This is a genomic window from Saccharibacillus deserti, from assembly GCF_013618475.1.
In the GTDB taxonomy this organism is placed as follows: domain Bacteria; phylum Bacillota; class Bacilli; order Paenibacillales; family Paenibacillaceae; genus Saccharibacillus; species Saccharibacillus deserti.
This window is the reverse complement of the sequence record NZ_JABJVN010000009.1, coordinates 109,605-165,974: the sequence shown is the minus strand read 5'-3', so window position 1 is coordinate 165,974 and position 56,370 is coordinate 109,605. Positions and strand designations below refer to the sequence as shown.

Annotated in this window: 55 protein-coding genes and 1 riboswitch (1 of these 56 cut by a window edge); of the genes, 14 read left to right on the top strand and 41 right to left on the bottom strand. The window is 57.5% G+C overall.

Annotated features, from left to right (window positions below):
* From HOP44_RS19730 to HOP44_RS19720, 3 genes are all read right to left on the bottom strand, one after another.
* A protein-coding gene (locus tag HOP44_RS19730) for a phosphatase PAP2 family protein (protein ID WP_246369945.1) crosses the window boundary here: on the bottom strand, nt 1–17 show its 5' end (the start). The gene continues 673 nt to the left of window position 1, outside the view; only the first 17 of its 690 coding nucleotides appear in the window; its start codon is at nt 15–17; its stop codon lies off the left edge, out of view.
* Nucleotides 18–246: 229 nt separating this feature from the next.
* Complete coding sequence (locus tag HOP44_RS19725) at nt 247–1,506, bottom strand: Nramp family divalent metal transporter (RefSeq protein WP_425501903.1); 1,260 nt, start codon at nt 1,504–1,506, stop codon at nt 247–249.
* 316 nt (nt 1,507–1,822) lie between these two features.
* Nucleotides 1,823–2,347: a DUF402 domain-containing protein gene (locus HOP44_RS19720; RefSeq protein WP_172256569.1), complete on the bottom strand. Its 525-nt coding sequence runs from the start codon at nt 2,345–2,347 to the stop codon at nt 1,823–1,825.
* Nucleotides 2,348–2,450: 103 nt separating this feature from the next.
* Here HOP44_RS19720 and HOP44_RS19715 point away from each other — a divergent pair, with 103 nt between their 5' ends.
* Nucleotides 2,451–2,900, top strand: coding sequence for a GNAT family N-acetyltransferase (locus HOP44_RS19715; protein WP_172256567.1), 450 nt, complete (start codon nt 2,451–2,453; stop codon nt 2,898–2,900).
* Between the two features lie 394 nt (nt 2,901–3,294).
* On the opposite strand, the gene HOP44_RS19710 is transcribed toward HOP44_RS19715, so the two are convergent.
* The gene (locus HOP44_RS19710; RefSeq protein WP_172256565.1) at nt 3,295–3,621 is read right to left on the bottom strand and encodes a branched-chain amino acid transporter permease; all 327 of its coding nucleotides are present in this window, start codon (nt 3,619–3,621) and stop codon (nt 3,295–3,297) included.
* Nucleotides 3,618–4,346 carry an azaleucine resistance protein AzlC gene (azlC, locus tag HOP44_RS19705; protein WP_172256563.1) on the bottom strand — a complete coding sequence of 243 codons (729 nt, stop codon included), beginning with the start codon at nt 4,344–4,346 and terminating at the stop codon, nt 3,618–3,620. The genes HOP44_RS19710 and azlC overlap by 4 nt, the downstream gene beginning before the upstream one ends.
* 107 nt (nt 4,347–4,453) lie before the next feature.
* Here azlC and HOP44_RS23205 point away from each other — a divergent pair, with 107 nt between their 5' ends.
* Together HOP44_RS23205 and HOP44_RS23200 are read left to right on the top strand one after the other, a co-directional pair.
* Nucleotides 4,454–4,984, top strand: a complete 531-nt coding sequence (locus HOP44_RS23205) for a GntR family transcriptional regulator (RefSeq protein WP_343059971.1) — start codon at nt 4,454–4,456, stop codon at nt 4,982–4,984.
* Nucleotides 4,985–4,990: 6 nt separating this feature from the next.
* A complete protein-coding gene (locus HOP44_RS23200; protein WP_343059980.1) occupies nt 4,991–5,842 on the top strand; it encodes an aminotransferase class I/II-fold pyridoxal phosphate-dependent enzyme in 852 nt (283 codons plus the stop codon).
* A 50-nt stretch (nt 5,843–5,892) separates the two neighbouring features.
* On the opposite strand, the gene HOP44_RS19695 is transcribed toward HOP44_RS23200, so the two are convergent.
* From HOP44_RS19695 to HOP44_RS19630, 14 genes are all read right to left on the bottom strand, one after another.
* Nucleotides 5,893–6,558 carry a M15 family metallopeptidase gene (locus HOP44_RS19695; RefSeq protein ID WP_281367822.1) on the bottom strand — a complete coding sequence of 222 codons (666 nt, stop codon included), beginning with the start codon at nt 6,556–6,558 and terminating at the stop codon, nt 5,893–5,895.
* 23 nt (nt 6,559–6,581) lie between these two features.
* Nucleotides 6,582–7,802 carry a TraB/GumN family protein gene (locus HOP44_RS19690; protein ID WP_172256561.1) on the bottom strand — a complete coding sequence of 407 codons (1,221 nt, stop codon included), beginning with the start codon at nt 7,800–7,802 and terminating at the stop codon, nt 6,582–6,584.
* Nucleotides 7,803–8,099: 297 nt separating this feature from the next.
* Nucleotides 8,100–8,975: a YitT family protein gene (locus HOP44_RS19685; RefSeq protein WP_172256559.1), complete on the bottom strand. Its 876-nt coding sequence runs from the start codon at nt 8,973–8,975 to the stop codon at nt 8,100–8,102.
* A 119-nt stretch (nt 8,976–9,094) separates the two neighbouring features.
* On the bottom strand, nt 9,095–9,499 hold the full coding sequence (locus HOP44_RS19680; protein WP_172256557.1) for a GNAT family N-acetyltransferase: 405 nt from the start codon (nt 9,497–9,499) through the stop codon (nt 9,095–9,097).
* 157 nt (nt 9,500–9,656) lie between these two features.
* Nucleotides 9,657–10,274: an NAD(P)-dependent oxidoreductase gene (locus HOP44_RS19675; RefSeq protein WP_172256696.1), complete on the bottom strand. Its 618-nt coding sequence runs from the start codon at nt 10,272–10,274 to the stop codon at nt 9,657–9,659.
* 6 nt (nt 10,275–10,280) lie between these two features.
* Nucleotides 10,281–10,673 (bottom strand): MFS transporter, encoded by a 393-nt coding sequence (locus tag HOP44_RS19670; RefSeq protein WP_172256555.1) that lies wholly within the window; start codon nt 10,671–10,673, stop codon nt 10,281–10,283.
* 259 nt (nt 10,674–10,932) lie between these two features.
* Nucleotides 10,933–11,511 (bottom strand): TetR/AcrR family transcriptional regulator, encoded by a 579-nt coding sequence (locus HOP44_RS19665; RefSeq protein ID WP_172256553.1) that lies wholly within the window; start codon nt 11,509–11,511, stop codon nt 10,933–10,935.
* Nucleotides 11,512–11,591: 80 nt separating this feature from the next.
* On the bottom strand, nt 11,592–12,290 hold the full coding sequence (locus HOP44_RS19660; protein WP_172256551.1) for an SDR family oxidoreductase: 699 nt from the start codon (nt 12,288–12,290) through the stop codon (nt 11,592–11,594).
* A gap of 253 nt (nt 12,291–12,543) precedes the next feature.
* Nucleotides 12,544–13,842, bottom strand: a complete 1,299-nt coding sequence (locus tag HOP44_RS19655) for an ABC transporter permease (RefSeq protein ID WP_172256549.1) — start codon at nt 13,840–13,842, stop codon at nt 12,544–12,546.
* On the bottom strand, nt 13,835–14,740 hold the full coding sequence (locus HOP44_RS19650; RefSeq protein ID WP_172256547.1) for an ABC transporter ATP-binding protein: 906 nt from the start codon (nt 14,738–14,740) through the stop codon (nt 13,835–13,837). The genes HOP44_RS19655 and HOP44_RS19650 overlap by 8 nt, the downstream gene beginning before the upstream one ends.
* Before the next feature lie 33 nt (nt 14,741–14,773).
* Nucleotides 14,774–15,664 (bottom strand): ABC transporter ATP-binding protein, encoded by an 891-nt coding sequence (locus tag HOP44_RS19645; RefSeq protein WP_172256545.1) that lies wholly within the window; start codon nt 15,662–15,664, stop codon nt 14,774–14,776.
* A gap of 109 nt (nt 15,665–15,773) precedes the next feature.
* Complete coding sequence (locus tag HOP44_RS19640; RefSeq protein ID WP_172256543.1) at nt 15,774–16,163, bottom strand: GntR family transcriptional regulator; 390 nt, start codon at nt 16,161–16,163, stop codon at nt 15,774–15,776.
* 30 nt (nt 16,164–16,193) lie between these two features.
* A complete protein-coding gene (locus HOP44_RS19635) occupies nt 16,194–16,913 on the bottom strand; it encodes a hypothetical protein (protein ID WP_172256541.1) in 720 nt (239 codons plus the stop codon).
* Nucleotides 16,914–17,215: 302 nt separating this feature from the next.
* Nucleotides 17,216–17,404, bottom strand: a complete 189-nt coding sequence (locus HOP44_RS19630) for a hypothetical protein (RefSeq protein WP_018977850.1) — start codon at nt 17,402–17,404, stop codon at nt 17,216–17,218.
* Between the two features lie 500 nt (nt 17,405–17,904).
* Between HOP44_RS19630 and HOP44_RS19625 the strand changes: the two genes are divergently transcribed.
* On the top strand, nt 17,905–19,149 hold the full coding sequence (locus HOP44_RS19625; RefSeq protein WP_172256539.1) for an MGDG synthase family glycosyltransferase: 1,245 nt from the start codon (nt 17,905–17,907) through the stop codon (nt 19,147–19,149).
* 287 nt (nt 19,150–19,436) lie between these two features.
* On the opposite strand, the gene HOP44_RS19620 is transcribed toward HOP44_RS19625, so the two are convergent.
* The 3 genes from HOP44_RS19620 to HOP44_RS19610 form a co-directional block, all read right to left on the bottom strand.
* Nucleotides 19,437–21,125 carry a glycoside hydrolase family 13 protein gene (locus HOP44_RS19620; RefSeq protein WP_172256537.1) on the bottom strand — a complete coding sequence of 563 codons (1,689 nt, stop codon included), beginning with the start codon at nt 21,123–21,125 and terminating at the stop codon, nt 19,437–19,439.
* Between the two features lie 222 nt (nt 21,126–21,347).
* The gene (locus tag HOP44_RS19615; protein ID WP_172256535.1) at nt 21,348–22,757 is read right to left on the bottom strand and encodes a nucleobase:cation symporter-2 family protein; all 1,410 of its coding nucleotides are present in this window, start codon (nt 22,755–22,757) and stop codon (nt 21,348–21,350) included.
* Between the two features lie 75 nt (nt 22,758–22,832).
* Entirely contained in the window at nt 22,833–23,417 is a 585-nt protein-coding gene (locus HOP44_RS19610; RefSeq protein ID WP_172256533.1) for a xanthine phosphoribosyltransferase, read from the bottom strand.
* A gap of 320 nt (nt 23,418–23,737) precedes the next feature.
* A riboswitch (purine riboswitch) is annotated at nt 23,738–23,837 on the bottom strand.
* 173 nt (nt 23,838–24,010) lie between these two features.
* Here HOP44_RS19610 and mscL point away from each other — a divergent pair.
* The gene (gene mscL, locus HOP44_RS19605; RefSeq protein WP_216667665.1) at nt 24,011–24,496 is read left to right on the top strand and encodes a large conductance mechanosensitive channel protein MscL; all 486 of its coding nucleotides are present in this window, start codon (nt 24,011–24,013) and stop codon (nt 24,494–24,496) included.
* A gap of 104 nt (nt 24,497–24,600) precedes the next feature.
* Here mscL and HOP44_RS19600 read toward each other — a convergent pair whose 3' ends face one another.
* Together HOP44_RS19600 and HOP44_RS19595 are read right to left on the bottom strand one after the other, a co-directional pair.
* Complete coding sequence (locus HOP44_RS19600) at nt 24,601–24,906, bottom strand: hypothetical protein (RefSeq protein WP_172256531.1); 306 nt, start codon at nt 24,904–24,906, stop codon at nt 24,601–24,603.
* 179 nt (nt 24,907–25,085) lie between these two features.
* Entirely contained in the window at nt 25,086–26,270 is a 1,185-nt protein-coding gene (locus HOP44_RS19595; RefSeq protein WP_172256529.1) for a hypothetical protein, read from the bottom strand.
* Between the two features lie 335 nt (nt 26,271–26,605).
* On the opposite strand from HOP44_RS19595, the gene HOP44_RS19590 reads away from it, so the two are divergent.
* Nucleotides 26,606–27,457 (top strand): GTP pyrophosphokinase, encoded by an 852-nt coding sequence (locus HOP44_RS19590; RefSeq protein WP_246369944.1) that lies wholly within the window; start codon nt 26,606–26,608, stop codon nt 27,455–27,457.
* A 128-nt stretch (nt 27,458–27,585) separates the two neighbouring features.
* Here the strand turns inward: HOP44_RS19590 and HOP44_RS19585 are convergent, their stop codons facing one another.
* From HOP44_RS19585 to HOP44_RS19575, 3 genes are all read right to left on the bottom strand, one after another.
* Nucleotides 27,586–28,404, bottom strand: a complete 819-nt coding sequence (locus HOP44_RS19585; RefSeq protein WP_172256527.1) for a M15 family metallopeptidase — start codon at nt 28,402–28,404, stop codon at nt 27,586–27,588.
* A gap of 95 nt (nt 28,405–28,499) precedes the next feature.
* Nucleotides 28,500–29,336, bottom strand: a complete 837-nt coding sequence (locus HOP44_RS19580) for a hypothetical protein (RefSeq protein WP_172256525.1) — start codon at nt 29,334–29,336, stop codon at nt 28,500–28,502.
* Between the two features lie 73 nt (nt 29,337–29,409).
* The gene (locus tag HOP44_RS19575) at nt 29,410–32,487 is read right to left on the bottom strand and encodes a DEAD/DEAH box helicase (RefSeq protein WP_172256523.1); all 3,078 of its coding nucleotides are present in this window, start codon (nt 32,485–32,487) and stop codon (nt 29,410–29,412) included.
* Between the two features lie 522 nt (nt 32,488–33,009).
* Here HOP44_RS19575 and HOP44_RS19570 point away from each other — a divergent pair.
* Nucleotides 33,010–33,486, top strand: a complete 477-nt coding sequence (locus HOP44_RS19570) for an HTH domain-containing protein (RefSeq protein ID WP_172256521.1) — start codon at nt 33,010–33,012, stop codon at nt 33,484–33,486.
* Nucleotides 33,487–33,566: 80 nt separating this feature from the next.
* On the opposite strand, the gene HOP44_RS19565 is transcribed toward HOP44_RS19570, so the two are convergent.
* Together HOP44_RS19565 and HOP44_RS19560 are read right to left on the bottom strand one after the other, a co-directional pair.
* Nucleotides 33,567–34,076, bottom strand: coding sequence for an SMI1/KNR4 family protein (locus HOP44_RS19565; protein ID WP_172256519.1), 510 nt, complete (start codon nt 34,074–34,076; stop codon nt 33,567–33,569).
* A gap of 194 nt (nt 34,077–34,270) precedes the next feature.
* Nucleotides 34,271–36,712 (bottom strand): glycoside hydrolase family 31 protein, encoded by a 2,442-nt coding sequence (locus HOP44_RS19560; RefSeq protein ID WP_172256517.1) that lies wholly within the window; start codon nt 36,710–36,712, stop codon nt 34,271–34,273.
* A 408-nt stretch (nt 36,713–37,120) separates the two neighbouring features.
* On the opposite strand from HOP44_RS19560, the gene HOP44_RS19555 reads away from it, so the two are divergent.
* Entirely contained in the window at nt 37,121–37,885 is a 765-nt protein-coding gene (locus HOP44_RS19555; protein ID WP_172256515.1) for a tryptophan-rich sensory protein, read from the top strand.
* A 191-nt stretch (nt 37,886–38,076) separates the two neighbouring features.
* Here the strand turns inward: HOP44_RS19555 and HOP44_RS19550 are convergent, their stop codons facing one another.
* Both HOP44_RS19550 and HOP44_RS19545 read right to left on the bottom strand, forming a co-directional pair.
* Nucleotides 38,077–38,463, bottom strand: a complete 387-nt coding sequence (locus HOP44_RS19550; RefSeq protein ID WP_216667664.1) for a RidA family protein — start codon at nt 38,461–38,463, stop codon at nt 38,077–38,079.
* A 377-nt stretch (nt 38,464–38,840) separates the two neighbouring features.
* Nucleotides 38,841–40,235: an ATP-binding protein gene (locus HOP44_RS19545; protein ID WP_172256513.1), complete on the bottom strand. Its 1,395-nt coding sequence runs from the start codon at nt 40,233–40,235 to the stop codon at nt 38,841–38,843.
* A gap of 187 nt (nt 40,236–40,422) precedes the next feature.
* On the opposite strand from HOP44_RS19545, the gene HOP44_RS19540 reads away from it, so the two are divergent.
* The gene (locus HOP44_RS19540; protein WP_172256511.1) at nt 40,423–40,779 is read left to right on the top strand and encodes a hypothetical protein; all 357 of its coding nucleotides are present in this window, start codon (nt 40,423–40,425) and stop codon (nt 40,777–40,779) included.
* A gap of 62 nt (nt 40,780–40,841) precedes the next feature.
* Here HOP44_RS19540 and HOP44_RS19535 read toward each other — a convergent pair whose 3' ends face one another.
* Both HOP44_RS19535 and HOP44_RS19530 read right to left on the bottom strand, forming a co-directional pair.
* The gene (locus HOP44_RS19535; protein WP_172256509.1) at nt 40,842–41,114 is read right to left on the bottom strand and encodes a hypothetical protein; all 273 of its coding nucleotides are present in this window, start codon (nt 41,112–41,114) and stop codon (nt 40,842–40,844) included.
* Nucleotides 41,115–41,199: 85 nt separating this feature from the next.
* Entirely contained in the window at nt 41,200–41,427 is a 228-nt protein-coding gene (locus HOP44_RS19530; RefSeq protein WP_216667663.1) for a CsbD family protein, read from the bottom strand.
* 353 nt (nt 41,428–41,780) lie between these two features.
* Between HOP44_RS19530 and HOP44_RS19525 the strand changes: the two genes are divergently transcribed.
* The 5 genes from HOP44_RS19525 (at nt 41,781) to HOP44_RS19505 (ending at nt 46,977) form a co-directional block, all read left to right on the top strand.
* Nucleotides 41,781–42,698 carry an FMN-binding protein gene (locus HOP44_RS19525; RefSeq protein WP_172256507.1) on the top strand — a complete coding sequence of 306 codons (918 nt, stop codon included), beginning with the start codon at nt 41,781–41,783 and terminating at the stop codon, nt 42,696–42,698.
* A 139-nt stretch (nt 42,699–42,837) separates the two neighbouring features.
* Nucleotides 42,838–44,712 carry an FAD-dependent oxidoreductase gene (locus HOP44_RS19520; protein WP_172256505.1) on the top strand — a complete coding sequence of 625 codons (1,875 nt, stop codon included), beginning with the start codon at nt 42,838–42,840 and terminating at the stop codon, nt 44,710–44,712.
* A 178-nt stretch (nt 44,713–44,890) separates the two neighbouring features.
* On the top strand, nt 44,891–45,322 hold the full coding sequence (locus HOP44_RS19515; RefSeq protein WP_172256504.1) for a hypothetical protein: 432 nt from the start codon (nt 44,891–44,893) through the stop codon (nt 45,320–45,322).
* A gap of 1 nt (nt 45,323) precedes the next feature.
* Nucleotides 45,324–46,307, top strand: a complete 984-nt coding sequence (locus HOP44_RS19510) for a polyprenyl synthetase family protein (RefSeq protein WP_172256502.1) — start codon at nt 45,324–45,326, stop codon at nt 46,305–46,307.
* Between the two features lie 187 nt (nt 46,308–46,494).
* Nucleotides 46,495–46,977, top strand: a complete 483-nt coding sequence (locus tag HOP44_RS19505; protein WP_172256500.1) for a heme-degrading domain-containing protein — start codon at nt 46,495–46,497, stop codon at nt 46,975–46,977.
* A gap of 144 nt (nt 46,978–47,121) precedes the next feature.
* Here HOP44_RS19505 and HOP44_RS19500 read toward each other — a convergent pair whose 3' ends face one another.
* From HOP44_RS19500 to HOP44_RS19465, 8 genes are all read right to left on the bottom strand, one after another.
* The gene (locus tag HOP44_RS19500) at nt 47,122–47,994 is read right to left on the bottom strand and encodes a 4-hydroxybenzoate octaprenyltransferase (RefSeq protein WP_172256498.1); all 873 of its coding nucleotides are present in this window, start codon (nt 47,992–47,994) and stop codon (nt 47,122–47,124) included.
* The gene (locus HOP44_RS19495) at nt 47,991–49,331 is read right to left on the bottom strand and encodes an aspartate aminotransferase family protein (protein ID WP_172256691.1); all 1,341 of its coding nucleotides are present in this window, start codon (nt 49,329–49,331) and stop codon (nt 47,991–47,993) included. Before HOP44_RS19495 ends, HOP44_RS19500 begins: the two co-directional genes overlap by 4 nt.
* A gap of 71 nt (nt 49,332–49,402) precedes the next feature.
* Nucleotides 49,403–51,526, bottom strand: a complete 2,124-nt coding sequence (locus HOP44_RS19490) for a peptidase U32 family protein (RefSeq protein WP_172256496.1) — start codon at nt 51,524–51,526, stop codon at nt 49,403–49,405.
* A 67-nt stretch (nt 51,527–51,593) separates the two neighbouring features.
* Nucleotides 51,594–52,415 (bottom strand): energy-coupling factor transporter transmembrane component T family protein, encoded by an 822-nt coding sequence (locus HOP44_RS19485; protein ID WP_172256494.1) that lies wholly within the window; start codon nt 52,413–52,415, stop codon nt 51,594–51,596.
* Complete coding sequence (locus HOP44_RS19480; protein ID WP_172256492.1) at nt 52,400–53,464, bottom strand: ATP-binding cassette domain-containing protein; 1,065 nt, start codon at nt 53,462–53,464, stop codon at nt 52,400–52,402. Before HOP44_RS19480 ends, HOP44_RS19485 begins: the two co-directional genes overlap by 16 nt.
* Nucleotides 53,461–54,321 (bottom strand): ATP-binding cassette domain-containing protein, encoded by an 861-nt coding sequence (locus tag HOP44_RS19475; protein WP_172256490.1) that lies wholly within the window; start codon nt 54,319–54,321, stop codon nt 53,461–53,463. The genes HOP44_RS19480 and HOP44_RS19475 overlap by 4 nt, the downstream gene beginning before the upstream one ends.
* Before the next feature lie 34 nt (nt 54,322–54,355).
* Nucleotides 54,356–54,910, bottom strand: a complete 555-nt coding sequence (locus tag HOP44_RS19470; protein ID WP_172256488.1) for a Gx transporter family protein — start codon at nt 54,908–54,910, stop codon at nt 54,356–54,358.
* Nucleotides 54,894–55,301, bottom strand: a complete 408-nt coding sequence (locus HOP44_RS19465) for a NusG domain II-containing protein (protein WP_343059969.1) — start codon at nt 55,299–55,301, stop codon at nt 54,894–54,896. Before HOP44_RS19465 ends, HOP44_RS19470 begins: the two co-directional genes overlap by 17 nt.
* Nucleotides 55,302–56,370: the final 1,069 nt, after the last annotated feature.

Below are 56,370 nucleotides of genomic sequence, written 5' to 3'. Positions count from 1 at the left end.
GTCGTTCGTTGCGGCATTTCTTCTTCCTCCGGATTCCTAAAAATAAGCGATAGACCCCCAACGGACACGTTAAACGTTTACTTGACCCGTGTCTTCACTTTACATACCTTTTACACTTCGACCGCCTATCATAAACCGTTTTGCCGCTTACAAATAAGTTCAGCACCTTTGCTTCCCATCAAAAAAGCCTTTCTCGCCGCAGCGAAAAAGGCTTTTGGAGTCAAGTGGCGGATGCGCAGGGCTTCTTCAGAAGCTCTGAACCACCAAGAAAACGTTCAACACGATAACCAGCGCCGCGATCGCCCAGCCCAGCACCTGGGTGATCGGCCGGTTCACAAGTCCGCCCATCAGCTTGCGGTTGCCGGTGAACAGCATCAGCGGCACCAGCGCAAAAGCGATACCGAAAGACAGAATTACCTGGCTGACCACGAGAGCTTCGGTTGCATTGATCCCCGATATGATGAGAGCAAGCGGAGGAACCATCGTGATCGCACGGCGCAGATACAAATTGATCCGTTTGTTGATGAATCCCTGCATGACTACGTCGCCCGACATCGTGCCTACCGAAGAACTAGACAGTCCCGCGATCAGCAGTCCGAGTCCGAACGAGATCGCGGCGGCCGGTCCGGCCAGTTCGCGGAAGTGGATAAACGCTTGATCCAGTTCTTCCACCTGCAGTCCGTTCTTGAAAAAGAGCGCCGCGGCAATAATCAGCATCGCCATATTGACCGCTCCGGCCACGATCATCGCAAAAATGATATCGAAAAATTCAAGCCGGAAAATCTTCTTCTTCTCTTCTTCGTTGCGGCCGACGATCCGGTTCTGCGTCAGCGACGAATGCAGATAGATCGCATGCGGCATGACCGTCGCGCCCAGGATGCCGGCGGCCAGCATGATACTCTGCGTACCTTCAAACTGAGGCGTGAAGATGCCTGCGGCGACGGCTCCCATATCGGGCTTCGCCATGAATACCTGAAAAGCGAAAGACAGCACGACCGCGACGACCATCCCCGCGATTCCGGTCTCCAGCGCCCGGAATCCCCGCCGCTGGAGCTCAAGAATGGCAAACGAGGCAGCCGCCGTAATCAGCGCGGCTGGCAGCATCGGAATACCGAAGATCAGATACAGACCGAGCGCCGCCCCGATAAATTCGGCCAGATCGGTCGCAATGATGACCAGTTCGCTCTGAATCCAGAGAAAGATCGAGACGCCTTTGGGAAAGCGGTCGCGCGCGATCTCCGGCAGATTGCGCCCTGTCGCGATGCCGAGTTTCGCAGACAGCGACTGGATCAGCACCGCCATCAGATTGGAAGCGAAGATGACCCACAGCAGCATATAACCGTACTGCGAACCCGCCGTAATATTTGTGGCAAAATTGCCCGGGTCGATATAAGCAACCGCCGCGATGAACGCGGGGCCAAGAAACGGCAGCAGCCGTCTGAATCCTTTGGTTTCTCCGCTCAATACGGCCTGGGCAGCCCGTTCCGTGGCATTCGGCTCTTTCACCGGCTTGTGCGCCGTCTCGTGAGGGGCCTCTTCCCTATGCCGTTTTGCTTTTGCTTCGATTTCTTTCTCCACCGCTTGTTCACCTCTTTGTCTCGGGCCCGTGCCGGATCGATATCTAAATTTTGTATTTCCTTGGTCTACATTTTTTACCCTTGCACACGAATGTTTCCTCTGCGCAACTTTTGAACCGATTATAATCCTTTCCTTTATATATGTAAACACTTCTATACGAAAACTTGCGCAAAAAAGATTCTTTTTCATCTCGTTTTCTTGGAAGGGCTTCTCCGTTCTCCGTCTCCACAAAAAAACGCCGAAGCTAAACGTTCAGCTTCGGCGTTCCGGAAGCGATTCTGCGAATCTCTTCTTCCAGGCTCCCGTCAAACGGGAATTTTCCCTGATGCGCCCGTTCCTGCAGATCCCGCAGCGAACGCTGGGCGAAACGCGTCAGTTCATCGGGGTACCCCAGGCGGCCCCGGTTATCTTCAAACTCGTCTTCGTCGACCACATGCCAGCCTTCCCGCTCGTTCCAGAGCAGATCCAGATCGAGATCGACGAACGACACCTCTTCCCCGCTTCTCACGCAGGGCTGCGAGACATTGCAGTAGATCGAGACCACCCGGCCGTCCGCAATGTCGAAACTGACCGTAAACCCTTCCTCCAGCGCGTAGACTTCGAGCGAAGCATGCGGAACCGTGAACGTTTGTCCTTTGGTATGGTGCTTCAGGCTCCGGCCCGGCGCTCCCTCGACGATCAGGCATCCTTCCCGTTCGCCGAGCAGCTCCATCTCCCAATCGTAATGGGCAATCCCGCCGTATTTCAGCGCATGCAGGTTCAATTTCATCTTTGCTTCCTCCTCTTTCGTTTACATCATTCCCCGCGGGCTTTATAATTCCACTTATCGTTCAAATTTAACCTAAATACACGACGAGAGGAAGACGTTACGCATGCAATGGCATTTAAAATCGTTCGAACAGCTGAGCGGGGACGAAGTCTACCGGATTTTGCGGGAGCGGGTGAACGTTTTCGTGCTGGAGCAGAACTGTCTGTATCCCGAGATCGACGGCAAAGATCCGCTGTGCCACCATCTGTTTGCGGAGCAGGGCGGGCAGATTGCGGCTTACTGCCGCCTGCTTCCGCCAGGCCTTGCCTATCCGCAGGCCTCGATCGGACGCGTGCTGGTCAACGACGCTTTTCGCGGCCGCGGTCTGGCGCAGGAGCTGATGAACCGCGCGATCGCTTTCCTCTCCGCAGAATCGCAGCCCGTGCCGATCAAGATTCAGGCGCAGCATTATCTGGAAAAGTTCTACGGTTCATTCGGCTTTCGCGCGATCTCGGACGTGTACCCGGAAGACGGGATTCCGCATGTGGATATGCTGCTGGAGCAAAGCAAATAACTGCTCGCTGCCCGGATTCCCGTTCTTAAGCGACCGGATTCTCTGCGGAGCATGACTGTTCCTTCGAGCGGATGACCGTATTCCCTCCCCACTCCAAACAAAGCAAAGAAAAAACGGCCTAGGAGCCGCTTAACGTGTCGAAAAAGTCTCCTGCCGCGCAAAGCGAAAAGGCGGAGGGAGAAATTCAGTGCAGGAGCGCTAGCATTCGCCTTTGAAATCGAGAAAATCCCGCTGGAATTCAATCTTTTTTCTCGATTTCAACACGCGACCTGAAGCCTTTCGAAGAAAGGCACATCGGAAGCATCAGCTAACGAATTTCTCCCGCAGCCTTTGAGCTTCTCCCACGAATAGGACTTTCAAAACACTTTAAGCGGCCTTCCAATAGGCCGCTTTTTCACATGCGAATCAACAACATATACAGAATCGTACCCGCCGCAATCGACAGGAACATATTCTTTTTCCACAGATGCAGCCAGACGACGACCGCTACCGAGACCAGCTCGGGAAGTCCGCGGCTTCCGGCGAGAATATTGACATCCTTGAGGCTGTACACGACCAGCAGACCGATCGCGGCGGCGGGCAGCACCCGGCCGAGATATTGGATATAAGCCGGTGTCGGACGGCCCGGAGGGAACAGCAGAAACGGCAGGAAACGCGTCGCCATCGTGCCCAGCACGACGACCGCGATAACGGCGATTTGTTGGCCCAGTGTCATGATCATGCCCGTTCCCCTCCTTCGGCTTCCGCCGCCCTGCGTTCCGAAGCCTTGCGCGTAAGCGTCAGCACGGCCAGAATGGCGATCATCGCCGGAATGATAAAGCGGTCTCCGCCGAACAGAACCAAACTCACCGTCGAGATCGTAATTCCCCAGATCGCGCTGTGATGGATTTTCTGCTTCATCCACTGTTCCACGAAGATCACGACGAACAGCGCGGTCATCACGAATTCAAGTCCCTTGAGGTCAAAGCGGACGAACGAACCCAGCAGGCCTCCGACGGTAGCGCCGGCTACCCAGTAGAAATGATTGAGCAGCGTCACGAAAAACAGATACCAGCTTCGGTCGACGCCCTGCGGAATATTGGCCGAATAATTGATCGAGAACGACTCGTCGCACATGCCGAAGATCAGATACGGCTTTTTCCAGCCTGTCCCTTTATACTTTTCCAGCATCGACAAGCCGTAGAACAAATGCCGCGCGTTTACCATCAGCGTCAGCAGCAGCGCACCGAGCGGATTGAACGGTCCGAGCAGCAGGCCGACGGCCACGAATTCCATCGAACCCGCAAAAATCAGCAGGCTCATCAGAAACGTATAGCCTACGCCGAATCCCGATACGTTCATGAATACGCCGTAAGCGATGCCCAGAAAAGCGAAACCGGCCAGAATCGGGACGGTCACGGGAAAAGCGGCGCGGAACGCGGTTGAAATCTTTGCGGAATCTTCCATTTTATCTAGCCCTCTCCTCGCGTGTCAGCTTATCCGTTTATTTTAGGCATCACAATCCATACAATCAATGATAGAATTGTATGGATTACAATTTTGCGAGGTGTGCCATGCCGATTAACTCGTTCGTCGATTATCCCATGTCCTGGCGGCCCGACCGTCACGAATTGACCCGTCCCATCTACTTGTCGCTGGCCCGCATGCTGGAGCGCGACATCACGGAAGGCTTTCTGCCGCCGGGAACCAAGCTTCCCCCGCAGCGGGAATTGGCCGACTTTCTCGATATCAACTTCACGACGGTCACCCGGGCTTACAAGACCTGCGAGCTCAAAGGGCTGCTGCATGCCGTCACGGGAAGCGGAACCTTCGTCTCGACCAATGCCGTGCGTTCCGTCACCATTTCCCGGGACCGGGTGCCCGTGGAGTGTATCGATTTCGGCCTGGTCGCTTCGTTCGAGCAGAGCAACTTCATGGTGGCCGAGGCGGCCAGAAAGGTCGCTCAGCGAAGCGGACTCGAGCGCCTGTTCAACTACGACGATCCGGCCGGTCTGCCCCATCAAAAAGAAACCGCGCTTCGTTGGGTCCGGCCGCTCGGCATCGAGGCCACTCCCGAACAGGTCGCGATCGTATCCGGTGCGTAGAACGCGCTGACCATTACGCTGCTCGCTTTGTTCGAGCCGGGCAGCAGGATTGCGGTCGACGAATATACGTATTCCAATTTTATCGAACTGGCGAAATCTCTTCGGATCAAGCTGGTACCGGTAGCCGGCGACCGCCGGGGGATGCTGCCGGAGGAACTTGAAGCCTGCTGTCGGGCGTTTGAGATTCAGGGAATCTTCCTGATGCCGTCCTGCTGCAACCCCACCGCCATCTTCGTTCCGAACAGCCGCAGACAAGCTCTGGCCTCGGTGATCGACAAGCACGGCCTGATCGTGATCGAAGACGATATTCATGCCGCGCTGATGCTGGGCAGTACGGAAGAAGACGGTATTCCGATGTACAGCCTGCTGCCGGAGCAGACCGTCTATATTTGCAGCACCAGCAAGTCCGTCTGTTCGGGACTGCGCGTCGCCTATCTCGTATTCGGCGAAACGCTCCGGGAACGGATTCTCCGCGCCATCTATCATGTGAACGTCAAGACCTCGTCGCTGGATGCCGAGATTGTGACCGAACTGATCGGCTCCGGCCGCGCTCGCGATATCGTCGCATACAAAAAATCGCTGGCGCAGGAAGCCAACGATTTGTTTGCCCGATATTTCCCGCAGCCGGACAATCCGGGCCATCCGCTCAGCTTCTTCCGTTGGCTGCGCCTGCCCCGCCCCATGCACGCTTCACGGCTTGAAAGCGACCTGCTCGTATCCGGCATCCGCGTATTTCATTCGGACCGATTCCTCGCCGGAGCGGGATCGTCCGATAACTATTTGCGAATCGCCCTGTCTTCTACCGGATCGCTTGAGGAGCTGGACCGGGGACTTCGAATCCTGCTCGACAATCTGTAAGAGAGCGCCCAGCCGCCTCGCACACCGAACCTTACGCGCGAAACGGCTGTTCAATCCGAAGAATTGGGTGCCGGCTGCTCCCCTTCAACGGCGGACCCTGCCGGATACTTGCCGTTCTGAAGCTGCCGCAGCGTATAGCCGAAGGTAATCTGGAGATGCGGATAATCGGGAAAATTGCTCCAATCGCCGCCCCATTCGAAGCCCAGCTCCTTGGCCAGTCCGACCACTTCTATCCAATCGGAACGGCCGTTTCCGCTGCGGTCGAGTTCCATATCCCAGACAATTCGGTCCGACCCATCCCGCAGCGCGAAGTCGACCGCCAAGCCGAAATTGTGATAAGACTGTCCGCCGCGGGCATTCGTCACGATGTTTCCGGGCTTTTCCCGCCCCTGCCGGTACAGCTCGTTCTGCTCTTCGACACCGCGAAAATCGGAGGTAATCACGACCTCGATCCCTTTCTTCGCCGCTTGGGCGACCAGTTGGTCGGACTTCCGCCGAACCTCGGGATGCAGGGCAACAATACGGCCGCCGTCGCCTCCTTCCGGAACGAAGCCGAAGTAGGCAAGCGCCTTCCAGCCGACTCCCAGCAGGCCCAGCAGCAGGGCAAGGGCCATCAAGTTTCGCCCCAGCCTGTGCTTCGGACCGCGGTTTGCCGGGCGGGACCGGGAAGCGGAGTTTCGGCTCGGCTTGGGCTGCGGTCTTTTTTCAGGACTCATGAATCGTCTCCTCCGCCGGCTTTTTATTTGCGGGTGACGGTATATCCTTTGTCTTCGAGCAGCTTGATGACTCCGTCTGGTCCCAGGAAGTGTGCGGCTCCGACCACGATAAAGTATTCTTCCGCTTTGCCGCTATTCAGATAACCGTCGATCTTCTCGGCCATTCCGATATTGCGGTCGGCCAGCAGTGCCTTATAATATTCCGGATCTTCGGCAATGCCGGTCGTCATGGCCAGAAGCTGCTTTTCGTCTCCGCTTTTCCACATGGTGGCCATTTCGTCGGTGCTGTCCGCAATCGTATCGAAGTTCTCGATCGCCGTCTTCAGGTTTTTTTCCTGCAGCTTGTCGGACAATCCGTTGAACATGTTCAGCTGGGATTTGTACGATTCCAGTTCCAATACCGGCATCTTGCGCTCTACCGCCTGCTGGATGAAATACAGATCGATTCCGGCTGCCGCGTCGTAGCCCGCTTCGCTTGATTTCAGGCTGCTGACCGTTGTCTCGACAACCCAGGGCTTGAATTTGTCAAAAGCATTCGGCTGCAGTCCGTTATCCTTGAGCAGCTTGCCGAGCTGTTTGTACGTGTCCGCGGAGATATGGTCTTTCAATGTGCTTCCGTCCTGGTAAGTGCCCAGATCAAGGACCATCTTCTGCTGCTCTTCGCCTGCGGCCTTGCTCACGTCGATCTCGACGCCCAGATAATCGGCTTCGGCAAAAGCTTTCTCGAATTCGCTGCGCAGCGGGTAGAAGCTTTTGTCCGCAATATGCATCGAGCCGACAAGATAGACCGTCGTCTTGTCCTTCTTGACTTCCCACAAGAATCCGCGCGCCGCTTCGCCCGTAGCCTGCGAGACGAGCAGGACCGTATTCGTCTTGCGATCCCAGCGAATATCGTAGCCGGCCGCTTCGGCCAGCGAACGAAGCGAGACGAACGGCACGCCGCCGATCAGCGTCCCTTTGTCTTTTACGGTAACCGTCTTGCCGTTTACGACAATCCGTACCGTACCGTTCTTGTTGTCTTTCAATTTGACTCCGAGCGCCTGGGTCGTCAGGCGTACCGGAACCATCGTGGTGCCTTTTTGCACCAAAGCTTCGCCGTACGCATAATCCAGCGTCTTGCCGTTCACTTTGACGGAGGTCTGTTCATAGCTGGGAACCGGCTGTGCGGCGAACGCCGGAACGGCGGAAGCCAGCAGGCCGGCGGTGACGGTCAGAGAAAGCAGCGCGTTTTTCCATGGTTTCATTAGTTGTTCTCCTTAAGAGGGAAGTTTTAGGATGAGTTCTTAATTAGAGTTAACCATATAGATACCGTGCAGAAGCGTTTCTTTGCAAGAAAGTCTTTCTCCCTATAAACGGTCGGCAGAGGCGCTGGAAAAAACAGCCCGGTTGTTAGCAAACAGAGGAGATTTGCTGTGATCGATGATCCGCAGCCACTGAAACAAAAAAATCTTCCCCGAATGAATTCGGAGAAGGGCTTTTCCTATGCGATCGTCCCCTCGATCAGCGCACGGAAAGACGCGTGGCCTTGAACCCGGCCGGCTTTAGTGGATATCTTTTTTCTTGAAATTGCCGCCCCGGACTTCCGCTACATCGTACACGACGACAAAAGCGTTCGGATCGATTTCATGGATAATTTCTTTGATCTTGCTCTCTTCGAGACGGTTGATGACGCATGTGATTTCCTTGAACTGCTCGTTGGAATACCCGCCGTACGCATCCGAATAGGTCGCTCCGCGGCCCAGACGGTCGCGGATCGTCTCGACCATCACTTCCGGTTGGTTGGTGATGATCTTGAAGGTCTTCGAACCGCTCAAGCCTTCTTCGACGATGTGAATGACCTTCGACGCGATGAAGTAAGCCAGTGCCGACAGAATGGCCCCCTGCAGACCGAACACGAACGAGACGACGACAAACACGAACGTGTTCAGGAACAGGATCAAGTCGCTTGTTCCGAAAGGCAGTTTGCGCGATAGCAGCACGGCCAGCATATCGATCCCGTCGAGTGCCCCGCCGTTGCGGAGCGCAAGACCCATGCCGGTACCGATGATGATCCCGCCGACCACGGTGACCAGCAGCGTGTCGCCGTCGATGATCGTCGGAATGTGGTGCATCAGGCTTGCGCTGATCGCGAGCGCCGCGATGCCGACGATCGAATACAGCGCGAAGCTTTTGCCGATCTGCTTGTAGCCCAGCCAGACGAACGGGAGATTGAGTATGGCAATCAGCAGCCCCAGCGGAATGCCGAATAATTGGGATCCGACGATGCTGAGGCCCGTGACGCCTCCGTCGGAGACCTGGTTCGGAATCAGTACGGCTTCCAGACCGTAGGCCGTCATGACCCCACCGATCACGATCAGCAGCACTCTCGAAAAGATTTTAAGCAGTTTGTTCTTTTTCGATATTTTTTCCTGCCCCATACCCTGTCCCCTCTCTGAGAAAAATCACTAACTTATAGTTTATACCAGCGCTTACCATTTGGGCAAATCAAAAAGGGACGATCCGGCTTGTCCGGCAGAACGTCCCGCTCTCCTTTTTTTTAGCAAAATCTCTCCATTACGACGTACTCTTGTCCGCCTTTGCGGTAGACGACATCCGTCCGGACGAGTCCGAATTTTTCGTAAAACGGAATTTTGTTCGTTCGGGCATTGCAGCAAATATGCTTGGCGCCTTTGCGTTTGGCCTCGTTAAGCACCGAAGTCAGCAGCCGGCTGCCGTATCCTTGATTCTGACGGTCGGTCAGCGTAGCGAACTTGCGGAACTGCGCGTCTTTTCCCTGAATGAACAGCGAGACCGCGGAGATCAGTTCCCGTCCTTCGAACAATCCGTAATGGATGCCCTCGTCGTCATCCGGCAGTTTGATATAATCGAACTCCTCTTCCGGCCACATGACCGTATGACGCAGCTCCCACGCTTGTTCTTTCGTGATGACCTTGACTCCCACTTCAAATCAAAACCTTTCGTTCAAAATATGGATCTGTCTCAAAAAAGGCACCTGCTTATCCTAAGCTTACGGATAAGTCGGCGCCCGGTTTCATTATGCATTGTATCACTTTCGACCACAATTTGTTTGTACATATTTAAAAATTGGACTTATGCATTCAATACGCAATCCCCACGCGCGCCCGAAGATACCGGCTGTCCGCGATCTGCCCATACGCGAATTCCGCCGTATCGCCTACGGATATTTGCGAGCCGCCTTCGGGCAGAACATCGCGCTCCGTGCGGTAGTTCCCGATCGCCTCCCCGTCCGGCAGATAGGTCGGACAGACGATCGTCCAATCCAGGCCCGAAGCCTGCAGCTGTTCGTACATGCGCCGATGCTCCTCGGCCGCACGGGTCGAACGGCGTTTGGATTCGCTGGATTCATACCGCAGCAGATGCGGATCCGTGCGGCTCTGCAGGATGCCGGCCGTGCCGATCGTAATCAGGCGCTTGATCCCCACCTCGTGCATCGCTTCGATAATGAGCGGCGTACTCGCACTCAACGTCGTCGTTCCGTCCGTGTTGAGTGCGCTGATCACGGCCTCCGTTTTTTGCAGGACACGCCCGACGTCTTCTTTGCTTAACGCGCTGCCTTCAATGATCGCAAGGCCTGCGCGGGGTTCGATTTTACCCGGGTCGCGCACCAGCGCCGTCACCCGATGTCCATCCTGCAGGGCGTATTCGACCACTTTCTTTCCGACACGCCCTGTCGCACCCAATATTCCAATCCGCATCATCGTTTACTCCTCTGCAAGTCGCAGTCCGGGGCCATAAATAAAGTGCCTCCGCGCAATCACGACCAAACCGATCAGCAGCCCGCCAACTGCAGAACCGACCGTGGTTCCGATATTGCAGGACGCGATAAACAGCCCATTTGCAAATTCGGGAACTTCGGGTGCCGCCGACGAGATCAGATATTGATTGATATTGGACATGATTCCGCCTGCCAGTATGCCCCAGACGAACGTAATCAGGATCATCGGTACGGCAAATTCCCCCAGGAAGAACAAAGCCGCATAGACCGCGATCAGCGCCAGGGGAAAAGCCGTTACCCACTTCCTGGCATTGTAAGTCAACGGTTTGCCCGTGACAAGGTTGCCGACGGTATTCGCGAAGACGAGAGCGCTGGCCAAGCCGAAGAAAGCTTCCGTTAAAACCAAGGCTGGAATCGGGTCTGAGTCTGGTCTGGAGAAAACATCAGGTCTTTTCGGCCGCGGCCGAACGGTTCCGCACCGAAATCACCCGGAAATTGGCGGCGTATGCGGACAAGGCCGACCCTCGGTAAATCCAAGAAATCGCCACGGCAAAAAGGGACTCCGCCGAAGAAACGGCGGAGTCCCTTTTTATATCCGATTCAGAAAAGACGATTCCAAACGATCCGGCGAAACGGGTCTATGGGGTGAGCAGGTGGGTCGAAACGTCCATGATCCGGATCAGCTTCTCCTTGCCGGTCGTGGTCCGTCCCATCGCCCGGATACCGATCGACAAGGCCTGCAGATATTCCGCTGTCGCCCTGGGTTCGCATGCGGAAGAAAATTCGCCCGTCTGCTGTCCCCACACGATAATCCGCTCGAACAGCTCCTCCGTGGCAGCCATCGAACGAATCGATCTCTTATCGATCTCGGCATCGCGCGCGGCCAGTTCCGTCACGGAATTGACGATCAGGCAGCCCGACGGCGAATCTTCCCGCTCGAAGATCATGAATCGAAAAACGGCCCGCAGCGCTTCGATCGCCTTCTCTGACTTCTTCACTTCTCCGGTGAGAACCGCTTCGACTTTGCCGATATAACGATCCATCGCCTGCAAAAACAGCGAATGCTTGTCCCCGAAAGTATCGTACAGACTTCTGCGGTGGATGCCCATATGCTCAACCAGATCGCTCATGGATGTCTTCTCGTAGCCTTGTTCCCAGAACAGAATCATGGCTTTGTCCAGGACTTCGTTGACTTCAAACTCTTTGCTTCTGGCCATAAGAACTCCCTCCCAAAATCAATGTATCATATTGGGAACGATCCGTGAAGAATAGAGCCTCGCGCCAAATTTCTCCGGGATTAACCCATATCCGGGTACAGCGCCGCAACGCCTCCGGCCAAGCCCTGCTGGACCTGACGGCTGATATCGTCCGCGAGGATCTCGTAGAGGCCCGCTTCGATTCCGTCGATCGCGATGCGCGCAATGTCTTGCGGCGACGACTTCGTTGTTTCAAGCCCCGCCGTCATATCCGTATCCATGAATCCCACGTGCAGACCGGCTACCTTGATATTTTTGGGAGCCAATTCCAGACGCAGCGAATTCGTAACGCCCCATTGAGCGGATTTGGCCGCCGAGTAGGCGCCTTCCGACCCGATATTGATCCACGATAACACGGATAGGATGTTCAGGATCGTACCTCCGCCATTTTGTTCAATGACCGGTGCGAACGCCCGAACCATCGACAGAGTACCGAACGCATGCGTATTGAATTCCACATGAATATCTTCCAGCTTGCCCGTGAGCAGCGAAGCTCCCGTCGACGAACCCGCGTTGTTGATGAGCAGGGTCGCGTCGCTTGCGATTTTGGCCGCAGCCGCCACCGATTCCGGATCCGTGATATCGAGCTGCAGCGCAATAGCTCCCGGCAGATCGACCGATTCCGGATTTCTTGCTCCCGCGTAGACTTTGACGCCTCTGGCCAGCAGCTCAAGAGCCAACTCTTTGCCCAATCCCCGATTCGAACCGCTTACGACCGCCACTTGTTTGGAAAGATCCATTTTCGTTCCCCTTTTCTTGAATGATCGTTCTCAAAAGATCAAAAAAATAATGCGCCTTCGATTCTGCGCAACGCCGACAACAGAGCAAAGCCGCACCATCCGTTTCCCGGATGCGCCGTATCTGCCTTGCTGTTCGTAGTATAGCTCTATCGAGAACGATCGGTCAACTATTAGTTGCGCCGGACTCCTTCCTACTGACAAAACCCGCAGGCGGGCAATAAATCGCCGCTTGCGGGTCTGGTTCACATACCGATTAGATTTTGTAGGCTTTCATCGCTTTGCGCAGTTCCTTGAAAGAAGGACGTTTGCCGTACATCAGTACGCCGGTGCGGTAGATCTTCGCCGACAGCCAGCCGAAGAAGAAGATCGACGCCAGCAGCAGTACGAGCGATACCGCGATTTCCCAGAACGCGATCTCGCCGAGACCGATCCGCGCGATCATCGTCGTCGGCGACGTGAACGGCACGAACGACGAGATCTTCATGAGCAGCGAATCGGTATTGTTCAAGCTGAAGATCCCGATATAGAACGCCGCCAGCGACAGCATGGTCAGCGGCGTCACCGCCTGGCCGAGGTCTTCCGTCCGGCTGACGATCGATCCCACGGCCGCATACAGCAGGGCGTACAGGAAGTAGCCAAGCACGTAGAAGATCAGGCCGTAGACCAGAACGTCGTACGGCATCTGCGAGAAGTCGAGATCGAAGCCGGCCAACACATCCCGGTTGTACGGCAGCATCAGATTGACCGCGATCGTGACGCCGAACACGGCGATCTGCAGCAGTCCGACGAGGAAGACGCCGATGACTTTGCCGAACATCTGCGTCAGCGGAGAGACGCTTGTAATCAGAATCTCCATGACCCGCGAACTTTTCTCCGAGGTGACTTCGGACGCGATCATGTTGCCTGTCAGCATCGCCGAGAAGAAGAACAGCGTCATCAAGACGTAGACGGTGATGAAGTTCATCGGATTGAACTTGTCTTCTTCCGCGCCTGCGGCTCCCGTGCCGGACGTCTCGTCGTAGCTGGACGCGCCCAGCAGAACCGGCGTTGTCAGCTGCGCGATCTGTTCGTCGCTCAGCGCGCCTTCGGTAATGAAGCGGGTCTTGGCGCTCTCCAGAGCCGGCTGGAGTACCGCCTGCACGTCGGTCGGTACGGAGCCGCCTTCGGAGATATAACTCACCTGCGGGAACGCCGCAGATCCGTCCGCTGCCGGTGGGGCCGTTACGATCTGCAGATAGCCGGCCAGATCCTGCGTTTGCGCCTGCTCATTCAAAGCCGCCGTATCCTCGGCTTCCATCCGAACGAATTCGATATCGTTATCCGGCAGCTCCGCGACATAATCTTCGATCTGCTGCGCGATTTCTGTATTCTCTTGCGCCGCGATCCCAATCTTGTTGCCTGCCGTATCATCGCCCTGAAACAGCTGGATGAAGAACGGCACATGGATGCCGATCGTCATGACCAGCGCCAGCAGCAGAGTCGTAATCAGGAACGACTTGGTGCGGACTTTATTTTTGAACGTAAAGCCGATAACGGTTCCCAATCTATTCATGGCGTTCACCCACCGATCGAATAAAGATTTGGTTGAGCGTCGGTTCCTTCACTTCGAAATGACGGACTTCGCTCTGGCGCATCGCTTCGGTCAGCACCGGCACGGCCGCCGCTTCGTCCGAAATGGTCACGATATAATGTTCGGGATCGCCTTCCACTCCGGTCACGCCGGGAATGGCTTCCAGTCCCGCAACGGCCGCCGACGTCTTGAGCAGAATCTGCTCGCGCGGGAATCCGCTCTTGATCTCGCGGATATCGCCTTGAACGACGGTCTTCGACCGATCCAGAATCGTAATGTGGCGGCATAGTTCCTCCACATGCTCCATCCGGTGCGTCGAGAACAGGATGCTTGCGCCTTCGTCGCGCAGTTCCTTGACCGCAAGCTTCAGCAGCTCGACGTTGACCGGGTCCAGACCGCTGAACGCTTCGTCCAGGATCAGGATCTGGGGACGGTGCACGACCGCCGCGATAAAGCCCATTTTCTGCTGGTTGCCTTTGGACAGTTCTTCGATCCGCTTGTCGTAGTATTCCTCGGCATCGAACTTGTTCATCCAGTATTTGAGGTTCTTTTCCGCTTCGGAGCCGTCCATGCCGCGCAGCTTCGCCAGATAGACGATCTGCTCGCTGACTTTGACCTTCGGGTACAGCCCGCGTTCTTCAGGCAGATAGCCGACCAGGCGCTGCACGTCGCCGCCGTAAGGACGGCCTCCGTATGTAATACTGCCTTCGTCGGGATAGATCAGGCCCAGCACCATCCGCATGGTCGTCGTCTTGCCCGCTCCGTTCGCGCCGAGCAGGCCGTAGATCTCGCCTTCTTTTACGCCAAGCGTAATTCCGTCCACCGCCGTCTTGTCGCCGTAGCGCTTGACCACGTTTTGCAAAATCAGTCGTTCCGTCATCTTCATCCTCCTCTTCCTTGGTCGGGTGCAGAATCAGTCCAGCAGACTTCCGTTCATCCAATGCTCCATCGCTTCATCCAGCTCCAGCGCCCGGACCCGGATCGGCTTGACTCCGGCTTCGTCCAGCAGCGCCGAAGCCCCGGCATAATCCAGCGTGACGAAACGGATCATGCCCTCCGCCTCGATCGCCGATTCGACGACCCCCGGCATCTCCGCGAGCAGTTCGTCGTCGCGCCCGATCCAGATTTCGCGCCCCCGGTCCAGCAGCGCATCCTTCTCCAGCAGTCCGAGCGAACGCCCTTTTTCCATCAGAACGAGGTAATCGGCCATCCGCCGGACTTCCTCCACGATATGCGTCGACAGCAGCACCGAAGCACCGTCCTCGTCCACGCAGCGGCGGATTTCGTTCATCATCGTTTTCCAGGCAAAAGGATCGAGTCCCGACGAAGGTTCGTCCAGCAGCAGAAGTTTGGGCCTTGTCGCCAGAGCAGCCGCGATCTCGAACTTGCGGCGCTGCCCTTTGGACAGCTTGTTCATCTTCTTGCCTCCGGGAACCTCGAAGCGATTCAGCAGTTCTTCAAACCGCTGCCAGTCCCACTTCGGATACCATGACGCGCGGAACTGTGCCACGTCGTCCATTTTGAGGCTGTCTTCTTCGGCCGCGAAATTCTCCGGCACGTAGGCGATCGAAGCGCGCACGTCCGTGGGCAGGCCCTGCGGGTAAGATTGTCCGTACCAGGTCACTTCGCCTTCGTCCGGCATGATCAACTGGGCAGCCAGCTTCATCAGCGTCGACTTGCCGGAGCCGTTGCGCCCGATCAGCGCGGTCACGTAGTTCTCGTACAGCTTCAGATCGACCGGGCCCAGCACCATGCGGTCGCGCTTCTTCACGACCCGCTTCCATTCCAACACCGCGTTCTCCATCGTTCTCCACTCCTTTTCCGGTCGACTGATGATGCCGCCGCTTGTCCGGAAACCTGCCGCCTTTCTTTCCGTCGTTTTCCTCGGGAAGTTTTTTTTGGCAGGACTCCGTCTATTTACGCTCTTCTTCCCGAAGCGTTTCATCCAACAATTCCCGAAGATCCGATAATTCGTAGCCGACCGACTTGGCCGTGTCGAGCAGCTCGCGCACCGCATCTACCACGATCCGTTTGCGGTAAGCTTCCCGGTCGTCCGTGTCGACCTTGGCCACGAATGTTCCCGTGCCCTGCCTTGTCCGCAGCATTCCTTCGTTCTCCAGATCCTGATAGACCCGGCGGATCGTGATCACGCTGCATTTCAGATCGGCCGAAAACTCCCGAATCGACGGCAGCAGCGTACCTTCCGCGATCTGTCCGGTAACGATCAGCGAGCGCAGCTGCGTCTCGATCTGGTGATACAGCGGCTCGGCGCTGCTCTCGTTAATTTGAACGGGTATCCGCATCACTTCACTCCTTTATGTCCCGCCGGGCGCTTAAGCCAAATCCCGACGCGGTACCCCTCGCTTAATGAATACGTAGGCCGTGCAGACGCCCGCGGCCCCAAGACCGAGGAGGATCCACATCGCCGGCGAGGCCGCGCCCTGTTCCGCGCTCATGCTTATGCTCGATGCCACGACATGTATCCCCGACAAATGCAGCGCCAGCGCCGCCAGCATAATCACGGCCATCAGAATCAGGCTGTTCCAGAAATAGGCCCGGCCTCTGAGCAGAAATTCCATCGCGATGTATAGGCTGTTGAGCAGTAAGCCAAACCCTGTCCAGGTCAGGGCGAACACGACGTAAGCGCCAAGGTCGAGCTGTCCGCGCAGCCCGGAAGCCGACAGATACATGATCGCGAACAGCAGAAGGCCGTTGAACAGCGTAGCCAGCAGCAGCTGCGCGATTCTTGCCCAGACCAGCACCTCGACCCCGATCGGCAGCGACCGGTAATAAGCGAGCGTATTCGTGTACGAATCTTCGGCGATGTATTTGGCGATCCGTCTGGAAAAATAATAGCCGATCATCGAAGCGATAACCCAAAACATCATGTTCGCCAAAAAAGATAATCCCGGTTCTTCCTGCAGCCGTCCCATCATCAAACCGCCAAAAAAGCCCATGTAGACGATAAACAGCAGCGATCCGATCAGGTAATATCGGTCAATCTTGAATTCCCGGCCGAGAATGAGCCAGACTTGACGCCAGATTCCACCCATCTTGTTCCTCCGTTCTCCGTCGGCCGACCGTTCCCCAAAAGAAAAGGCCTTCCGTCCTGTGCTTCTGTATATATCGATAAGCACACTTTAGACGAATTTGGGGATTACGTCAAGAAAAAGTAAGGTCCGATCCGTATTCGTCGCACCAAAAAAACCGTCCTTCCGGCATAAGGGCCGTAAAGGACGGTCGAGTGTTCGATAAACGGGAACTCCGGTTGTAGCGGGTTGCCGGTCGCAGAACACGCCGGCAAAAGCATCTTCACGATAATCCGACTGCAGCCGCAGCCGTTTGAAGCCTTGTTTCAGGAAGCGGACGAGTTGAGCTTGCCCATCTCGTTTTCAACCACCAGCGTCAATTCTTCCTCGTACCCGCCCATAATGTGATACTTCCGAACATATTCTTTGACGAATTTTTTCGGATCGCTTGGGCGAAAAATACGAGTCATTTCCCGCAGACTTTCCTTGACTTCGTTATGACCTTTGGTCGCCATCATAATTCCCTCCCGGAACGTATTTCGTTATCGAGAATGTCAAAAAAATCTGCTGCCGACAGACGCCCCGTGAGGTCACCGTCCTGCCCGCCGCGCTGCGCCGCCCGGTTATAGACAACGCACGCCGCATAAAAGCTCAAACCTGTACCTATTTTCTTACATACCCGACGAAATGCCTACTGAATCACTTCCGGTTTGCCCTTTCTTCTCTCTTTGGCCGGATGCGACTGTCCTCCAAACGAAAACAAAGACTGAACTACAGATATTGAGAAGATGCCTACTTACGAGTATAACATTTTTCGACGAAATTGGATATGAATCGCCTTGGCGGGGAATTCATTCGAACCGGTCTTCCCCGTCCGTTCTCCGCCTTACCGATTAGACGCAAATCAACCGGGAAAGTTGCTCGGCCCCCGTCTGCCGATTCCGCTCCCGGCTCATTGGCTCGCGGGCCGAATCTTGGTATGATAAGCCTATCTCGCAAAAAACAGGAGGAACCCATGCAACCGCAGGAACCCAACGTCCTGATCCTGTACGCCAGCTATGGCGACGGGCATTATCAGGCGACCAAAGCGCTTGAAAAAAGTCTGCACGAACGGGGGATCCGCCAAGTCAAACTGCTGGATCTGATGGCCGAAGCGCATCCCAAGCTCAACGATCTGACCCGATTCGTCTATATGCAGAGCTACCGTACCATCCCCGGCCTGTACGGCCTCGTATACAATATGACCAAAGAAATGAAGTCGGACAAGCCGTTTGCCCATATTCTGCACGCTTTCGGTACCCGTAGACTTGAAGAATATCTCAAGACGGAACGTCCAAGCGTCGTGATCCATACTTTCCCGCAGATGGTCATGCCCAAGCTTCGCCGCAAGATCGGACTCGATATTCCGATCGTCAATGTCGTCACCGACTTCGATCTGCACGGGCGCTGGCTCCATCCTGCCGTGGACCGTTTCTATGTCGCCACGGAAGAGATGCGCCGGGAAGCGGCGTCGGTCGGCATCGACCCCAATCGCATTACCGTCAGCGGAATCCCCATCAAGGACGGATTCGGATCGGCCGAAGCGGACAAGGCGCGATTGGCTGGCCGCGATCCCCATATGATCGACAAGGCTGCCGCGTCGTCTCCGGATCTCCAGGGCTTCGCCGCTGCCCGCACGCTGCGCGCAAGCGAATCCCCCGTACCCGGCGTCGCGCTCGATCCGGCGCGCAAGACCGTGCTGCTCATGGCCGGCGCCTACGGCGTCATGCTCGGCCTTCGCCGCGTCTGCGACCTTCTGCTGGCGCAGGGCGACATCCAGATGGTCGTCGTCTGCGGCCGCAACGAAGAGATGCGCGCCGCGCTCGCGCAGCAGTACGCCGGGGATGCGCGCATCCAGGTGCTCGGCTTCACGGACCGCGTCGCCTCGCTCATGCGCATGAGCGACTGTATCGTGACCAAGCCCGGCGGCATTACGCTCGCCGAATCGCTGGCCTGCCGGCTCCCGATCTTCCTGTTCCGCCCCGTGCCGGGACAGGAACGCAATAACGCCGTCTATCTCGAAGACCAAGGCGCCGCGTTTATCTCCCGCAGCGCCGGCGAGCTGGCAGGCCAGATCGCCGGCCTGCTGGGCGACCCGGCCAAGCTGCGCGCCGCACGCGAACGCGCAGCCGCGCTCGGCCATCCGAACGCCGCGGGCGAGATCGCCGACGACCTGATCGCGCGGTATATGAGCCTCCGATCGGCCGATATTCCCGGCTGAGCGTGCAGGCTTCGCCGGCTGTCCGAATAACTGCGTATAAGCAGCTATACGGCTTGTCCATCTCCGAGATCCCCGAATAAGCGCATCTCCGCGCTTATTCGCTTGTGAAGCTGCCGATAAGCCGCCGTTCCAACAAATGAAGTGACGCTGCGCAGTTATTTGGCCAATATTGGACCTTTGATGCCAATTAAGTGTCCAGGTGCAGCCATATCCACTCCAACTCGCTGATTCGATACGTATGACAAACAGCCTCCCCAAATAAGGGGAGGCTATTTTCCATTACCGGGTCAAACCAGCTTATACACCCGGCCCTCATAAGGGCGCAGCGTCAGATCGTAGACGTCTTCGCCTTCGATCGGCTCGTAGTTGGCGATCAGCAGCTCGTGCTTCATGGCGCGCAGATCTTCCGGCCATTCGAACGAAGGCGTTCCGCTGAAGAAGTTCAGGATGACCAGCAGCTTCTCGTTCTCCCAGGTCCGCACGAAGGCATAGATCTCTTCGTGCAGCGGCAGCAGCAGCTTGTAATCGCCGTAGACGAGCACTTCGTGCTTCTTGCGCAGTTCGATCAGTTTGCGGTAATGGTGGAAGATGGAATCCGGGTCTTTGCGCGCCGCTTCGACATTGATCTTGGCGAAATTCGGATTGACGCCCATCCACGGTTCCCCGTCGGTAAAGCCGGCGTGCTCCCCGTAATTCCACTGCATCGGCGTGCGGGCATTGTCGCGGCTTTTTTTCCAGATACGCTCCATGATCTCGCGTTCTTCCATGCCTTTTTGCTTGCACTGCTTGTAATAGTTCAGCGTTTCGACGTCGCGATACTGCTCGATGGTATCGAACTGTACGTTGGTCATGCCGATCTCTTCGCCCTGGTAGATGTACGGCGTTCCCTGCAGCGTATGCAGGAACGTCGCCAGCAGTTTGGCCGAACGCACGCGGTAGTCTTTGTCGTTGCCGAATCTCGACACCTGCCGCGGCTGATCGTGGTTGCTCATGTAGTTGGCGTTCCAGCCTTTTTTGTGCAGAACGGTCTGCCAGCGGCTCATGATCTTCTTAAGGTCGATCAGCGTCCACGGCTTGATATCCCATTTGCCCGTTCCGCCGGACTTGGCATCCAGGAACATATGCTCAAACTGGAAGATCATGTCCAGCTCGTTGCGGCCTTCCCCCACGTAGTCGAGCGCCTGCTCGGGGCCGAGACCGGACACTTCGCCCACGTTCATGATGTCGTAAAAATCGAGGACGTCTTCGTTCAGCGTCCGCAGGAAAACATGCACTTTGTCCAGGTTGGAGAAAAAGTGGTACGCCTGCACAACCGGAAGGTTCTGCGGATTGTCCGCGTCGGGCAGTCCTTCGGCTTTGACGATATGCGAGATGGCGTCGAAACGGAAGCCGTCCACGCCTTTTTCCAGCCACCATTTTACCATGTCGTGCAGCTCGCGGACCACTTCGGGATTCTCCCAGTTCAGGTCCGGCTGTTCCTTCGCGTACAGATGCATGTAATATTCCTGCGTGCGTTCGTCGAATTCCCAGACCGAGCCGCTGAAATACGATTCCCAGTTGTTCGGGTAACCGCCGTTTTCCTTGGGCTCGCGCCAGATGTAATAATCGCGCTTGGGGTTGTCTTTGGAAGCCGAAGCTTCGATAAACCATTGATGCAGATGCGAACTGTGGTTGAGTACCAGATCCATGATGATGCGGATATTGCGGGCGTGCGCTTTCTGAAGCAGTTCTTCGAAGTCTTCCATCGTACCGTACTTGGGATCGATCCCGTAGTAGTCGCTGATATCGTAGCCGTTGTCGTAGTCGGGCGACGTGTAGATCGGACAGATCCAGATCGCGTCGACGCCCAGCTCCTGCAAATAGCCGAGCTTTTCGATAATGCCGCGCAGATCGCCTTTGCCGTCGCCTGTCGTGTCTTTGAAACTGATCGGATAGATTTGATAAATGACGCTTTCTTTCCACCATTTCTTGTTCATTAGTCACCCCGAAGCGAATAGTAGTGTAATCCGTACGTTTTTTTGTTTGTCGTCTACCTCTATTGTAACCAGTTTGGCGAGTGGTTCTTTCATAATTATAGGAAGTAGGCAAAAAAGGACCGGCTTCCCGGAAAAACCCAGGAAAGCACGGTCCTTTTCGCTACCTGCAAAATGCCTGTTCGATAAGCCTGAACGGCAGGGCAAGCAGGCGGTACAAGCCGCTTAAACGGCGCTGCCTACGCTTTTCTTGGAAGCGCCGGATGGTTCGGATGCCCCCGCGCCTTCTTCGCCGCCGAATACATCGTCGTCGCCGGTGATGTTGAGATGCGCGTTTTTCTCGCCCAAGCCGTTGAACAGCAGATTCATGATGATCGCGGTAAAGCTGCCGGCGATAATGCCGTTATCCACCAGAATACGCAGCTGTTCCGGCAGGCCCGCGAACAGCCCCGGCACGGTCGAGACCCCGAGGCCCATACCGACCGAGCAGGCGATGATGAACAGGTTCTCGTGGCGGGACAGGTCGACCTGGTCGCCCAGCACGCGCACGCCCGACGACAGCACGAGGCCGAACAGCGCGACCATCGCGCCGCCGAGTACCGAAGACGGAATCAGCTGCGCCGTCGCGGCGATCTTCGGAATGAAGCCGACGATCACGAGCAGGATGCCCGCCACGGCGACAACGTCGCGCGTCTTCACGCGGCTCATCTGCACGAGGCCCACATTCTGCGAATACGTCGTGTACGGGAACGAGTTGAAGATCCCGCCGAGCATGATTGCCAGACCTTCGGCCCGATAGCCGCGTGCCAGCTCTTTGGAGCCGATCTCGCGGCCGACGATGCGTCCCAGCACCATGAACACGCCCGTCGACTCGACGACGCTGACGATGGCAACCAGGATCATGGTAAGGATCGCGCTGATGTTAAAGACCGGCGCTGCGAAATGGAACGGCGTGATCGCGTGGAACCAGCTGGCGTTGGCCACCGGCGAGAAATCCACTTTGCCCATGAACGTGGCGACGACCGTACCGGCGACGAGGCCGATCAGGATCGAAATGGAACGGATAAAGCCGGTCGAGACGCGGTTCAGCAGCACGATAAAGACCAGCACGCCGAAGCCGAGCAGGATGTTCGGCAAGCTGCCGAAATCTTCCGCGCCCTGTCCGCCGCCGAGATTCGTCATGGCTGTCGGAATGAGCGTTACGCCGATAATCGTCACGACGGAACCCGTCACGATCGGCGGGAACAAACGAATCAACTGCCCGAACAGGCCGGAGAAGAGGAATATGAACAAGCCCGAAGCGATGATCGCCCCGTAAATGGCCCCGATCCCCATGCCCGGCGCGTTGCCGATCATAATCATCGGCGAGACGGCCTGGAAAGCGCAGCCTAGCACGACCGGAAGCTTGATGCCGAACAGCCGGTTGCCCCAGACCTGCATCAGCGTCGCGACGCCGCAGGCGAGCAGGTCGATCGCGATCAGGTACGTCAGCTGCTCCTGGGTCATGCCGATCGCGTTGCCGACGATCATCGGAACGACAATCGCGCCGGCGTACATCGCCAGCACGTGCTGCAGGCCGAGCGAGAAAGTTTTCGCCGGATGGCGGTGTTTTTGGAATATGCGGTCCGAACTCATAACACGTAATTCCTCCCCTGGTATCTGTTTCTCTTTTTCAATACGTATGGCTCCCGAACCGATCTGAACTTGAAGTTAATGTACCGCTTCCGTCACGAACGACACTTTGCCTTCCGAGAGCGAAGCGACGCGCACGAGCGACTCTACCCGGTAGCCCGCGTCCTTGATCCGCTGCGCGCCGCTCTGGAACGATTTTTCGATCACGATGCCGATGCCCGCCACCTGCGCGCCGGCCTGCTCCACGATCTTCGCCAGGCCCAGCGCCGCTTCGCCGTGAGCGAGGAAATCGTCGATAATCAGGACTTTGTCGTTGGGAAACAGAAACTTCTTGGAGACGGTGACGTCATTTTCCTGCTGCTTGGTGAACGAGTATACTTTTTCCACGTAGATGTCTTCGCGCAGCGTCAGCGACTTCTGCTTGCGCGCGAAGATCATCGGCACTTCGAACTCCAGCGCGGCCATGATCGCCGGCGCGATGCCGGACGATTCGATCGTCAGCACCTTCGTGATGCCTTCCCCTTCGAACAGCCGCGCGAATTCGCGTCCGACTTCCTTCATCAGGACCGGGTCCATCTGGTGATTCAGGAAAGAATCCACCTTCAGTACCTGGTCGCTCAATACAATGCCTTCGCTCAATACTTTATCCTGCAAAAGTTTCATGAGTAGTTCCCCCCGGATGTCTTTTTTCAAAAGCGGAAATGCCAAAAAACCCGTCTCTCTTCCGTCGCGGAAGACAAGCGGGCTGCGGAGGCAACGACTGCAAAGCTTCGCCATGAAGCGGTTCCCGGGTTCAAGGCGGCTCCGGATACGGCAGCCTCTGCGAAGAAAGGCGAAACGTAGAGCCGGAGCGCAGGCGATCGGGACTTTCCGGCGGAAGTTCGCTTCGCGCGCCCCCGAAACCGAGGGACGCACAAGGAACTCCGGGCCGAAAGCGATCGGATCGCCGTCCGAACAACGCCGGGAAACCGGGACCTTGAGAGCCCCGGGCAGTCGTTTTCCGTAGTCCGATCGTTCCGGCGACCGGGTAGAGACATGCGGGCCTATTCCCGCACCTATACGAAAAATGAAATAATGTTTGAAGTATACTCCGAATTGCATAGAATGAAAAGTGAAATTTACATGAAAAGTGAGTTTTTCAAACGGAAATCTGAGGTACAATGGGAAAAACCGCTTAACCTACACGAGAACCGCACGACTGCTTGTCTATCACCGGAACGCGTGGAAGCGACATTTCATTCAATGGGAGGAAAAGTATGGGAATCGTCAAGGAATTCAAAGAGTTTGCCATGCGCGGCAGCGTGATCGATCTTGCGGTCGGCGTCATTATCGGGGCAGCGTTCGGCAAGATCGTCACTTCGCTCGTCAACGACATCATTATGCCTCCGATCGGCAAACTGCTGGGCGGTGTCGACTTCGCCAATCGGTTCTACAATCTCGATCCCGATATCGTGCTGGCCGACGGCTCGGCGATCCGTACGTTGGCCCAGGCCCAGCAGGCCGGCGCCACGGTCATCGCCTACGGACAATTCATCAACAACGTGATCGATTTTCTTATCGTCGCTTTCTGTATTTTCCTGCTCGTCAAAGGCATCAATATGCTGAAGCGCAAAGAACACGACAAGCCGGCACCCGAGAAAGCGACCCGGGAATGCCCGCACTGCCTGAGCGAAATTTCGGCCAAAGCCAGCCGCTGCCCGCACTGCACGTCGGAGCTTGCCCCGGCTCAAGCGGGACTCTAGAGATCCGATCGGCACATACGAAACAGCCCCGTTTGGCGCTCGCATGAGCGTTATGTCGGGGCTGTTTGCGTACGTCTCTGCGGCCGTTCGGCCGGAGGAAGCGGTCAGATCGGGCGGTTTCGGTTCGGCAGCAGATTGGCTACGATCGAGTTTAGCTCGCGATCCTCGGAGCCTTTCTCTTCGCCCGAATCCAGCTCGCGAATACGAAGCCAACGATAGTCGGCCGAAGGGTCGGTAGGCTTGAAGATCAGCTCTTCCGCGTCGTCGAGACGCACATTATATCCCATACGGGCAAACATTTTGACGAATTTCTCTTCTCCGGGACGCTCATCCTTGCCAAGCAGGATCAAACCTCTCAACAGCTTGGGCTCATCTCCATGCATCACTTCAAAGTGTACGATACATTCCATAGTCGTTCATCCTTTCTTCGAGACATATATCCAAGTTTGAATCGTTTTTCACATAGCCCCTTTTCTTTACGTCCCAATCGGCAAAACGTTGCATCCTGACGAATATTCGGCATAAAACCGATCCTCTGCCCGGGGAGGACAGAGGATCGCAGATCGCTATGAAAAAGAAAAAGAACGATTCAGATCTGCTCCGACGCGCAGTGCGGACACCACTTCGAGCCTTTCGGCAGGCCGCTTCCGCATACTTGGCAGCGGACGACTTCCCCGACCGGACGGCGCACGATAATCGGTTCTGCGCCGGCTTCGTCCGACGCATATTCCGCTCCGCCGTTCCAAGAAGCGATCAGGCGGTCCAATTCGTCCTGGCGTTCTTTCTCGCGTTCGATCCGCTCCCGCTGACGGCGTTCGTATTCGGCATCATAGGCCGGTCCCGCTTCCGGTTCCTCGGGTTCGGCAGATCCCGCCGGCAAGGCCGACAAGGACGGTTCCCGTCCTTCCTTCATCCGGCGGCGTTCTTCGGCCCGGATCTCGCGCAGTTCCCGGCGCTGGCGCTCTTCGCGCTGCTCGGCGCTTTCACCGGCTCGCGCAGCCGGACCGTAAGTGCGTACCTCTTCGGCAGAAGACGCTCCGGACCGCAAATCTTCATCTTCTTCCAGGTCTTCCCGGGTATATTCTTCCGCCTTGCCCAGGTCGAAGCGCTTGGTTTCGAACTGCTCGTCTTCCTCATACATCGAATTTTTCCCGACCAAGGGGGACGTACGAAGCTCCCGTTCAGCGGCCGGAGGATGCCGATCCGAAGCGTCCTTCGCAGTCCGCTGCTCTTCAATCGGCTCTTCCGGTTCGTAAAAAGCATACGCGGCAGGTTGTTCGACCGGCTCGTCTTCTTCGAGGCCGAAATCCGGATCGTCGACCAGGTCATGCACCTGTTCCGCTTCGACCTTCGTTTCGACGGGAGTAGGTTTCTCCAGACGAACCCGCGGCGCAGGAACCGCGGCACCGGCTTCAACGGATGCAGGCTGCAAACGGCGTCCGCAGTGCGGGCACTCCGCAGCATCGGCATCCACGCGGGCTCCGCACGCACAGAGCTGTTCGCCCCGAAGTTCGGCAATCCGGACGCGCATCTCCTTGATTTCTTCGCTCAGCAGGTCGCAGGCGGTACACAGTTCCGAAATTTCCTCTTCGGCCGGCGCCGTATCGCGATTGCTGTAATTTTCATAAAGTACCTGTCCTATGCGCAGATAGTGCACTTCGATCTCACGCTGAATATCCGAGATATGGCTGTTCAACCGGCCGATCTCCACCGCGCTCTGGGCGCGTTCGGAAGCCCGTCCCGCACCGTCCTTGATCCGCTGCAAAAAATCCAAGTTCGTCTCCTCCTCTGTCCCGACCGGCGCGGATTTCCGTGTGGAAAACCTTCGCGCCGCGCGCTCATCCCTTTATTCTACACGATTTGCGCCGCCAAGCGAAAAACCGGCTTCATATCCGATTCGCAAACCAATCTTCGGCTCCGGGATTCGATCACCCGCTCTTCCGGTTACAAGAATAAAGCGGACTTGTGCATAGGTCCGGCCTTCAAGCCGCAATCGGGCCTGGGCCTCTGCCGCTTGCGGCAATCGTGTCTCTATTCGTGTCTCTATGTTTGTCAGTTTACAATAGATGTGCCATTCCTACAATCCAAGTTCAAGATCAGGAGAAGATCATGTCCAACACGCATTCGCAAGCCCGAAATTCGCAAGGCCCAAGTACCGATTTTCCCAAAAACGGCCTGCCGTCCTCCCGCAGCCGCACAAATAATCAGCCTGAATCCATGTCTCAGGAACCGTTGGAAGCGCCTTCATCCGAATCGCTTCCCGATCCGGGCGAATGCGACGCGCTCAGAGAAGCCGCGTGCTCCCCCGGAGACGACCGACTGTTCCCGGACGGACGGTGGGTGCGCCCTCCCGACCTCTATCACCGTGCGCTGCAGGATCTGCGCAAAGAGATCGAAGCCGTGCGCCTCGAATGGAAAAGCGCCGAAGGCTTCAGTCCTATCGAGCATATCAAGACAAGAATCAAGGAGCCCGCAAGCATTCTGGGCAAGCTTTCGCGTCTGGACGTCGAACCTTTTGCCCAGGAAGCGGCAGAGCGTATACACGATATTGCGGGGATGCGGATCGTGTTTGCTTTCGTAACCGATATCTATCTGCTGCTCGATCGGATCGGGCGCAATCCCGATCTGCGCATTTTGTGGATTCGGGACTATATCATGGAACCGAAACCGAACGGTTACCGCAGTCTCCATGTGCTTCTCTCCGTTCCCGTTTCCGTAAAAGGACGGCTCTGCCGGGTACGGGTAGAACTGCAGATGCGCACGCTGGCGATGGATTTCTGGGCCAGCCTGGAGCATATCCTGCTGTACAAATACGACCGCCGCGTGCCGGAACATCTCAAGCACGAGCTGTCTTCCGCCGCCGGTGCCGCCGGGGAACTGGACCGCAAAATGCTGACCCTGCGCAGCGAAGTGCTCTCCCTCAGCGAAGAAGACGAGCGGCGGGAGCGCCGCGAGAATTGAGCAAGACTCGGCTCCGCGGCATAAAAGGAAACTTCGGCTCGGTCAATGAAAAAAGACGCAAAAAGGAGCTTCGCCGCGAAGTTCCTTTTTGCGTCTTTTTCAATTTGCGCAGGAAGGGCGTCCGCCCGTTAGCTGCCGCCCTTCAGGTTGCTCTCGTCGAGATACTCTTCGAGCGAAAGTCCGCTCGCATGCACGGCTGCCGCCAATTCCTTGCCGACATAACGAATATGCCAAGGTTCGTACGTATAGCCGGTGACCGCTTCTTTGCCTTTTAGATAATGCACGATAAAACCGTATTCCTGCGCATGCTCCGCCAGCCAGCGCCCTTCCTCCGTTTCGCCGAAAGACTGTTCCAGCAAATTATTGACGCTGAGCGCGGAAACGTCCATCGCAAGCCCGGTCTGGTGCTCACTGGTTCCCGGAGCCGCGCTGACCTTGGCCGTCTCCGCTTCGCCGCGCGTCGCCACATTGTTGGCGTAGATCGCTTTCTGACGGGCATAGGAACGGTAACCGGATACGGCATAAAGCTTGATATCCGCTTCTTCCGCTGCCGCAAACAGCCGTTCCAGCGCGGAGGCGGCTTCTTTGCGAAGATGGCTTTTCTCTTCCGTCCCCCCAAAAGAGAATTCCACTTTCGGTACAACCAGATCGGACGGCGCATAGCCCTCCGGCAGATAACGCTGCTTGTTGGCCACGACATGAATCGAATCCGGATTCGTCACGACATTCTTGCCGTCTTTTTGCTCGATCGTCGCCTGAATCGAATCGGCGGCAAACGGACTGGGTGCCGCCGCCGTTTCGCCGCCTTTCTCACCGCCCGCAGGAGTTTTCACTTCCTGCTTTTTCCCGTCCGAAGCTCCCGCCGCGCCGCAGGCACTCAAGATGCCCGCGGCCAATGCGGCGCTGAGCACCACCGATCCCCATTTCGCCGCTTTACGTTTGCTCATACTGATTCCTCCCTGCTGCCCTGCACATGGATTTCACTCTTGACATTCAACTTCATTTTGGGATCGGCCCGTGCCTTACGGGCATGCTCCACGTCCTAGCTGCCGTATCGGGCGCGCATGGCACGCCGCAGTTCCGCAAGTGCCAATTCCGCAGGAGCGGAATCCGGCAGCAGCGAGAAGTCGCACGGCGGCAGCCGGAATTCGCCGGCTGCGGGAGCCGCCGGAGGTTCCTCCGGCAGCCGCCCATGCTCGTGCAGCAGGCCTTTCTCCGCGGCCGAAGCGATCCAGTCGGCGATTTCCCGGCCGCCGCCTTCCGCTGCGGCGCGCGGCGCCGCTTTGCCTTCCGCCGCCTCGTCGCTCTCCGCCTCCCAATCGGCGCTCCAGCCTTCCAGCGCTTCGCCGGCCAGTTCGCCGGGATCGACGCCGGCCAGCGTCAATCCGAAAGAAAGGTTCATGCGGACCGCTTCCGCCGCCGCTTGGAGCACCGTCCAGGCGGCCGGCTCATCCGGCAGCGGATCGGCCGTCAGCTCCCACTCGGCTTCGCCGCCGTCGAACGAAAGCTCCGTCCGCACGGACAGCGAAGCCGGCTTCGAAGCAGCGGCGGCAGCCGCCGTGCCTTCGGCCTGGTCCGCTTTTGGGGTGCCGGAATGTTCCGCGGATTCCGGTCCGCCCGGACGGTCTTCCGCCGAAACGCCGCCTGTCCGGGCCGGCCAGGATACCGTAAGCGAAGCCGGCTCCTCGATCAGACGATGCAGGCCAAGCGCCGAGTATCCGGCGATCCTGCGCCACTGCCCCCGCTGTTTGGGCGAAGCCGGATGCAGCGCGATCTCGATCCGGCGGGAATCCCGGCCGCCTTCCTGCCGGTCTTCTTCGATCACGGCAGCCAACAGACCCGGCTTCGCTTCCAATTGTACTACGTACACGCTGTTCATCTCTATATAACCCCTCTTCGCCGGGGATGCGCAAAGCCTGACGGCTTTTCGCATCCCGGTCGCCTTCCGGCGTTTACTCGATCCGCTCTCCCTGCAGGGAAACAAGCGTGCGCAGCTCCTCGTTGGACATCTCCGTCAGCCAGCGTTCGCCGGTTCCGGTAACCCGTTCGGCCAGCGTCTTCTTGTTCTCGATCATCTCGTCGATCCGTTCTTCAAGCGTTCCCTGACAGATCAGCTTATGTACCTGAACGCCTCTCTGCTGACCGATCCGGAATACGCGGTCCGTTGCCTGATTTTCGACCGCCGGGTTCCACCAGCGGTCGAAATGCACGACATGGTTGGCGCGTGTCAGATTGAGTCCGAGACCGCCGGCTTTCAGCGAGAGAATAAACGCGCTGGCTCCCTCGCCTTCCTGGAAAGTCCGGATCATCCGGTCACGTTCTTCCTTTTTGACCGCGCCGTGCAGGAACATCGGTTCCTCGCCGTAACGGCGGTTCAGCTCCTCCGCCAGCAGCTTGCCCATCCGCACATATTGGGTAAAGATCAGCACCGATTCGCCATTGTCGCGAATCCGGTCGAGCAGCTCTACCAGCTGCATCAACTTGCCGGACTTCTCGGCCTTGAAGCCTCCGGTGTGCTCTTTCACCAGCGCCGGATGGTCGCAAATCTGCTTGAGACGGGTCAGCGCCGACAGAACAATGCCCTGACGGACGGTACGGCTGTTGGCTTCGCGGCTCTCGACACGTTCCATCAGCTCGCCGACGACGGACTGGTACATCGCCGCCTGTTCGATCGTCAGTTCGCAGTACGATTTCAGCTCGATCTTCTCGGGCAGGTCTTTCCGGATATCCGGGTCGCTCTTGAGGCGGCGCAGCATGAAAGGCGCCACCATCGTCCGCAGCTTGTCGCTTTCTTCCGGCACATTCGGCGCGTTGACGCCGAAGCGGCGCCGGAACGAAGCGGCGGAACCCAAATAACCGGGATTCATGAACTGGAAGATCGACCACAACTCGGCCAAGCGGTTCTCGACCGGGGTTCCCGTCACCGCTATCCGGTGCGGCGAATTCAGCTTCATGACGTTCTGCGCCTGCTTCGTCCCGTAATTCTTGATCGACTGGGCTTCGTCCAGAACGACAGAAGTCCAGACCAATCCGCGGAACTCGTCCACGTCCCGCCCGATCAGCGGGTACGTGGTAAGAATAATATCGTGTTCGCGTGCGCAGCGTTCAAACGCTTCGCCCCGCAGACGCTGCGTCCCGTGATGCACATGCACCGTGAATTCCGGCGCAAAACGCTGAATTTCCCGCTGCCAGTTGCCGAGCAGCGAGGTGGGACACACGATCAGTTTGGGTCCGGGTTCCGGATGGTCCAGCAGGCAGGAGATCACCTGCACCGTCTTGCCCAGCCCCATATCGTCGGCCAGGCAGGCTCCGAATCCCATCTCGCGCATGGACGACAACCAGCGGTAGCCCCGTTCCTGGTAAGGACGAAGCGTTCCGTTCAGCGCTTCCGGCACACCGCGTTCCACCGAAGCCCGGCCGCCTCCGCGAAGCAGATCGTAGAGCAGTCCGTACGTTTCGATTCCCGAGACGCCGACCCCGTTCCAGACGGAATCGTCTTCGGAGGCCGACAGCTTCAGCAGCTCGCCGAACGTCATCTCGTGCACCGTCTGTTTCTTGAGCAGACGAAGGACCTGACGGACTTCCTTCACATCCACTTCGACCCATTCTCCGTTCAGGAACACAAGCGGCACGCCGTCTTCGGCAATCCGGCGCAGCTCGTCGAGGCCGATCGACGTCTCGCCGATCGTGGCCTCCAGGTCGAATTCGACCAGCTGTTTGATGCCGAGCGCCGGAGTTCCTTCTCCGCTCCGCCCGGGTTCAAGCCGGGCTTTGAGCTTCACTCCGGCGGCGCGGCGTCCGCGCTTCGTAAAGCGCGAAGGCATTTCGATCCGCACGCCGCCCGTACGAAGAGCCGGCACGCCGGCCATCAGGAAATCGAACATATCCTGCGCACCGAGCCAGGCTTCTTCCGGATGCGGCCGCCGCAGCGCTTCTTCCAGCTGAGGCGCCAGCCTTGCGGCATCCGCCAGCAGCTTCAGCAGCTGGCGCTTCGGCTGCGCGTACACCCTGCCCCGCAGCAGCAGTTCGTCTTCCGCAAGGCGCCAGATCTCCGAAGCCGGCAGCGAAGCGCCGGCTTCCAGTTCGTCTTCCGCGCGGAAAGCCAGGCGCCAGCGTTCTTCTTCTCCGCTCTCGGGACCCAGGATACGCGGTTCCAGCCGCAGTCCGAGCCGGAGCTGCGCACTGGCGGACTCTCCCTGCTCCAGACTGTCCGGCACGGTTCCGCCAAGCTCGGCGATTTGCAGTTCCAGCGTTTCGACATCGTCCGAACCGCCCTGCACTTTCGTTTCCCGCTGGGGATCGAGCAGGCTGTTCCACCACAGCGAAGCCAGCGGCGAATAGCCTCTGCGATACGGAAGCTTCATCTGCGGCAGCGCGCTTCGCATGCCGCCCAGCAGAATCCGCATCTGGCCGTCGATCATGGCCGACAGAAACGAATGCAGCACCAATTCCTTGGACCTGCCGAGCGGCGACTCTTCTTCCGCCAAAGCCGCTCCCGGCGCCGTCAGGCCAACCGGAGGCATCGCCGCAGCAAGCGCGGCAAACCGCTCCCGGTCTTCCGGGCGTTCGAGCAGCGGCTTCCATGTTCCCGTAAAGGTAAGTTCGGAAGCCCGGCGCGCACTGACCCTCGCCGAAGGATCGGCTCCCGGCGCAAAACATCCCGCCGCCAGCAAATCCCGTGCAAAACGCTGCGCCGCACTCCAATATCTCAATTCCGCACCGGGTGCAAATCCCTGGGCGGCAAATTTTCGTTCATCAAAATCCGACAGCAGCGTAAAAGCCGCGGAAGCCGGCAGCGCAAGTCCTTCGAGCGTGCGCCCGCCGAAGCCGCGTCCGCGGCCCCGCCGCGACGAAGCTCCCGGCCAGCGCAGCTCGGCCAGTCTCAACGCCGCCTGTCTGAACGGCTTTTCGCCGTTTATATCCAATTTTCTCACCTGTCGGGTCCAGGCGTCCACTTTCGGCTCCGACGTTTCGCCGGAGAAGCAGAAGAAGACGTCGCCCAACCATATTCCATAAAGCGGTTGATTCATGTTTGTCCCCCGTCTTTGTCCGCTTTTTGATGTTGAATCGTATCCAAGCCAAAATTGCCTTTCTCCCCATTCTAAACGATATTCGTTATTTTTTCGACCGATTCCGTAAGGTAATCCCTCCGCGTTATAATGAACCTTGCACAAAACGCACACCTGCTGCACGGCCGTATTTCATCCGGAGCGGTAAATTGAAGGGGAAAGGACGGGGTAAAACGGATTGGATGATACGCATGAACGCGGCGCTCGATTACATCGAGGCGCATCTGGCAGAACCGATCTCCTAGCGCGAAGCGGCCCGGGCGGCCTGCTGTCCGGCACGGCATTTTCAGCGGATGTTCGCTTTCGTGACGGATATTTCGCTGTCGGAATATATTCGCCGCAGAAGATTGACGCTGGCCGCGTTCGAACTGCAGCGCAGCGAACTCTGGATTCCGGCCGTGCCCAAAGACTGAGCGGAAAAATGGTGTATAATGGTCTCCGAGAACTTGATCCGAATTCCACACTTTCAAGGAGGCTGTTACCGTGAGCGACCCCAACGAACGGTTCGCGGCATTCGAAGAAGATCTGCCGCCCCTGGAGGCGGCAGGCAGCCGGAATCTGCTGAATCACGCCGTGGATACCTATAAGATTTCATTCGATTCGCTGACTCGGCTGACCGGAATCGGCTCCAACGATCTGGAAGCTTATTCGAGCGGCGATACGGATCTGGAACATCTGGATAGCAGGCAGCGTTCCGCCGCGCTGGACCTGATCGCTTTTTTGGGCATGGGCATCAATACGCCCGAGATTCCGCCGGAAGAGCGGCTGCGAGCCATCATGAAGGGACTTGCGGACGAATTCGGCCTGACCGCCGAAACGCTTGCCCTTCACAGCGGCGTCGAACCTTCCGATGCACAGCGGTTTCTGACCGGCCGAAAAGTCGCCGCGGAGAAACGCTTCAAACTCTCCGTAGGCGTGCTGTTCCTGTACTTCCTGATCTACCGCAGAACCGAAATCTAAAAAAGCGAGGAAAACCGGCCGATACCCCGCCAGGTTTTCCTCGCTTTTGCCTGTCCTACCGTGCCCGGGTCGTGCCCGTGCTACGCCGTCGCGTGTCCACGGCTCTCCACAAGCTCCGAGATCCATTCGTCGAACGAGGCGAACCCGCCCGCGTCGATCCGGTTCTCCGCGCATGCCGCGGAATCGAATAAGCCGTACCGCTCCTCGCGTTCGCCGGCCGGCCGGAATACGCCGACACGGCCGAGCCGGGAGACCGATACGGCCGGAAGCAGTGCCGGATACGCATCTGCGGCGGTGCCGCCGAACGCCTGCCTGGAAAAGTCCGCAAGTTCGCCGGGCCCCCGTACTTCGATTCCCGCGCTGAGCGGGCCCGCAAACAGCTCGACCGCCCCGACTCCGATCAGAAAACGTCTGTATTCGGGAGGCAGTTCGAATCCCGCTTCCTGTTCGAATTGTTCCAGCTCGCGGCCCGTGAAGGTCATTCTTCGCACGAACCGGTACGATTCGCCGTTATCGAGTTCGATGAATTGGCCTTCGCTTGCCCGAATCCAGGCATTGAGCTGATCGTAAGCTTCAATGATTCTCCACATCGTCTTCTCCAACCTCCGATTTCCATGTGCCGATAGGCATTTTGCCTGTTTGACGCGGCCGTCTTTCCATTTTAACGCCCCCAACCGTCAAATGCCAAACAAGCAGGACGCAAGCGCTGCTGCCTCACGCTTCCGTCCTGCTTATCCGCTGTCGATCCGCTCTCTCCGCTTATGGAAAGGCAGCCGAACCGCATTTACCCTTTGAGCTTGAACACCGCACCCTGGCTTGTATCCTGCACCTGAAGCATCAGGCCTCCGGTCTGCCCGTCCACATACCAGCCTTCCTGCCCGTGCTCGGCTTCTTCGCGTTCCAGCTTCTGCAGCCCTTCGATCTCCGAAGGCTGGAACGCCGTGCAAACGAGCGCAAAGCGCAGCAAATTGCGGTTGGCCGTGTAGCCCCGACGCTCGTAGCGATAGGACAGTTCCAGTTCGTTCTCCCCGCCGCGCAGCTCGAACTCGATCAGGGACGAGACGCCGCTTGCATAATCGAAGCTCGATCCGTCATCTTCGTAAAGGCTGTAGGCGGCTTTGAAGCCCGGTTCCGCCGAAGCCCCGTAGACCCGCAGCGTCAGCGTCTCGTCCGTGCGGTCGTCCGCATACAGCTTGGGTTCGCCTTCCGCGATCACCGCGCCGGATTTGATATACAGCGGCATTACGCTGAGCGGCGCATGCGCCAGGATATGCCGCCCTCCCGCCAGTTTTTCGCCGGTCCAGTAGTCGATCCATTCGCCTTCCGGCAGGTAGACGGCGCGATGCTCCGTATCCGGCCGATAGATCGGAGCCGCCAGCACATCGCTGCCGACAAGGAATTGGTCGCACAGATTCGTGACATGAGGATCGTCCTGATATTCCAGCAGCAGCGGACGCATCGGCGGAAGTCCCGTCTCCGACGCTTCATGGAACAGATTGTACAAATGCGGCATCCAGCGGTAGCGCAGACCGATATATTCGCGCAAAATGCCTTCGATCTCCGGTCCGAACGACCACGGTTCCTGACGCAGCGTTCCGATCGAGGAATGGTTGCGGCAGTAAGGGAACAGCACGCCCATCTGCGTCCAGCGCACCAGAAGTTCGGCCGACGTATGGTGCGCGAACCCGCCGATATCCGGCCCGGAGAACGCCAAGCCCGACAAGCCCATATTGAGCACCATCGGCATGGCCAGCGCCATATGCTCCCAGAAGCTTCGGTTGTCGCCGGTCCAGACGGCCGCGTAACGCTGAATCCCCGCATAGCCGGCCCGGGTCAGCACAAACGGACGCTGTCCGTCCAGGTTTCTTTTCAACCCTTCATACGTCGCTTTGGACATCAGCATGCCATACAGATTGTGCAGCTCTTCATGCGTTTTGGGATTGCCGTTGTTGCCGTGCATCACGTCCAGATCCATCGTTTTGGAAGAATTGAAGACTGCGGGCTCGTTCATGTCGTTCCAGATTCCGTGAATGCCGAGGTCCGTATAATACTTGTGCAGATCTCCCCACCATTCCGAAGCCGTATCGTTGGTAAAGTCGGCGAACGCACTGGTCCCCGGCCACACATCCCCGAAGAAAATATCGCCTTCGAGCTTGCGGCTGAAGTGCCCCTGTTCCACCCCTTCGCGGTACACGGAATACTTCGGATCCTTCTTGACGCCGGGATCGACAATCGGCACGATGCGGATGCCAAGCGACCGGAGTTCCGCCATCATCTTCTCCGGATCGGGGAAACGTACCGGATCGAACGTAAATACCCGGTACTCGTCCATATAGTGAATATCGAGATAGATGACGTCGCACGGGATTCCTTTGTCCCGGAAAGTCCGCGCCAGATGCAGCACTTCGTTCTGATCCATATAGCTGTAGCGGGACTGATGGTAGCCGAGTGCCCATTTGGGAGGAAGCGCAATGCGCCCGGTCAGTTCCGTATATCCCCGTACGACGTTCTTCAGTTCGGGCCCGTATACGAAATAGATGTCGTAATCGCCTGTCGAACAGCCGATCGTGTAGGAGATGCCGTGCGAACGCATGTCGAAGTCGCTTCGTCCCGGGTTGTCGAGGAAAATGCCGTAAGACGATTTGCCGTGCATGTGGACAAGCAGAGGAATGGATTCGTAGAGCGCTTCGATCTCCGGCATATGCGGGGCATAAACGTCCGTGTTCCACATCGTGTAGCGTTCGCCGCGTTTATCGAGAAAGCTCGCTTTCTCGCCCAGTCCGTAGAAATGGGAGTCTCCCGGCATATCGTATACCGAATGGATCGCTCCGCGCGGATTCCAGCTGACCGTATTCTGACGGGCCACCAGGCGCTCTTCCCGGTCGAACACGGACAGTGCCGAAGTTTGTTTCTCGATCTCGAGCACCAGATTGCCGGCGCTGAGCTTCCAGGCGCTATCCGTTTCTTCCACTTGGGCCTCAAGCGTCGGCTGCGTACGCGGCACAATAGCCACGGTGGTCGACAAATCGGGTTCTTTGCCCATGAACAGCTTCATCCGGAAGACGTTCTCGCCCAGAAAAACGAAAGCCAACGACGCACGCTCTCCCCGGCAGACATAAACTCCGTTCATATGATCCAGCGCCAGCGCGCGTCCTATCGTTCCCCAGGCTTCCTGAATAATAATCGGTCCTACGCGGTCGGGATGTATCGCTTCACTTGTGTCCATATATGCGTCAGCTCCTTATAGGCCGTCCTCTGCCGCATGCTGCGGCTTTGAGGCGGTATGATATCGAAATATCGGTTCCGCGTTTTCGGCGATTTTTGCGTATATGATCACATATTCACCGTTATTTTGCCTTCTGAACGAATACACCCGCCTTTTTCCGTTTTGATTCAGGGCAAACGTTTGCACAAAAGAGCAAAAAAAATGATTCCCCGTCCTGTACCGGAAATCCGGATAGTTGAAACCGCTATCTTCTTCCCTGATTATGACATCTTTGCCCACTCGCCGCAATCGAAAAATTCGAAAAGCCGGTACGCCCGCCCGAAAAGGGGGTATAACATGGTTGTGGACAAAATGACCTGCCGGTCATTTCGGAATCCGGAATATTTAGTACGAAAGGGGCTGCTCATCTTGTCGTCAAGAAATCCTTACAAGTGGCTGAATGCGGTTCTGCTGATCGCCACGCTTGCGGTCAATGCCATGTCTACGCTGCTTCCGCTGGCCGGCCGCGATACCCGCGAGATCTCGGACATGTACAAGAATCTGCTGACACCGGCAGGGTTCGCTTTCTCGATCTGGTCGGTTATTTACGTGCTGCTGATCGGTTTTGTGATTTACGCTTTCGTCGCGGAACGAAAAGGCCGCGCCTCGGCCGCCGCTCCGGGACCGTTGTTTGCGATCAGCTGCGTCTTGAACATGGCCTGGCTGTTCTGCTGGCATTATCTGCTGATCGAACTTTCCGTCGTCGTCATGCTGTTGTTCCTCGTCGTTCTCATTCTGATCTACCTGCGTACCCGGCTGCACGGAGAACGCCTTGAAGTGCTGGACATCGTATTCGTCAAACTGCCGTTCAGTCTCTACCTGGGCTGGATCAGCGCAGCGACCATCGTCAACATTTCCGCCCTGTTCGCCAAACACGGTTTCGACGGTGTGGGCCTCGGCCTTACCGGCTGGGCAATCGTAATGGTAGTCGCAGCCGCCGCGCTCGCATTCCTCATCGGTTTCCGTTTCCGCGACGGCGTATACCCGTTGGTATTGGCCTGGGCGCTGTATGCGATCTCTGTCGAACAGTCGAACACCGTCCGCGCCGTGGAGCTTACGGCTCTCGTCGCATCGATCGTCGTCGCGCTGTTCGGGATATGGATGCTTATCCGCTCGGTTCTCGACCGCGATTAACAACACCTTTCCGGCGGCGAAATCCCGGCTTCAAGCCGCTTCGGCTCCCGCCGGATTTCACCTCGGAACCCAAAGAAAAGCCGGCTGCTTAAAGCAGCCGGCTTTTCTTTGGGTTCGTGTACCCGCACAGGAGCCGCCTTTTAAACAAGGTTCGGACCTCCCAAGGAAATACGGAAACCCATTCGCCCCGATTACTCGGCCAGGGCAATTACTTCGATCTCGACCAGCGCATCCTTGGGAAGGCGAGCCACTTCGATCGTGCTGCGTGCCGGATAAGGCTCGCTGAAGAACGTACCGTATACCGCGTTCGCCGCAGCGAAATCGTTCATGTCTTTCAGGAACATCGTCGCTTTCACTACGCGGTCCAGACTGCTGCCTGCCGCTTCGAGCAGCGCTTTCACATTCTCGAGCGACTGCTTGGCCTGCGCTTCGACGCCGTCCGGAAATTCGCCCGTCTGCGGGTGCACGCCGAGCTGACCGGAAGCGAAAATGAACGGCCCTGCCGCAACTGCCTGCGAGTAAGGTCCGATTGCGCTTGGTGCCTGGTCCGTAACGATTGGCTTTTTGATGTTCGACATGTGTAGAATCCCATCCTTTTCGGCTTGAATTTAATCCGACGTTTCGATACGGCCATGGCCCGGAAGACGGCGGTTTCTGCTTTTCGCATATCCTAAGTTTAAGCGGTCCGCAGCCATTGGGCAAGCTGTCCGTCAGAGAAGGACTTCCTGGCGGCCAAAACAGCAAAAACCGCGGCTTCGGCAGCCGCGGCAGGGAATTCCTATGGCATAAACGTTCAAAAATCGCAGCCAAACGTGTAAGCGCGATCTTTTTCCGGCAGAGCCTAAACGGCTAGTACCTTGTCAACAGTAAAGGTAAGGTTACGCTCCTCTGAATCGCACCTAAAGCGTGTGCGTTTCAGGAAAACGTAAGCCTGGGATTAAGAGTTGAAAGGGTACTAGGACAGCGGCAGGAACAGAGAAAATGTGCTGCCTTTGCCTTCCGAGCTTTCCATCCGGATAAACCCGCCCAACAGCCGTGCCAGGTCGCGGCTGATCGACAGCCCCAGTCCCGTACCGCCGTATATTTTGCTGATCGTACTGTCCGCCTGCTGGAAAGCCTCGAAGATCATGAAATGCTGTTCGGCGGCAATCCCGATTCCCGTGTCCCGCACCGCAAATACGACCCATTCCCCTTTGAGTTGGGGCTCCTGCGCTTTATAGACATGCAGTTCCACACGGCCGGTCTCCGTAAACTTGAACGCATTGGCAAGCAGATTCCGCAAAATTTGCTGAAGGCGCTGCGGATCGGACTGGATCGTATCCGGCAGCTCCGCCTCCATCCGGATATCGAAATCGAGCTGCTTGTGCCGGGCCGTCAATTCGAAATAAGGACCGACCCACCCCGGGATTTCCATGAGGCTTATATCTTCGTGCACAATCTCCAGTTTGCCCGCTTCGACTTTGGACAAATCGAGAATATCGTTGATGATCTTCAGCAGGTCTTCTCCCGAATGGCAAATCAGCTGCCCGTAACGGGCCATCTCTTCGCTTGGCGTATCTTCCGCAGATTCGGAAATAAACTGTGCCAGATTGATCACGCTGTTCAGCGGCGTACGCAGTTCATGCGACATATTGGCCAAAAATTCGGATTTGTACTGCGACGCAAGCAGCAGCTGCCGCGCCCGTTCTTCCAAAACGATCTTGTTCTTGCCCAATTCTTCCGTCTGCTGCTGAAGCAGGCTGTTGGCTTTCTCGAGTGCGATCGCCCGCTGTTGGTCTTTCTGAAAATCCCGCAGGATAAAAGCGAACAGTCCGCACAGCAGCATACTGGTCGGCAGGGTATACGGCAGAATCTGCCCCAGGTAATAAGCTTTCGGGAGAACCCCGAAAATCATGACATTAGCCGAGCTCAGCAGGTTCATCACGACGATGACGAGTGCCGCGCGACGGGCAAACCCCCAATCGACCCGGCGCAGCCATATATTCAGCAGCGCCCCGGCAGCACCGAGAAGGGTCAGATTGATAAACCCCGCCAGGGCCGCTTCGCTCCACCCGAAAGAGAAACGCGTCAATCCGATTCCCAGGCCGACGATAAAGATGACGGGCGGCCGGGTATAGACGAAGATCGCAATCAGCAGGGGGACGATGCGCATATCGAGTATGACCTGTTCGGCCATTTGAAATCCGAACAGGGTCGCAAACCATCCGCCGGCGATCAATAGAAGAACGGAGCCTATGTATTTTACGATTCCGGGTGTCCGATATATCGCATACTTGTAAATCAGATTGGCGATATAAGCAAACGTAACCAGAACCGCCATGTTTTGCACAAACATTTTGGTGAATTCCATCTTATCGCCTCTATTTCCTGATTCTTCCGTTCCGTTGGTGACGGCCCCATCATACCATGAACATTTGCCGGAAGGATATGTTTGCGAAATTTCGAACGTATGATCTTTTATTGTTGTATACGATACATTTTTTGTCAAGAAAAACCGGATTCTGATCCATCGCCCGCAGCTTATACGGACGCTGCCAATGCCAGGAAAAACGCGGGAAAGCCAGGAACCTAGCAAGCCCCTTTCGTTATACGCAGACTTGACCGTTTTGTTTCGCGCCCCAACGGAAGGCTTCAAAAAAACGCTGCATTATGCCGTTTTGAAGCCTGCCTCTGAAGCCGCTATTCTTTTATCGGATTCGCCGCTTCCAATCTTTATATGCGGCAAATCGAAGCTTTTTGGGCAGCCGCGCCTTTGGGCCCATGCCGCTTCCAAGCGATCCGTGCCGTTCGTCTGCGAAAAGGGTATAACGGCATGGCAAAGCGCCTCGGCCTACCGTTCTCAAGCCTTCTTTTTACCCGGAACGGAAGCCGACGCATTTCTTTCTTCCATATAAGGCGCAGTCGGCATAAGGCGCAGTCGGCGAAAAGAACGCAAAAAAGAGTGCTAACCGCACCATCAGGCACGGTTAGCACTCTTTTTGCCGCCTCGCTTAGAGGGATAAAGGGACACCCGGCGCTTCCAATCGGACAAAACGGTGGGAGCTGCAGCCGCAAATGAAGCTTCCGTCGACTCTTCCTGGTCCGATTCCGCAGGAAAACCTGCCGTTTCGGTCTCGGGAAGCCGGTAATAACGCAAATCGTACGAACTTACAAGATCGCCTTGAACGGTAATCACGATGCTGCCGCGCTGTTCGATGATCCTGCCGGACACGGTACGAAGTTCCACCATGGCTGCGTCCCCTCTCTTCTGCTTCGGGTATGAAACGAACGGATGGGATTACGGTGTGCGACCGCGGCCGCGCATGGACGGCGCCTTAGCGGTCGCCGCCCGCGGTCAGTGCCGAAGCCCAGGATTTATACTCCAGCTCGGCCGATTCCGCATCGTGTCCGTACCGCTCGCGAACCTTTTCGATCAAACGGTCTTTTTCACCGTCTATATATGCCAGATCCGCTTCCGTCAGTTTGCTCCACTGCTTCTTCGCCTCGTGCTGCGTCTGGTTCCATCTGCCTTTGATTACTTTGGTTTCGATCGGATTTGTCATGAAGTCAGCTCCTAACTGGTTGGAATCCGTTTAACTTGAATTACCCCCGCGCTCTTTTTGTGAATCCGCTTCCTCTCTTCCTAATACGGACGGCTTATTCGAGAAAAAAATCGAATTTTGACGACTTTTGCGGGGCATCAGACAAATGCCGCATACTTTGTGATTATTATCACATGAGTACTTCAAATTGTATGTTATTCTTCAAATGAAAACGATAGCGGACGGAAATTAGACCTACGAAGCATCCTCTATCCGGCGATTGTCCCAGTGGACGAAGCCCGATCTGACGCAGTCGTTTTCGGTTAATCGCTGTACGTCCGAACGATTCATTCAGAGACAACGGAGGGGTAAAAATGGGTAAAAGGAACTGGTCCGTCATGGTGTGCAGTGTATTGTTGATCGGCGCTTTATCCGCGTGCGGAAGCAATAACGAACAAGCCGAAACCCAGACGGAACCGGCGAAGACAGAAACGGCGGCAGCCGCGAACGACAAAGCGGCAGCCGAAGCGGCTCCGGCCAAGAATGCTTCGGAGCTCAAGGACGGCATGTATTTTGCACAAGGCGACATGGACACGAAGTCGGGCTGGCAGCCTTACGTCATCCTTCAGGTCGAAGGCGGCAAGATTACGGACGCTACCTGGAGCGCTTCGAGCATCAATTCCGGGCCGGACAAGAAAACGTCTTCGGAAAAAGGCAAATACGGCATGAAAGCCGGCGGCGGTTCGACCGAGTGGCACGAACAGGCCGAAAAAGTCGAACAATACCTGATCGATAATCAGGATCCCGCCGCTATCACGACCAATACGGAAGGCTACACCGATGTGGTGTCCGGCGTTTCGGTTCACGTGAATGATTTCACGGAAGTTGCGGCGGCGGCACTGGCCGCCGGTCCGGTTGAAGCCGGTCCGTACGAAGACGGCGCTTACCGCGCCGAAGCGGCGGACTTCGATCCGGAGAGCGGCTGGAAAGAAACGGCCGACGTCACCGTGGCAGCGGGCCGAATCGTAGCCGTCAACTTCAGCGGAATCAACAAAGCCGGCGAAGACAAGAAAACCAATTCCCGAGAAGGCAAGTACGGCATGAAAGCCGGCGGCGCCCAGGCGGAATGGCACGAAGAAGCGGAAAAAACCGAGCAGTACCTGATCGAAAAACAGGATCCGGCAGCCGTGGAGACCAAAGAAGACGGAACGACCGACGCGATCAGCGGGGTTACGATCCATGTCGCTTCCTATCTGAAGCTCGCGGAACAGGCACTGGCAGACGCAAAATAAGTTGGGTCCAAGGCAGCCCTGCAGACATTTCATTTCTATTTTAATTTGAAGCAACGGACGGATCGCCGCCCGCCCTGCGCAGTTATCGCGCAGGCCGGCGGGCGCGCCAAGTCCGTCCACGGAAAGGTTGGTTTTCCTGATGAAAAAGATAGTCGTACTCGGCGGAGGTTATGGCGGCGTTCTGACTGCAAAGAAATTGGCAAAAAACTTCAAAAAAAATACGGATGTACAAATCCAGCTGATCGACCGCAATCCCTACCACACCCTGCTGACCGAACTGCATGAAGTGGCGGCAAACCGGACTCCGGAAGACGCGGTCAAAATCGATCTCAAAAAAATCTTCGCAGGTCTCAAAGTCGATGTGATCCTGGATGAAATCGAGAATATCGACTTTACCGAACGTTCGCTGAAAGGCAAGCAGGCTGCTTACGCCTATGACTATCTCGTCATCGGGACCGGCTCCAAGCCGACGTTCTTCGGTATTCCGGGAGCGCAAGAAAACAGCTACACGCTCTGGTCTTACGACGATGCGGTCCGATTGAAAGACCGTTTCCGGCAGATGTTCACGGAGGCCGCCAAAGAAAGCGACCTGGCGGTTCGACGGGAGAAATTGTCTTTCGTCGTAGTCGGCGCGGGCTTTACCGGCGTCGAATTGATCGGCGAGATGGCCGAATACCGCAGTGAACTGTGCCGCGAGTTCTACATTGATCCGTCCGAAGTCCGGATGATCGTCGCCGATATGGCGCCGAAGATTCTCCCTCTGCTGCCGGACAAACTGATCGCCAAGTCGGAACGTTATCTCAAGAAGCTCGACATCGAGATCATCACCGGCAAGCAGATCACCGGAGTCTCCGAGACGGGTGTCGAGCTCGGCGACCAAAAGTTGACGGCCCGCACCGTAATCTGGACAGCCGGCGTCGAAGGGGCCGAAATCCTCGACAAGCTCGATGTCCAGCAAAAAGGCCGGAAGCGGATCGAAACCAACGACAAACTGCAGAGTCTCGATCACGAAAACGTTTATGTCGTCGGCGACAACATCTTCTTTATTCCGGAAGGCGAAGAACGCCCGGTTCCGCAGATGGTCGAAAACGCCGAGCATGCGGCTCCGCTGATCGCACACAATATCACCGCCGATATCAAAGGCGGAACCAAGAAGTCCTACAAGCCGGCTTTCCACGGCATGATGGTCTCGATCGGCAGCCGTTACGGCGTCGCAAGCGTCGGCCTGCCGGGCAAATTCTTCTCGCTGACCGGATTCTTCGCGATGTTCGCCAAACATGCGATCAACGTCCTGTATCTGTTCACCGTTCTTGGCTTCAACAAAGTCTGGACTTATCTGATGCACGAAATCTTCCATGCCCATGATCGCCGCACCTTTCTGGGCGGACACTTCTCCAAGCGCTCGCCGAACTTCTGGCTCGTTCCGCTGCGCGTGTTCGTCGGCTGGATGTGGCTGCACGAAGGCTGGGACAAACTCCAGAAAGTCATCGATGATCCGAACAATATCTTCCTGATTCCGCCCGACCCGAATGCCGATGTGGTCAGCGCCGCTTCCGAAGCGGTCGGCAACGTGGCTTCGACAGTCGATGCCCAAACGGCGGCTTCCGCGGTCGAAAATGCCGGACAAGCCGTTCAGGCGATTCCGGTTCCCGGATTCGTCTCGGACATGGTCAGCTCGATGATGGATCTGATGTTCTATTCGGGCGACGGCGGCTATACCTGGTTGGCTACCGCTTTCCAAGTCGGCATGGTTGCCGCCGAAATTATCTTTGGCCTTATGCTTATCGCCGGTCTCTTCTCCGCGATCGCTTCGATCGCCACAATCGGCATGGGTCTCATGATCTGGTCTTCCGGTATGGCTCCGACCGATATGTGGTGGTACTGGTTTTCCGCATTCGCGCTCATCGGCGGTTCGGGCAGCATCTTCGGTCTCGATTATTATGTCCTGCCTTGGCTCAAGAAACACTGGAAGAAAACCTGGTTTGCCAAACGTTGGTATCTCTATACAGACTGACCTACCGACTTGGCGTTACGGGCGGGGTTATGTGCAGCTTACAACGCACATGGCTCCGCTTTTTTCAACCCGACGTTTTTGCATAATCAAAGAATTTGTCTCATAATGTGGAGGAATCCGAGTGAACACGGTATATCAGCCGATTCGGTATTTTGTTAGTCCGTCAAGGGGTGCTTCAATGAACGACACAATGATCCGGGAAGCGCAGGAGCGCCTCCAGGCCGAGATCGACCCGATTACGCGGATCCGGCTCGATCCGCAGAAGGCCGGACTTCTCGAAGCGCTGGCCGTCTTCGACCGCTGCCAAGTGGAACCGCTTCGGAAGCCGGGGCTGCTGGCCGTGTACATGCTGCTGGATGCCGCGTTCTCGCGCCACTCCGGACCGTTGGAGCTGGACGATCCGGAGCTGAACCGCCGCATTTTGGACGGTGACTATCTTTACAGCCTGTATATTCAATATACGCTCAAGTGTAAAGAAGAAGCTCTGCTGCGCGGTCTGGCTCCTTTCGTCAAAAAAGCCCAGATCTCCCGGGCGCTGGGCCGGGGCGGCAGCATTCAACTTGCGGTTGCTTTTGAACAGGCTTTGACCGGTCAAAAGGAGGCGCAATAAGATGGGACTTCATACCAAGCTCCGTGTCGACCTTCGCCAGATTGACCGGGAAATGAAACGCATCGTCAAATACGACAAAGACGTACCGAAAGATTCCGAACTCGAACGCTCGCTTCTAAAGACGATCGAAGCCGGCGGAAAACGCCTGCGGCCCATGCTTGTCCTGGTGGGGAGCCGCTTCGGCGACCGGAAGGACGACAGCCGCATCGTACAGCTTGCGGCTGCTGCGGAATTCATTCATACCGCTTCGCTTATTCACGACGATCTGATCGACCGTTCTCCGCTTCGGCGCGGGGAACCTTCGCTTCATACGCTGATCGGCCCGGCGAATGCGCTCTACGTGGGCAACTATATGTCGGCCAGAGTCGTGGAACTGCTGGCCCAGGTCGAAGAACCGGACGGCAGCGAACAGCAGCAGCCTTTTACCGCCGTGGCGACCGCCGAACTGTGTCTGGGGGAATACGAGCAGCTTGAACATGCCTACGACTACGATCTCGGCCTTGACGATTATCTGCTCAAATCGCGCCGCAAAACGGCCCATTTGATGGCCGTCTCGCTGGAATTCGGCGCCCGGGCGGGCGGGGCTCCGGAAGAGCTGTGCCGCAGACTTTACCGTTTCGGCGAACATTTGGGTCTCTCGTTTCAGATCCGGGACGATCTGCTCGATTTCACCGCTTCGGCCAAGCAGCTCGGCAAGCCGTCCGGCAGCGATCTGCTCGGGGGACAGGTGACGCTGCCGGTCTTGTACGCTCTGGAAGATCCGCAGCTCGCTGCCGAGATTCGGACTGTCGGTCCGGACACGTCCCCGGCAGAGCTCCGGCCGCTGCTCGACAAGATCCGGGTAAGCGGTGCCCTGGAACGGGCAGAGCGATTCTGCGACGCGGAACTCGAATCCGCCCGCGAAATCGCCCGTTCGCTGAGCCCTTATGCGGCTCACGCGGACCTGCTGACATTGGCAGACGAACTGGGCGGACGGAAGTTCTAGAAAGCATAAAAAAGCAAGCAGGCCGGCGGAAAGCTTCCGCCGGCCCATTCGTATATGCCGCAAAACCGCCCCAGCCGCCAAGAGACAAAGAACCTTGCTCCGGGAAAAGGAAATCGCCGGAACATGTCGAATTGATTTAATCCGACAACCAAGCATCCAAGCTTATTACAAAGGAGATATTCCCCCTATGTCCGTTACTCCCGAAGAAAGACTGTCGCAAATGCGGCTGGAAGAAGAAGAACTACGTTTTCCGAGGTTCGACGCCGAAACGGCGCTTCAACTCGGATTGACGCTGATCGACGAAGCACGCCGAACCGGCAAACAGGTAACCGTCGATGTGACCCGCCGGGGACATCGCTTGTTCCTTCATGCCATGGAAGGGACATCGCCCGAGAATGAAGATTGGATCCGCCGCAAGAACAATACGGTAGGACGCTTCGTCAAAAGTTCCTGGCATACCGCCCTGCTGCTGCGCAGCGAAGGAAAAACGCTGGGCGCCGACTACGGCTTAAGCGACGAGGAGTTCGTTCTGGCCGGCGGGGCTTTCCCGCTGATGGTGGCCGGCGAAGGATTGATCGGCACGATCACCGTATCCGGACTTCCGGATCAGGAAGACCATGACCTCGTCACATCAGGCATTCGCCGATTCCTGAACGAGCTGCAGAAATAGTCGTCGCTCTGCCCGCACCGGGCCAAGCGGCAGACTTAACTGGATACGCAGAGGCCAAAAAGGATGTCCGGTATAAACCGGACATCCTTTTTGGCATCTGGACTTGGAAGTTGGATCCCGGACCGGACGAAACGTTCGGACAACCTAGAGAAAGTAATCCAGCAGGGTAAACAGGAGAATCAGCATACTGACCCCCTGATTCAGATTGTACGAAGCGATCTTCATCAGCCTGCGATTATGCGGCTTTACGATCCCGTGCTCCAGCATCAACAGGAAAGCGGCCAACCCTATTCCGATCAGGTAGAACGCGCCCAGATCCCGCAGAACGAACAAAGACAGCAGCAGCCCGATCATCACCAGATGCAGAAAGCGCGAGATATACAGGGCGGGCTTGAGGCCAAACGTACTGGGGATCGAATACAATCCCTGTTTGCGGTCGAAGTCGATATCCTGCGTACCGTACAAAATATCGAACCCTCCGATCCACAGCATCACAATCGTGCCCAGTACGAACGGGGTGAATGCGAACGATCCCGTTACCGCAAACCAGGCGCCGATCGGAGCCGAAGCAATTGTAAAGCCCAAGTACAGATGACTGAGCCAAGTAAAGCGTTTGGTATACGAGTAGGAAGAAATCAGAAAAATGGCGGCGGGAGACAGGATCAGACACAGCGTGTTCAGCATACCCGCCGCGGCGATGAAGACCGCATAGTTGACGATCACGAAGATCCAAACTTCGCGTACACTCAACCGTTTCTGCGGCAGATGCCGATGTGCGGTGCGAGGATTGGCCGCATCGAATTCGCGGTCCGCCAGCCTGTTGAAAGCGTTGGCACCGTTGCGGGCGGCAATTAGCGCAATCAGCGACCACAGAACAGTAGGCCACCCGGGTACACCCTCCGCTGCCCATACGATCGAGATGATGGCAAACGGCAGCGAAAACAGCGTATGCGAAAACATGACGAGCGATCCGAAGTCGCGCGTCTTGATCAGCGCACTGCGAATGACCGCGCTCATTGTGCGCGTTCCCCATACGATTGTTCAACGAAATCGTCCGAAGGCTCTCCGCTCTCCTGCGCTCTCAGCCGCTCCCGATCGATACCGCCGATCACGGCATCCAGTTCTTCCAGCATGGATTCGATATCGGCCGTGTCGATCACAAGCGGCGGCTGGAAAGCCAGGACGTTGCGCGCCACGCCATTCTTGCCGATCAGGAAGCCCCGGTCCTTCATTTCTTCCAGCACCCGGTCGGCCACCGCCGCACCGCGAATCGGGTCGTCCGCATACAGTTCCGCGCCCAGCATCAGCCCTAGGCCGCGCACTTCCGAGACGATCTCGGGATAAAAAGTCCGCATTCGTTCCAGCCCGCGCTTTAGTGCCCGGCCAAGCCGCTCCGCGCGTTCGGGCAGGCGCTCCGCTTCGATATAATCCAGCACCGCCAAGGCAGTCGCCGCCGAGACCGGATTGCCCCCGAACGTCGAGGCCGACGGCGTATTCAGGGAAGAAGCCACTTCTTCCGAGGCGGCAAAAGCTCCGATCGGAATACCGCCGCCAAGCGCCTTGGCCATCGTCACGATATCGGCCTGAACGCCAAGCTGCTGCGAAGCGAGCAGTTGGCCGGTCCGTCCGAACCCGGTCTGGATCTCGTCGGCAATCAGCAGTACGCCGTATTCGTCCAGCAGGGCTTTGGCCCGGGCGAGGTACCCGTCCGGCATCACGATCATGCCTCCGTTCCCCTGGATCGGCTCGACGATCATCGCGGCGATCTGGTCGCCCGCTTCGCGCAGAACATCGCCAAGTGCGCTCAGCGAACGTTCCGCCGCTTCCTGCGGATCCACGCCGAACCCGTAAGGACGGGGAATAAAATAGACCTGATCGTCCGGAAAAGGATCTCCCTGCCACATGGCCAACCCGGTGACGCTCATCGTGAGCGCCGTGCGGCCGTGCAGCGATTCGGTCAGCGAGATAAAGCCTCTGCGCTTCGTATGACGCCGAGCCAGCATCAAGGCTCCTTCGTTTGCTTCGGAGCCGCTGTTGCAGAAAAAGACTTTCGGGTAGGCCGGCAGCAGCCGGGCCATACGCTGCGCCAATCGGGCGGACGGTTCGGTCAGATAGATCGTCGTCGTATGCTGCAGCCTGCCCGTCTGCCGCACCGTCGCTTCCGTGATTGCCGGATTGCAGTGCCCGCTGGCTACAACGGATACCCCTGCAAAAAAGTCGGTATATCTTTTGCCCGCCCCGTCCGTTACATGCTGCATCGAACCGGAGACCAGTACCGGAGGATTGCGGTAGAAGTGCTGCGTGCAGGGGAAGAAATGCGCTTTGCGCAGCGCAATGGCTTCTTCCGGCGTCATCGCAGGGAGGGCCGTTTTGCCGTCGATGTTCCCGTTTGGCGTTCCGATTGCTTCATGTCCGTTCATTCCGTTCACCCTTTCGTTTCTTGAAGCGCCGTCTCAAGCTCCGCCGCTCCGCTATCTTCCCGTGCCTGATTGGCTTGCTTCGCTTCCACCGGCGCCGGCAGGTCGGCCGGCGTGCTGCGGTCCGCGCGGCGGAACGCAAGCGCACCCAGGGTAAACCCGGCAAACGCCGGCTCCAGACGTTCGGCCAACACGGCCGCTTGGTCCGGTGCCTGCAGAGCCTGGCGATAGACGCTGAGCAGACGGGCCAGTTGTTCCGGCGAGTAAGTCGAACCTTCGATACGGAAATGGGTGATCCCGGCTCCCATCAGTTCGCCCACGACCGGAAGCATACAGATTTCTTTGGATGTCGTCAGATGGCAGCGTCCGTGTACGTCTTTGTAGACCGGGCTTTCGCCTTTGTCCGTCATGAGGACAAGCACGTCGTCGCGAACGTAACGGTTGCTTTCTTCGGCGATCGGCTCGTAAACTTCCGTGTTCGCGTACAGATCGTGCTCCATATACATGACGACCGGCGTACCGTGCACCGTAAGTTCCATCTCGCCCCGGGTCCGTCCGAGCAGCGCGGCAAGGTCCGGAAGATTCGCTTCGATCGAAGCGGTCATACGCTCTACGCCAAGCTCCCGGTACATGTTCTCGGCCATATGATTGTACAGATTCAGCGACAGATCGCCGATCATCGGCAGTCCAAAGCTTTTGAAACGGCGCACCGCACCCAGATTGGTCACCAGAAGGCCGTCGAGTCCGGGAACGCCTCCCGCCAGCAGCGCATCGTACTGTTCAAAATGGATTTCGTCCATCATTCGGGGCGTGGCGAGGATCAGGCGCGCCGAGCCTTTGATCGCGGCCAATTCGGCAATGTCGCGGCGTCCGAACGGGCGATCCGGCAGCAGCACATCGCCGGATAGGAACAGTTCGTCCACGCCCGCTTCAAGCGCCGCTCTGGCTTGGGCCTTATTGTTGACCCGAACGGTCAGCTTCGGCGTACTCCGCCGCGGCGCCTGTGCCGGGGCGGTGCCGGAAGTGCCGGCCGCTCCGGCGGCATTCGCTCTATCGGACATTTCCGCCGCTTTCTCCTCCGCCGTATTTTGCAGCCATTCGCGTACCGCGTTCACCGCGGATTCGCTGCTCTCGCGCTCCGCTGTCGGCGTACTGAACACTTTGCCCGTACTGTAGAATTTGCCCGTTCCTTCATAGCGCCGGTTAATGTTGGACAACCCCGGAGTGCCAAACGCGTAAGCCGTCGAAAAATCGCGTTTGCGGTTTCGGTGCATTTCTTCGCTGTCCACTCCGCGGTCAAAGCTGACAGGGTCGTCCAGATAGCGGTCGATCGCTTCGCCGTAGCTGTTCACAAGCGCCGAAATAAAATCTTTGTCGCGCATCCGGCCTTCGATCTTAAACGAAGTGACATGCGCGTCGATCAGCTCCGGCAGATATTCGTACATATTCATGTCTTTGGCCGCCAGTGGATAAGGGGTGCTGTAGACATAGCCGTCCTTTTTCATCCGGTAATCCCAGCGGCACGGCTTCAGGCACTTGCCCCGGTTGCTGCTCATGCCGAACAGATGCGAACTGATGTAGCAGTTGGCGCCGTGCACCGAACACATATCCCCGTGCACGAAATATTCGATCTCGATTCCCGTCTGCTCCTCGATGATCCGAGCCGTGCGAAGGTCCATTTCCCTCGATGTCACAACCCGGGTTACGCCGTATTCCTGCAGGGCGCGAACCATCTCGGCATTATGTACATTGAGCATGACGGAAGCATGCACCGGCAGGGCAAGTCCCTGCTCGCGCAGCAGCGAAGGGACGGCCAGATCCTGCACGATAATGGCATCCACACCGGAGCGATCGAGAAAAGCCAAATATTCGCCCGCTTCCGGCAGGTCCGTTTCGCTCAGCATGTTGTTGACCGTGACATACGCCTTTTTGCCGAGTCCGTGCGCGATATTGACCGCTTCGGCGATGTCTGTCCGGGTAAAGTTATAGCCTTTGCGCATCATCCGCATATTGAGCCCGGGACCGCCGAAATACACCGCGTCGCAGTTCGCCCGAATCACCGTTTCAAAAATCTCGAATGTGCCGACCGGGGCCAGCAGTTCCACTTCTCTTCCTTGAAAATAACGTGCCATATCCAAGTTCCCCCTTTTCAATCTTGAACCTCTACCCTATCCCATTCCTATTTTCAATCGATCCCGCCTATGCGGTCAGCCGCAGGGCAAGCGCCGCGATCGGCAGCAGGGCGAACAGCAGGGTAAACCAGGTGTCCGCACCGCGCCAGGCGAGCCCCCGGTATGCCGTTCTCGGTGCCCCGATCCGGTAGCCCCGGGCTTCGAGCGAAGTCGTCAGTTCTTCCGCCCGCCGGAAAGCGCCGACCGTTACCGGGACAAGCAGCGACAGCAGCAGACGGGCTTTTTCCCGCGGATTCATTTCTTCGTAATCCGCGCCGCGCGCCGCCTGTGCTTTGAGTATCGTCTGCGCTTCTTCCAGGAGTGCCGGAACGAACCGCAGGGCGAGCCGCATCATAAGCGAGAATCGTTCGGCCCCCGTTCCCCTGCGGGCAAGCGGCTTGATCAGCCCTTCGACGCCGCGGCTGAGCATGGACGGCGCTGTCGTAAAGGTCAGCAGCGCCGTAAAAACGATCAGCAGCGCCATCCGGCTTACCGCAAGCAGGGCTTCGGACAAGCCGGATGAGGTCAGCGCGACCGGTCCGAACGTCCAGGCCCAGGCCGCTTCATCGGCGTTCCCCGCTCCGGTTCCCCCGAACCATTGGAACAAGAAGACGAACAGCATCAGCCAGCGCAGCGGACGCATCGCGCGAAGATACGTTTTGAACGGGATCCGGGTCGCCGCCAGCACGACGGCGGCCAATACGGCCAGCGCGACCACCGGAAGCCAGCCGTCCGAGAGAATGAGCGCCGCCGTGAACAGCAGCATGGCCGCGATCTTCGCTCGCGGGTCCAGTCCGTGGATCCGCGAACCCGTCGGAATCATCCGGCCGATCATCAGTTTGTCGCGCATACGCTCGCCTCCAATCCTCCAGGATTCCCGGCTTCCGCTTCCAAAGCAGAACGATTGGCCGATTGATGCACCGCTTCGGCAATCCGCCGGGCCATCTCCTGCGCCGTTCTCGGCAGCGGAAGCGCGGCCAGCTGCGGCAGACGGGCCGTCCATTCCGCCCAGCATTTCAGCGGCTCCGGTACGGCGACCCCCCACTGATCCAGCTCGTCGGCCCGGTCGCCCAGTTCATCCGCATCGCCCTGGAAGACGGCTCGGCCTTCATGCATCACGATCCATTCGTCCGCGACTTCCAGCAGTTCCTCGATCCGGTGCGTCACCACCAAGATCGTGCGGCCTTCTTCGCGGCACAGCCGAGCGAGCAGCAGAACCAGCTCTCGGCGCGCAGCCGAATCGAGCGTTGCCGTCGGTTCGTCGAGCATGAGGACTTCCGGCCCTGCCGCCAGTACCGAAGCGATCGCGGCTTTGCGCATCTGTCCGCCGCTTAGTGTCAGCGGATGACGCTTCAGCAGGCTGTCATCGAGCTTCATTGCATGCAGGGCTTCTAGCGCCTGGGCCTGGGCCTGCTCGCGCGTCATCCCAAAATTCAGCGGTCCGAACATAAGATCTTTCTCTACCGTATCTTCGAACAGATGCTGCTCGGGAAACTGGAAGCTGAGTCCTACCCGGCGGCGCAGCGCATTCAGTTTCGGTTTTTGCAGACCGGGAACCAGCATATGGTCCAGCACGCGAACCGAGCCGCCGGCCGGGAGCAGCAGTCCGTTCAGCAGTTGGAGCAGTGTCGATTTGCCGGAGCCGGTGCCCCCGGCAATCCCGACCAGCGTTCCCCTGCGGATACGGATATTCACGCCATACAAGGCCGCCGCCGCAAAAGGGCTGCCGGCCTGGTAGATATAATCCGCATCCGTCAACTCGATCACCGTTTCCGACCGGCCCGCAGCAATCTGCGGACAAGGTACGGACTCCGGGGGACCGCCGACCGGATTTCTGCCGTCCAACCGCTTTCCGCTGTTTCTTTTCCCGGCGGCTCGCCGCTTGATCCAGCCTCTCATGACCGCGTCCCCCTTCGTTGATCCGCTTCGCTTCCGCCGCCGAAACGGCCCGCCTCCGCCGTATTTCCATACACGCCTGCCGCGCCGAATAGACCCAAAGCGGACAGCTGCCGGGCAAGCTCCATGCGAAAAGGCGGTTCGATGCCGCAGCTGCGAAGCAGACCGGGATCCGCGAAAAATTCATCCGGCGTCCGGTCCGCGCAGATTGTTCCTTCTTTTAAAGCCACGATCCGGTCCGCCGCAAGCATCTCGTCGACGTCGTGCGTAACCGAAAGGATCGTATAATCCCCGTGATCTTTCATCCCGCGAATGACGGTCAGCAGCTCGAGCCGCGAACGCTCGTCCTGCATGGAGGTCGCCTCGTCGAAAACGACGATCTCCGGTTCCATCGCCAGGCAGGCCGCCACCGCGCAGCGCTGCTTCTGTCCCCCGGACAGTTCCCCCGGATGACGCGGCAGAAACGCCGAGATATCCAGCCTGTCCGAATACGAGGCAATGCGGCGCTCCATTTCTTCGCGTGCCAGTCCCAAGCCTTCCAGCCCGAACGCCATATCTTCTTCGACCGTTTCCCCGATAAATTGGTTGTCCGGGTTCTGGAAGACCATTCCGATCCGGGAGCGGACAAGAGGCGCATTATGCTCCGTCAGCTCTTCGCCGAATACCGATACCGTACCGCTTTGAGGCCGCAGCAGGGCATTGAGCAGCCGAACGAGCGTCGATTTGCCGCAGCCGCTTGCCCCCACGATCGCCACCCATTCGCCGCGGCCAACGCGCAAATGCACATCCTGCAGCACCGGTTCTTCTTTTTCATAAGCAAAGCCGACGCCGCTCAGTTCAGCCGCTGTTTCCCGTTTCATGCCGCTTCCTCCTTCCAAACGCCCCGGCTGCCCGTCAATAATTCTCCGGCACAAACAGTGCGAACATTTTCATCCGGCCCAGCGAATTTGTCAGATAACGAACCGCGATGCCGACGACAATTCCGGTCGCCACGCCCGCGATCATCAGCACCGGCAGATAATAGAATATGTGCAGCGAATCGATCACGATCGCCGCCGCGCCGAGCTGTCCGATATTATGCGCGATCCCCCCGGCGACGCTGATCCCGATCAGACTCAGCCGTTTGCGGCTGATCTTCATCAGTCCGTACATGGCGGCGAAGCTGAGAATCGCGCCGAACAGACTGAACAGCAGCATGGAGAAGGTGCCCAGGATCATCGCGGTCAGCAGTGTTTTGAGTACGACCAGCATCAGGGTGTCTTTCCCGCCGAGGAAGTACAGACAGGTCAGGATCATAATATTCGCCAGACCCAGCTTCGCTCCCGGCACCATGAAGTTTCCGAGCGGAATCATCGATTCGACGATCCCGAGCACTACCGCGACCGCCGAGAAAATAGCCAGAATCACCGTTTTCTTGAGCAGCAAAGACTCTTCAGCCAACGACGTCATCGACTTCCAGCTCCTCTCCCGATTCGACTCCGATAAAGACAGACACGCGGTGCGGCAGGCAGACGATCTGCTGACCCGGCCGCGTTACGAATCCGAATCCCAGACACAGTTTGTCCGGACAGTCCGCGTCGAGCATCTCGACTCCGCCATCATGGATCTTGACCTGATTGAAGCCTTTGTCCGTCCGGATCGTAAACAGCCGTTCTTCCTCGGTCAGCGGCAGCGTTTTGTACGCTTTGCCGTCGACCTCGATATGCACGACGCGATTTTCGATGTGATTTTTTTCACTTTCTTCTCCGCTCCAATACCCCGGCGCGATAAAAGCAACCGCCGCTGCGACCACGATCCCGATCAGGATCAGGTCCCCCTTTTTCAACATCCTGCCTTTCATGGCTGACTCCCGCCTGTACTTTGCAACTAATTTCACATATATCCGTAAAATAAAAATCGCTGCAAAATACTCGTTTTTTTGAATACCTAAATCTTAGATGCCTTCATTATACGCCCGCTCGTCCGTTTCGACAATCCTTGCAGGGAAAGCCGGCGCTGCCTTTTGAGGTCATTTCACAAATTGATCAATATTGCATAAAAATTTAGTTAAAAACTAAAACAATACGCGCGGCAGACCGACTTTACGGGGACCCTATCGGCAGAGGGCCTCCAAAGCTTCGGCCGCGGCAGGCCGCCTCCTTCGCTTCGACAAGCCGGGAGTGCGGCGCATAGAGCATTCCCGCGAATGACCCCGCCGTACGAAATCTGTTAGAATGGGGAAAATGCCCCACCCCATGAAGGATGCGAAGCCTATACCGCGAACAGGAGGAACCCTTGGATGAAGCAGAAGCCACAAGAAGCGCAGGCTCTTAAGGATGCCGGTTCGCCCGAACCGGGCGAGACGATTCAACGCCGTTCCGGCAAGCCGGGCCGGGCCTGCCGCATGGCGCTGACGGTGCTGTCGACGGCGGCGCTGCTCACCGTGGCGGCCGCCTGTTCCGGCGGCGCACCGGCCGGATCGGCGGCCGGAGAGGCCGCTTCGGGCGAGCAGAGCCGCCCGACCGAGACGGCGGCCGAGGAAACCTCTCGGCCGGAAGCGGACCCGCTGCCGCAGAGCGGGTCGAGACCGGCGGACGAGGACTCGCGTCCGCCGGAGGCCGGGTCGGCGCAGAGCGGCGGCAGCGAGGCGCCGACGGAAGGCAGCCGGCCGCAGGAAGCGGCGGACGGGCCGGACAACGGCGGCGAAGCGGCCGACGAGCAGAGTCGGCCGGAAGACCGCGAAGCCGCGACCGACAACGGCGAGCGCAGCGCGGCCGACGAGCAGAGTCGGCCGGAAGACCGCGAAGCCGCGACCGACAACGGCGAGCGCAGCTCGGCCGACGAGCAGAACCGGCCGGAAGACCGCGAAGCCGCGACCGACAACGGCGAGCGCAGCTCGGCCGACGAGCAGAACCGGCCGGAAGACCGCG

Bases quoted from the DNA above. Each gene is read 5' to 3' on its own strand.
- HOP44_RS19720 (WP_172256569.1), bottom strand. From the start codon at position 2,347: ATGAAATTGAACCTGCATGCGCTGAAATACGGCGGGATTGCCCATTAC.
- HOP44_RS19715 (WP_172256567.1), top strand. From the start codon at position 2,451: ATGCAATGGCATTTAAAATCGTTCGAACAGCTGAGCGGGGACGAAGTC.
- HOP44_RS19710 (WP_172256565.1), bottom strand. From the start codon at position 3,621: ATGATCATGACACTGGGCCAACAAATCGCCGTTATCGCGGTCGTCGTG.
- azlC (WP_172256563.1), bottom strand. From the start codon at position 4,346: ATGGAAGATTCCGCAAAGATTTCAACCGCGTTCCGCGCCGCTTTTCCC.
- HOP44_RS23205 (WP_343059971.1), top strand. From the start codon at position 4,454: ATGCCGATTAACTCGTTCGTCGATTATCCCATGTCCTGGCGGCCCGAC.
- HOP44_RS19695 (WP_281367822.1), bottom strand. From the start codon at position 6,558: ATGAGTCCTGAAAAAAGACCGCAGCCCAAGCCGAGCCGAAACTCCGCT.
- HOP44_RS19690 (WP_172256561.1), bottom strand. From the start codon at position 7,802: ATGAAACCATGGAAAAACGCGCTGCTTTCTCTGACCGTCACCGCCGGC.
- HOP44_RS19685 (WP_172256559.1), bottom strand. From the start codon at position 8,975: ATGGGGCAGGAAAAAATATCGAAAAAGAACAAACTGCTTAAAATCTTT.
- HOP44_RS19675 (WP_172256696.1), bottom strand. From the start codon at position 10,274: ATGCGGATTGGAATATTGGGTGCGACAGGGCGTGTCGGAAAGAAAGTG.
- HOP44_RS19665 (WP_172256553.1), bottom strand. From the start codon at position 11,511: ATGGCCAGAAGCAAAGAGTTTGAAGTCAACGAAGTCCTGGACAAAGCC.
- HOP44_RS19660 (WP_172256551.1), bottom strand. From the start codon at position 12,290: ATGGATCTTTCCAAACAAGTGGCGGTCGTAAGCGGTTCGAATCGGGGA.
- HOP44_RS19655 (WP_172256549.1), bottom strand. From the start codon at position 13,842: ATGAATAGATTGGGAACCGTTATCGGCTTTACGTTCAAAAATAAAGTC.
- HOP44_RS19650 (WP_172256547.1), bottom strand. From the start codon at position 14,740: ATGACGGAACGACTGATTTTGCAAAACGTGGTCAAGCGCTACGGCGAC.
- HOP44_RS19645 (WP_172256545.1), bottom strand. From the start codon at position 15,664: ATGGAGAACGCGGTGTTGGAATGGAAGCGGGTCGTGAAGAAGCGCGAC.
- HOP44_RS19640 (WP_172256543.1), bottom strand. From the start codon at position 16,163: ATGCGGATACCCGTTCAAATTAACGAGAGCAGCGCCGAGCCGCTGTAT.
- HOP44_RS19635 (WP_172256541.1), bottom strand. From the start codon at position 16,913: ATGGGTGGAATCTGGCGTCAAGTCTGGCTCATTCTCGGCCGGGAATTC.
- HOP44_RS19630 (WP_018977850.1), bottom strand. From the start codon at position 17,404: ATGGCGACCAAAGGTCATAACGAAGTCAAGGAAAGTCTGCGGGAAATG.
- HOP44_RS19625 (WP_172256539.1), top strand. From the start codon at position 17,905: ATGCAACCGCAGGAACCCAACGTCCTGATCCTGTACGCCAGCTATGGC.
- HOP44_RS19620 (WP_172256537.1), bottom strand. From the start codon at position 21,125: ATGAACAAGAAATGGTGGAAAGAAAGCGTCATTTATCAAATCTATCCG.
- HOP44_RS19615 (WP_172256535.1), bottom strand. From the start codon at position 22,757: ATGAGTTCGGACCGCATATTCCAAAAACACCGCCATCCGGCGAAAACT.
- HOP44_RS19610 (WP_172256533.1), bottom strand. From the start codon at position 23,417: ATGAAACTTTTGCAGGATAAAGTATTGAGCGAAGGCATTGTATTGAGC.
- mscL (WP_216667665.1), top strand. From the start codon at position 24,011: ATGGGAATCGTCAAGGAATTCAAAGAGTTTGCCATGCGCGGCAGCGTG.
- HOP44_RS19600 (WP_172256531.1), bottom strand. From the start codon at position 24,906: ATGGAATGTATCGTACACTTTGAAGTGATGCATGGAGATGAGCCCAAG.
- HOP44_RS19590 (WP_246369944.1), top strand. From the start codon at position 26,606: ATGTCCAACACGCATTCGCAAGCCCGAAATTCGCAAGGCCCAAGTACC.
- HOP44_RS19585 (WP_172256527.1), bottom strand. From the start codon at position 28,404: ATGAGCAAACGTAAAGCGGCGAAATGGGGATCGGTGGTGCTCAGCGCC.
- HOP44_RS19580 (WP_172256525.1), bottom strand. From the start codon at position 29,336: ATGAACAGCGTGTACGTAGTACAATTGGAAGCGAAGCCGGGTCTGTTG.
- HOP44_RS19575 (WP_172256523.1), bottom strand. From the start codon at position 32,487: ATGAATCAACCGCTTTATGGAATATGGTTGGGCGACGTCTTCTTCTGC.
- HOP44_RS19565 (WP_172256519.1), bottom strand. From the start codon at position 34,076: ATGTGGAGAATCATTGAAGCTTACGATCAGCTCAATGCCTGGATTCGG.
- HOP44_RS19560 (WP_172256517.1), bottom strand. From the start codon at position 36,712: ATGGACACAAGTGAAGCGATACATCCCGACCGCGTAGGACCGATTATT.
- HOP44_RS19550 (WP_216667664.1), bottom strand. From the start codon at position 38,463: ATGTCGAACATCAAAAAGCCAATCGTTACGGACCAGGCACCAAGCGCA.
- HOP44_RS19545 (WP_172256513.1), bottom strand. From the start codon at position 40,235: ATGGAATTCACCAAAATGTTTGTGCAAAACATGGCGGTTCTGGTTACG.
- HOP44_RS19540 (WP_172256511.1), top strand. From the start codon at position 40,423: ATGCCAGGAAAAACGCGGGAAAGCCAGGAACCTAGCAAGCCCCTTTCG.
- HOP44_RS19535 (WP_172256509.1), bottom strand. From the start codon at position 41,114: ATGGTGGAACTTCGTACCGTGTCCGGCAGGATCATCGAACAGCGCGGC.
- HOP44_RS19530 (WP_216667663.1), bottom strand. From the start codon at position 41,427: ATGACAAATCCGATCGAAACCAAAGTAATCAAAGGCAGATGGAACCAG.
- HOP44_RS19525 (WP_172256507.1), top strand. From the start codon at position 41,781: ATGGGTAAAAGGAACTGGTCCGTCATGGTGTGCAGTGTATTGTTGATC.
- HOP44_RS19520 (WP_172256505.1), top strand. From the start codon at position 42,838: ATGAAAAAGATAGTCGTACTCGGCGGAGGTTATGGCGGCGTTCTGACT.
- HOP44_RS19515 (WP_172256504.1), top strand. From the start codon at position 44,891: ATGAACGACACAATGATCCGGGAAGCGCAGGAGCGCCTCCAGGCCGAG.
- HOP44_RS19510 (WP_172256502.1), top strand. From the start codon at position 45,324: ATGGGACTTCATACCAAGCTCCGTGTCGACCTTCGCCAGATTGACCGG.
- HOP44_RS19505 (WP_172256500.1), top strand. From the start codon at position 46,495: ATGTCCGTTACTCCCGAAGAAAGACTGTCGCAAATGCGGCTGGAAGAA.
- HOP44_RS19500 (WP_172256498.1), bottom strand. From the start codon at position 47,994: ATGAGCGCGGTCATTCGCAGTGCGCTGATCAAGACGCGCGACTTCGGA.
- HOP44_RS19495 (WP_172256691.1), bottom strand. From the start codon at position 49,331: ATGACGCCGGAAGAAGCCATTGCGCTGCGCAAAGCGCATTTCTTCCCC.
- HOP44_RS19490 (WP_172256496.1), bottom strand. From the start codon at position 51,526: ATGGCACGTTATTTTCAAGGAAGAGAAGTGGAACTGCTGGCCCCGGTC.
- HOP44_RS19485 (WP_172256494.1), bottom strand. From the start codon at position 52,415: ATGCGCGACAAACTGATGATCGGCCGGATGATTCCGACGGGTTCGCGG.
- HOP44_RS19480 (WP_172256492.1), bottom strand. From the start codon at position 53,464: ATGAGAGGCTGGATCAAGCGGCGAGCCGCCGGGAAAAGAAACAGCGGA.
- HOP44_RS19475 (WP_172256490.1), bottom strand. From the start codon at position 54,321: ATGAAACGGGAAACAGCGGCTGAACTGAGCGGCGTCGGCTTTGCTTAT.
- HOP44_RS19470 (WP_172256488.1), bottom strand. From the start codon at position 54,910: ATGACGTCGTTGGCTGAAGAGTCTTTGCTGCTCAAGAAAACGGTGATT.
- HOP44_RS19465 (WP_343059969.1), bottom strand. From the start codon at position 55,301: ATGAAAGGCAGGATGTTGAAAAAGGGGGACCTGATCCTGATCGGGATC.